The organism is Roseburia zhanii (assembly GCF_014287635.1).
GTDB lineage: Bacteria > Bacillota > Clostridia > Lachnospirales > Lachnospiraceae > Roseburia_B > Roseburia_B zhanii.
Window position 1 is genome coordinate 1 of sequence record NZ_JACOPH010000004.1, and the last position, 57,671, is coordinate 57,671.

The 57,671-nt window shown below is 40.4% G+C and carries 60 protein-coding genes and 4 pseudogenes (1 of these 64 running past the window's edge); 18 read left to right on the forward strand and 46 right to left on the reverse strand.

What is annotated here, in order from left to right; all coding sequences use genetic code 11:
• Positions 1-364: 364 nt before the first annotated feature.
• The 8 genes from H8S17_RS06330 (at position 365) to H8S17_RS06365 (ending at position 7,926) form a co-directional block, all read left to right on the forward strand.
• Positions 365-1,129, forward strand: coding sequence for a class I SAM-dependent methyltransferase (locus H8S17_RS06330; protein WP_023924069.1), 765 nt, complete (start codon positions 365-367; stop codon positions 1,127-1,129).
• 71 nt (positions 1,130-1,200) lie between these two features.
• Positions 1,201-1,869 (forward strand): hypothetical protein, encoded by a 669-nt coding sequence (locus H8S17_RS06335; protein WP_186866663.1) that lies wholly within the window; start codon positions 1,201-1,203, stop codon positions 1,867-1,869.
• A gap of 61 nt (positions 1,870-1,930) precedes the next feature.
• Positions 1,931-2,254 carry a hypothetical protein gene (locus tag H8S17_RS06340; protein ID WP_004613237.1) on the forward strand — a complete coding sequence of 108 codons (324 nt, stop codon included), beginning with the start codon at positions 1,931-1,933 and terminating at the stop codon, positions 2,252-2,254.
• A 306-nt stretch (positions 2,255-2,560) separates the two neighbouring features.
• Positions 2,561-2,800, forward strand: coding sequence for a DUF6061 family protein (locus tag H8S17_RS06345; protein WP_006859036.1), 240 nt, complete (start codon positions 2,561-2,563; stop codon positions 2,798-2,800).
• A gap of 249 nt (positions 2,801-3,049) precedes the next feature.
• Positions 3,050-3,739 carry a response regulator transcription factor gene (locus H8S17_RS06350; protein ID WP_009265522.1) on the forward strand — a complete coding sequence of 230 codons (690 nt, stop codon included), beginning with the start codon at positions 3,050-3,052 and terminating at the stop codon, positions 3,737-3,739.
• Positions 3,736-4,767, forward strand: coding sequence for a sensor histidine kinase (locus tag H8S17_RS06355; RefSeq protein ID WP_006859034.1), 1,032 nt, complete (start codon positions 3,736-3,738; stop codon positions 4,765-4,767). Before H8S17_RS06350 ends, H8S17_RS06355 begins: the two co-directional genes overlap by 4 nt.
• Before the next feature lie 151 nt (positions 4,768-4,918).
• Positions 4,919-5,584 carry an ABC transporter ATP-binding protein gene (locus H8S17_RS06360; protein WP_006859033.1) on the forward strand — a complete coding sequence of 222 codons (666 nt, stop codon included), beginning with the start codon at positions 4,919-4,921 and terminating at the stop codon, positions 5,582-5,584.
• Positions 5,585-5,598: 14 nt separating this feature from the next.
• Complete coding sequence (locus tag H8S17_RS06365) at positions 5,599-7,926, forward strand: ABC transporter permease (protein WP_006859032.1); 2,328 nt, start codon at positions 5,599-5,601, stop codon at positions 7,924-7,926.
• Between the two features lie 195 nt (positions 7,927-8,121).
• Here H8S17_RS06365 and H8S17_RS06370 read toward each other — a convergent pair whose 3' ends face one another.
• The 5 genes from H8S17_RS06370 to H8S17_RS06390 all read right to left on the reverse strand — a co-directional run bounded on the left by H8S17_RS06370 (position 8,122) and on the right by H8S17_RS06390 (position 11,541).
• Positions 8,122-8,829, reverse strand: a complete 708-nt coding sequence (locus H8S17_RS06370) for a DUF6040 family protein (RefSeq protein WP_008394183.1) — start codon at positions 8,827-8,829, stop codon at positions 8,122-8,124.
• Positions 8,807-10,528: a MobA/MobL family protein gene (locus tag H8S17_RS06375; protein WP_118049742.1), complete on the reverse strand. Its 1,722-nt coding sequence runs from the start codon at positions 10,526-10,528 to the stop codon at positions 8,807-8,809. Before H8S17_RS06375 ends, H8S17_RS06370 begins: the two co-directional genes overlap by 23 nt.
• Complete coding sequence (locus H8S17_RS06380; RefSeq protein WP_118049741.1) at positions 10,485-10,856, reverse strand: hypothetical protein; 372 nt, start codon at positions 10,854-10,856, stop codon at positions 10,485-10,487. The genes H8S17_RS06375 and H8S17_RS06380 overlap by 44 nt, the downstream gene beginning before the upstream one ends.
• A complete protein-coding gene (locus H8S17_RS06385) occupies positions 10,856-11,170 on the reverse strand; it encodes a hypothetical protein (protein WP_008394181.1) in 315 nt (104 codons plus the stop codon). Before H8S17_RS06385 ends, H8S17_RS06380 begins: the two co-directional genes overlap by 1 nt.
• Before the next feature lie 140 nt (positions 11,171-11,310).
• Positions 11,311-11,541: a helix-turn-helix domain-containing protein gene (locus tag H8S17_RS06390; RefSeq protein ID WP_004843519.1), complete on the reverse strand. Its 231-nt coding sequence runs from the start codon at positions 11,539-11,541 to the stop codon at positions 11,311-11,313.
• A 171-nt stretch (positions 11,542-11,712) separates the two neighbouring features.
• Here H8S17_RS06390 and H8S17_RS06395 point away from each other — a divergent pair, with 171 nt between their 5' ends.
• Both H8S17_RS06395 and H8S17_RS06400 read left to right on the forward strand, forming a co-directional pair.
• A complete protein-coding gene (locus tag H8S17_RS06395; protein WP_118049840.1) occupies positions 11,713-12,342 on the forward strand; it encodes a helix-turn-helix domain-containing protein in 630 nt (209 codons plus the stop codon).
• Positions 12,343-12,428: 86 nt separating this feature from the next.
• Positions 12,429-13,724 (forward strand): tyrosine-type recombinase/integrase, encoded by a 1,296-nt coding sequence (locus tag H8S17_RS06400; RefSeq protein ID WP_117569990.1) that lies wholly within the window; start codon positions 12,429-12,431, stop codon positions 13,722-13,724.
• Between the two features lie 460 nt (positions 13,725-14,184).
• Here the strand turns inward: H8S17_RS06400 and H8S17_RS17075 are convergent.
• The 11 genes and pseudogenes from H8S17_RS17075 to H8S17_RS06450 form a co-directional block, all read right to left on the reverse strand.
• A pseudogene (locus H8S17_RS17075) lies at positions 14,185-14,301 on the reverse strand (EamA family transporter); the annotation flags it as partial.
• A gap of 134 nt (positions 14,302-14,435) precedes the next feature.
• Positions 14,436-14,573, reverse strand: a pseudogene (locus H8S17_RS17080) (flavodoxin); the annotation flags it as partial.
• A 170-nt stretch (positions 14,574-14,743) separates the two neighbouring features.
• Positions 14,744-14,986: a hypothetical protein gene (locus H8S17_RS06415; RefSeq protein ID WP_243237992.1), complete on the reverse strand. Its 243-nt coding sequence runs from the start codon at positions 14,984-14,986 to the stop codon at positions 14,744-14,746.
• Entirely contained in the window at positions 14,961-15,248 is a 288-nt protein-coding gene (locus tag H8S17_RS06420) for an ORF6N domain-containing protein (protein WP_243237993.1), read from the reverse strand. The genes H8S17_RS06415 and H8S17_RS06420 overlap by 26 nt, the downstream gene beginning before the upstream one ends.
• A 45-nt stretch (positions 15,249-15,293) precedes the next feature.
• Positions 15,294-15,486, reverse strand: a pseudogene (locus tag H8S17_RS17085) (hypothetical protein); the annotation flags it as partial.
• Positions 15,456-15,983: a helix-turn-helix domain-containing protein gene (locus tag H8S17_RS06425; protein ID WP_178051310.1), complete on the reverse strand. Its 528-nt coding sequence runs from the start codon at positions 15,981-15,983 to the stop codon at positions 15,456-15,458. The pseudogene H8S17_RS17085 and the gene H8S17_RS06425, both read right to left, overlap by 31 nt.
• Before the next feature lie 148 nt (positions 15,984-16,131).
• A complete protein-coding gene (gene bilS / locus H8S17_RS06430) occupies positions 16,132-16,668 on the reverse strand; it encodes a flavodoxin family protein BilS (protein WP_243237994.1) in 537 nt (178 codons plus the stop codon).
• Positions 16,669-16,795: 127 nt separating this feature from the next.
• Positions 16,796-17,197 (reverse strand): annotated as a pseudogene (locus H8S17_RS06435) (type IV secretory system conjugative DNA transfer family protein); the annotation flags it as partial.
• Entirely contained in the window at positions 17,167-17,310 is a 144-nt protein-coding gene (locus H8S17_RS06440; protein ID WP_186866827.1) for a hypothetical protein, read from the reverse strand. The pseudogene H8S17_RS06435 and the gene H8S17_RS06440, both read right to left, overlap by 31 nt.
• A 21-nt stretch (positions 17,311-17,331) precedes the next feature.
• Positions 17,332-17,502, reverse strand: a complete 171-nt coding sequence (locus H8S17_RS06445) for a hypothetical protein (RefSeq protein ID WP_178051311.1) — start codon at positions 17,500-17,502, stop codon at positions 17,332-17,334.
• A gap of 350 nt (positions 17,503-17,852) precedes the next feature.
• On the reverse strand, positions 17,853-18,404 hold the full coding sequence (locus H8S17_RS06450; RefSeq protein WP_186866664.1) for a prolyl-tRNA synthetase associated domain-containing protein: 552 nt from the start codon (positions 18,402-18,404) through the stop codon (positions 17,853-17,855).
• 584 nt (positions 18,405-18,988) lie between these two features.
• Here H8S17_RS06450 and H8S17_RS06455 point away from each other — a divergent pair.
• Positions 18,989-20,284, forward strand: a complete 1,296-nt coding sequence (locus tag H8S17_RS06455) for a DUF3298 and DUF4163 domain-containing protein (RefSeq protein ID WP_186866665.1) — start codon at positions 18,989-18,991, stop codon at positions 20,282-20,284.
• Positions 20,285-20,294: 10 nt separating this feature from the next.
• Here H8S17_RS06455 and H8S17_RS06460 read toward each other — a convergent pair whose 3' ends face one another.
• From H8S17_RS06460 to nadA, 8 genes are all read right to left on the reverse strand, one after another.
• Positions 20,295-20,969 (reverse strand): ABC transporter ATP-binding protein, encoded by a 675-nt coding sequence (locus tag H8S17_RS06460; RefSeq protein ID WP_186866666.1) that lies wholly within the window; start codon positions 20,967-20,969, stop codon positions 20,295-20,297.
• Positions 20,970-20,980: 11 nt separating this feature from the next.
• Positions 20,981-22,627 carry an ABC transporter permease gene (locus H8S17_RS06465; protein ID WP_186866667.1) on the reverse strand — a complete coding sequence of 549 codons (1,647 nt, stop codon included), beginning with the start codon at positions 22,625-22,627 and terminating at the stop codon, positions 20,981-20,983.
• Positions 22,624-24,129: an efflux RND transporter periplasmic adaptor subunit gene (locus tag H8S17_RS06470; protein WP_186866668.1), complete on the reverse strand. Its 1,506-nt coding sequence runs from the start codon at positions 24,127-24,129 to the stop codon at positions 22,624-22,626. Before H8S17_RS06470 ends, H8S17_RS06465 begins: the two co-directional genes overlap by 4 nt.
• Entirely contained in the window at positions 24,110-25,864 is a 1,755-nt protein-coding gene (locus H8S17_RS06475; RefSeq protein ID WP_186866669.1) for an efflux RND transporter periplasmic adaptor subunit, read from the reverse strand. Before H8S17_RS06475 ends, H8S17_RS06470 begins: the two co-directional genes overlap by 20 nt.
• A 101-nt stretch (positions 25,865-25,965) precedes the next feature.
• Entirely contained in the window at positions 25,966-26,532 is a 567-nt protein-coding gene (locus H8S17_RS06480; protein ID WP_178050562.1) for a transcription repressor NadR, read from the reverse strand.
• A gap of 15 nt (positions 26,533-26,547) precedes the next feature.
• Positions 26,548-27,405: a carboxylating nicotinate-nucleotide diphosphorylase gene (nadC, locus tag H8S17_RS06485; RefSeq protein ID WP_186866670.1), complete on the reverse strand. Its 858-nt coding sequence runs from the start codon at positions 27,403-27,405 to the stop codon at positions 26,548-26,550.
• A complete protein-coding gene (locus H8S17_RS06490; RefSeq protein ID WP_186866671.1) occupies positions 27,390-28,691 on the reverse strand; it encodes an L-aspartate oxidase in 1,302 nt (433 codons plus the stop codon). The genes nadC and H8S17_RS06490 overlap by 16 nt, the downstream gene beginning before the upstream one ends.
• 57 nt (positions 28,692-28,748) lie before the next feature.
• On the reverse strand, positions 28,749-29,660 hold the full coding sequence (nadA, locus tag H8S17_RS06495; RefSeq protein ID WP_186866672.1) for a quinolinate synthase NadA: 912 nt from the start codon (positions 29,658-29,660) through the stop codon (positions 28,749-28,751).
• 218 nt (positions 29,661-29,878) lie between these two features.
• On the opposite strand from nadA, the gene H8S17_RS06500 reads away from it, so the two are divergent.
• A complete protein-coding gene (locus H8S17_RS06500; protein WP_186866673.1) occupies positions 29,879-31,144 on the forward strand; it encodes a methyl-accepting chemotaxis protein in 1,266 nt (421 codons plus the stop codon).
• Positions 31,145-31,233: 89 nt separating this feature from the next.
• Here the strand turns inward: H8S17_RS06500 and atpC are convergent, their stop codons facing one another.
• The 14 genes from atpC to H8S17_RS06570 all read right to left on the reverse strand — a co-directional run bounded on the left by atpC (position 31,234) and on the right by H8S17_RS06570 (position 41,034).
• Complete coding sequence (gene atpC, locus H8S17_RS06505) at positions 31,234-31,647, reverse strand: ATP synthase F1 subunit epsilon (protein WP_178051366.1); 414 nt, start codon at positions 31,645-31,647, stop codon at positions 31,234-31,236.
• Positions 31,648-31,658: 11 nt separating this feature from the next.
• Entirely contained in the window at positions 31,659-33,050 is a 1,392-nt protein-coding gene (gene atpD / locus H8S17_RS06510; protein ID WP_186866674.1) for a F0F1 ATP synthase subunit beta, read from the reverse strand.
• Positions 33,051-33,146: 96 nt separating this feature from the next.
• The gene (atpG, locus tag H8S17_RS06515) at positions 33,147-34,001 is read right to left on the reverse strand and encodes an ATP synthase F1 subunit gamma (protein ID WP_186866675.1); all 855 of its coding nucleotides are present in this window, start codon (positions 33,999-34,001) and stop codon (positions 33,147-33,149) included.
• Positions 34,002-34,024: 23 nt separating this feature from the next.
• Positions 34,025-35,530 carry a F0F1 ATP synthase subunit alpha gene (gene atpA / locus H8S17_RS06520; protein WP_186866676.1) on the reverse strand — a complete coding sequence of 502 codons (1,506 nt, stop codon included), beginning with the start codon at positions 35,528-35,530 and terminating at the stop codon, positions 34,025-34,027.
• Positions 35,527-36,093, reverse strand: a complete 567-nt coding sequence (gene atpH / locus H8S17_RS06525; protein ID WP_186866677.1) for an ATP synthase F1 subunit delta — start codon at positions 36,091-36,093, stop codon at positions 35,527-35,529. Before atpH ends, atpA begins: the two co-directional genes overlap by 4 nt.
• Positions 36,081-36,596 (reverse strand): F0F1 ATP synthase subunit B, encoded by a 516-nt coding sequence (atpF, locus tag H8S17_RS06530; protein WP_178051371.1) that lies wholly within the window; start codon positions 36,594-36,596, stop codon positions 36,081-36,083. The genes atpH and atpF overlap by 13 nt, the downstream gene beginning before the upstream one ends.
• A gap of 47 nt (positions 36,597-36,643) precedes the next feature.
• Positions 36,644-36,901, reverse strand: coding sequence for an ATP synthase F0 subunit C (gene atpE / locus H8S17_RS06535; protein WP_178051372.1), 258 nt, complete (start codon positions 36,899-36,901; stop codon positions 36,644-36,646).
• 99 nt (positions 36,902-37,000) lie between these two features.
• Complete coding sequence (gene atpB, locus H8S17_RS06540; RefSeq protein ID WP_178051373.1) at positions 37,001-37,723, reverse strand: F0F1 ATP synthase subunit A; 723 nt, start codon at positions 37,721-37,723, stop codon at positions 37,001-37,003.
• Between the two features lie 4 nt (positions 37,724-37,727).
• Positions 37,728-38,117, reverse strand: a complete 390-nt coding sequence (locus tag H8S17_RS06545) for a hypothetical protein (RefSeq protein WP_178051374.1) — start codon at positions 38,115-38,117, stop codon at positions 37,728-37,730.
• Positions 38,098-38,349: an AtpZ/AtpI family protein gene (locus H8S17_RS06550; protein WP_178051375.1), complete on the reverse strand. Its 252-nt coding sequence runs from the start codon at positions 38,347-38,349 to the stop codon at positions 38,098-38,100. The genes H8S17_RS06545 and H8S17_RS06550 overlap by 20 nt, the downstream gene beginning before the upstream one ends.
• 15 nt (positions 38,350-38,364) lie before the next feature.
• Positions 38,365-38,850: a dCMP deaminase family protein gene (locus H8S17_RS06555; RefSeq protein ID WP_330595653.1), complete on the reverse strand. Its 486-nt coding sequence runs from the start codon at positions 38,848-38,850 to the stop codon at positions 38,365-38,367.
• 26 nt (positions 38,851-38,876) lie between these two features.
• Positions 38,877-39,506, reverse strand: coding sequence for a uracil phosphoribosyltransferase (gene upp, locus H8S17_RS06560; RefSeq protein WP_178051377.1), 630 nt, complete (start codon positions 39,504-39,506; stop codon positions 38,877-38,879).
• A gap of 2 nt (positions 39,507-39,508) precedes the next feature.
• A complete protein-coding gene (locus tag H8S17_RS06565) occupies positions 39,509-39,961 on the reverse strand; it encodes an arsenate reductase/protein-tyrosine-phosphatase family protein (RefSeq protein ID WP_330595654.1) in 453 nt (150 codons plus the stop codon).
• A gap of 23 nt (positions 39,962-39,984) precedes the next feature.
• Positions 39,985-41,034 carry an L-threonylcarbamoyladenylate synthase gene (locus H8S17_RS06570; protein ID WP_186866678.1) on the reverse strand — a complete coding sequence of 350 codons (1,050 nt, stop codon included), beginning with the start codon at positions 41,032-41,034 and terminating at the stop codon, positions 39,985-39,987.
• A 367-nt stretch (positions 41,035-41,401) separates the two neighbouring features.
• On the opposite strand from H8S17_RS06570, the gene H8S17_RS06575 reads away from it, so the two are divergent.
• From H8S17_RS06575 to aguA, 4 genes are all read left to right on the forward strand, one after another.
• Positions 41,402-42,049, forward strand: coding sequence for a cupin domain-containing protein (locus tag H8S17_RS06575; RefSeq protein WP_186866679.1), 648 nt, complete (start codon positions 41,402-41,404; stop codon positions 42,047-42,049).
• A gap of 80 nt (positions 42,050-42,129) precedes the next feature.
• Positions 42,130-42,822: an N-acetylmuramoyl-L-alanine amidase gene (locus tag H8S17_RS06580; protein ID WP_186866680.1), complete on the forward strand. Its 693-nt coding sequence runs from the start codon at positions 42,130-42,132 to the stop codon at positions 42,820-42,822.
• A 201-nt stretch (positions 42,823-43,023) separates the two neighbouring features.
• Entirely contained in the window at positions 43,024-43,893 is an 870-nt protein-coding gene (gene aguB / locus H8S17_RS06585; protein WP_186866681.1) for an N-carbamoylputrescine amidase, read from the forward strand.
• Between the two features lie 11 nt (positions 43,894-43,904).
• Positions 43,905-45,011: an agmatine deiminase gene (gene aguA, locus H8S17_RS06590; RefSeq protein WP_186866682.1), complete on the forward strand. Its 1,107-nt coding sequence runs from the start codon at positions 43,905-43,907 to the stop codon at positions 45,009-45,011.
• Here the strand turns inward: aguA and H8S17_RS06595 are convergent.
• The 4 genes from H8S17_RS06595 to H8S17_RS06610 form a co-directional block, all read right to left on the reverse strand.
• A complete protein-coding gene (locus tag H8S17_RS06595) occupies positions 44,995-46,731 on the reverse strand; it encodes a glycosyl hydrolase family 18 protein (protein ID WP_186866683.1) in 1,737 nt (578 codons plus the stop codon). The two genes, aguA and H8S17_RS06595, sit on opposite strands and share 17 nt — an antisense overlap.
• 300 nt (positions 46,732-47,031) lie before the next feature.
• Positions 47,032-47,241 (reverse strand): hypothetical protein, encoded by a 210-nt coding sequence (locus H8S17_RS06600; RefSeq protein ID WP_178051384.1) that lies wholly within the window; start codon positions 47,239-47,241, stop codon positions 47,032-47,034.
• Positions 47,242-47,316: 75 nt separating this feature from the next.
• Positions 47,317-47,928, reverse strand: a complete 612-nt coding sequence (locus tag H8S17_RS06605) for a hypothetical protein (RefSeq protein ID WP_186866684.1) — start codon at positions 47,926-47,928, stop codon at positions 47,317-47,319.
• Complete coding sequence (locus H8S17_RS06610; RefSeq protein ID WP_186866685.1) at positions 47,819-49,225, reverse strand: serine/threonine protein kinase; 1,407 nt, start codon at positions 49,223-49,225, stop codon at positions 47,819-47,821. Before H8S17_RS06610 ends, H8S17_RS06605 begins: the two co-directional genes overlap by 110 nt.
• Positions 49,226-49,447: 222 nt before the next feature.
• Here H8S17_RS06610 and H8S17_RS06615 point away from each other — a divergent pair, with 222 nt between their 5' ends.
• Positions 49,448-50,227: an adaptor protein MecA gene (locus H8S17_RS06615; protein ID WP_186866686.1), complete on the forward strand. Its 780-nt coding sequence runs from the start codon at positions 49,448-49,450 to the stop codon at positions 50,225-50,227.
• A 74-nt stretch (positions 50,228-50,301) separates the two neighbouring features.
• On the opposite strand, the gene H8S17_RS06620 is transcribed toward H8S17_RS06615, so the two are convergent.
• Positions 50,302-50,511: a DUF1858 domain-containing protein gene (locus tag H8S17_RS06620; RefSeq protein ID WP_178051388.1), complete on the reverse strand. Its 210-nt coding sequence runs from the start codon at positions 50,509-50,511 to the stop codon at positions 50,302-50,304.
• Positions 50,512-50,753: 242 nt separating this feature from the next.
• On the opposite strand from H8S17_RS06620, the gene H8S17_RS06625 reads away from it, so the two are divergent.
• Complete coding sequence (locus H8S17_RS06625; protein WP_178051389.1) at positions 50,754-50,924, forward strand: DUF362 domain-containing protein; 171 nt, start codon at positions 50,754-50,756, stop codon at positions 50,922-50,924.
• 166 nt (positions 50,925-51,090) lie between these two features.
• Here H8S17_RS06625 and H8S17_RS06630 read toward each other — a convergent pair whose 3' ends face one another.
• From H8S17_RS06630 to H8S17_RS06640, 3 genes are all read right to left on the reverse strand, one after another.
• Positions 51,091-53,121 (reverse strand): HAD family hydrolase, encoded by a 2,031-nt coding sequence (locus tag H8S17_RS06630; RefSeq protein ID WP_186866687.1) that lies wholly within the window; start codon positions 53,119-53,121, stop codon positions 51,091-51,093.
• Between the two features lie 276 nt (positions 53,122-53,397).
• Positions 53,398-54,192: a class I SAM-dependent methyltransferase gene (locus tag H8S17_RS06635; RefSeq protein ID WP_186866688.1), complete on the reverse strand. Its 795-nt coding sequence runs from the start codon at positions 54,190-54,192 to the stop codon at positions 53,398-53,400.
• A gap of 11 nt (positions 54,193-54,203) precedes the next feature.
• Positions 54,204-57,671, reverse strand: partial view of an HAD-IA family hydrolase gene (locus H8S17_RS06640; RefSeq protein WP_186866689.1) — the 3' portion only. Its footprint extends 702 nt past the window's final position; only the last 3,468 of its 4,170 coding nucleotides appear in the window; the start codon falls outside the window, past its right edge; the stop codon is at positions 54,204-54,206.

The window sequence follows — 57,671 nt, forward strand, 5'->3', positions numbered from 1 at the left end:
CGGATGGATTCAAAAATATCTTTATACATAATAAAACCTCCAGAATAAGTAGTGTTAATAATTACATCTACCTATTCGGAGGTGCATTAGCGTCATAATTCCGATTGCGGAAGAGACTGAAAAATGTTATTCTTATCATAGGCAGTGGAGCTTTCTTAGTTCAGTTGTTTCGTGTGGTAACTTAACAATAACGGATTATGGAAAGTAATTCCACTGCTTTTTAATAAAAATAAAACTGCGCCACAGCCTTGGCAGGCCATCGCGCAGCGATTTTGTTCAATCGGTATTTGGCGATTTAGTAGATCCCGATAGATAAGCTTTATAGGGAACAGAAAATTTGAAGTTTACAGCGAGGTAAAAGTTTATGAATAACTATAATGAAGTGAAAAAATCATTTGGTACACAAGCAGAGAAATTTGCTTCATATCATATGTCTAAGGCAGAATATACCGATTATTTGATTCGTAGTATTCAGGCAAAGGGCAATGAACATGCATTGGAGGTTGCTGCTGGAACCTGTATATGTGGAAGAGCAGTGGCTCCTTATGTTAAGGACATTACTTGTTTGGATTTGACAGAAGCAATGTTGGAGCAGGGAAAAAAACTGGCAAAGCAAGAAGGTATTCAGAACATATCATTTGTATCGGGGAATGCGGAATGCTTACCTTTTGAAGATGAAACATTTGACCTTGTGATTACAAGACTTTCATTGCACCATTTTGTTGAGCCTGAAAAGCCTTTTCGGGAGATGCAACGAGTTTTGAAAAAAGGTGGAAAACTTGTTATTTGGGATATGGTAGCGACTACAGAAGAATTGCGTGAAACTAATGACGCTATTGAAACGATGCGTGATAACTCACATACAAGAATACTTAGCAGAGAAGAATTTGAAGCATTGTTTGAGGATGCTTTTGAGCTTCAGCTTGAAGAAACAACACTTGTTCCTGTAAATCTACAAAGTTGGATGGATTTGACAAGTACACCAGAGGATATTCAAAAAGATATTATTGATAAAATGGAATACGATTTGAATGGTGGAGATAAAACAGGTTTTAATCCCTATATCAAGGAGGGACAAATATGCTTTGACCATAGGTGGTTATTGCTGATTGGAAAAAAGGAAAACTAATCCCCATTTATCAAGAAAAAGAAACTTTCAGTTTATAGAGTTAAAAAATATAAGTTAAGGAGGCATGTATTATGAAAAAAGTAATCTATCTGCTTGTATTATGTATGGTGCTGGGAATGGCTGGATGTGGAACGAATCAAGAAAATAAAGAACCTGTGTCTGGAAATGTGTCCGTAGAAACAGAAAATAAAGAAAATGATGATGTAGTACAAAATGAGCAAATAGCAGATACTGGCTCATATCCTCCATGTGTTATGGTTGATGGTGTTATATATAAAGACACAGGATATGTAGCGTCAATGCCTGGTTGTGGAACAATGGATGGAGAAATTGTGTCAACAGTGGCAGGGACAGAGTTACCATCTGAAAATAATCAATCAAATTTCGGAAGCGGATATCATTATCAAAGGAGTTCTGAAGGTCAGCTCATAGTAGTCATTGATGACGAACGAATCATATTTAGAGATATTGAAAAAGATGATACGTCTATTCCAATAGAGGTTATCAATTTTAATGCAAAAGTAAAAGAAATTACCGATGATGGAGAACTTCTTGTAACGCATGTGAGTACAGCTGAAGGCTTTTGTCAGATGAATGATGGAGAGTATTATGTATCGGCAGAAAATTTAGCGGAAGATGTTCAGGTGGGAGATATCGTTACAATATGGTCTAATGGAATGATTCAAGAAACATACCCTGCTCAATTGGGGGTAGTTTATAGAATCATTAAAACACAATAATTAGTCAAATTCTAATTTATCAGAAAATGAGGAATAGTTGAAATAGAGGCGCTATAATAACATGAAGATTGAAGGGAACCAGAAAGAACTGGATGCAATGGTAGAATTTCATAAGGGAAACCGTGTCGAGGGACTGAGACTGCAAGAAGAATTTGCAGCGGAATTTCGTAAGGAGTATAAAGACAAAGATCACTGTCCTTGCCTAAAAGCCTGTCGTTATCACGGAAACTGTAAGGAATGTGTAGCAATCCACAGAGCGCATCAGGAACATGTTCCTAATTGTATGCGACCATTGATTAATAAAAAATTGAAATTGATGTCAGAATTAACAGAGCATACCTTGGCAAATGAAATAGAAGCTCCACATGAGATTTTAAGAAAATAGGCAAGTCAAATTCCAGTTGATATTTCACATATTTTAGGAAATTTAATAACTGTTATATTTGATTATCAAATTCTTCGCAAACCCTTGAAAATACTAAGTTTGTAGCAAGTGAACTTTCCCTTACTCTTTCCCTTGTGTTACATTTTCCCATTGCTTTTCATGAACCTTAATATGGGAAAAATTAAGGGAAAGAAAATTTCATAACACAATATAACATATAACAATAACGACATGGTGAACTGATTGAAATGTTTTCGATATTTAACTCTGTAACTGATTATCAAAAGAAAATGGAGATAAGATACGATGAGAACAATTTATGCAGAATATAATATAAACCACGATAGTATTGATGTTTACACAAGTGCTGGATATATGCTTCGCATTGATTGCTGGGAAGCTGAAAAAAATTTAAAAACCACATATGGATCAGAATGTGCGCTTACTTCATTGGCTGTGGATGAGCCTTTGGAATATGCAAGATTATATCTTGATGGCAATTTACAGATGTGGGTGGATACAGAAGATTCATTAGAACTTTATTAAGCAAGAAGTGAGATAGTGTTGTAGGGAGTTTCCTGTAGTTAAAGATACCACACCCGATATGATGAACCCACGCTTATACACTACCAGCTATGATAAAAGAAAGGACAGCAATTTGACACTGCTGTCCTTTCTTTTATAAAATTGCAGTACACAGAAAAAAGCTGTAAAATGAAAAATATATTTGTCCTTGTAACAATTCTCGGACATTTGCCTGTTATACTATCTGCAAAAAGAAAAGGAAGTGATAATATGAAGCATATTTTAATTGTCGAAGATGATAATCTTTTGAATAAAACGCTTACTTATAATTTGGAATTGGACGGTTACACAATAACTTCTGTTCTGAATGCAAGGACAGCCGCTGAATCATTAAAAACAAACATTTTTGATTTGGTATTGCTGGATATAAATTTACCAGACGGAAATGGTTATGACCTATGCCGTCTTATCAAGCCAGAGCATCCTGATACAGTAGTTATATTTCTAACTGCCAACGATCAGGAAAGCAATCAGATACGGGGATATGAAGCTGGTGCAGTGGATTATATCACGAAACCTTTTTCGATTAGTGCTTTGCAGCGAAAAATCAAAGCCATGTTCGCTATGTTGGAGCATCACAAACCAGCTAAGGATATTTACGAGGATGGTAGCTTGTTTCTGGATTTTTCGGAACAATTTGCAAGTTTGAACGGGAAACCATTAGCACTTTCTGCGATGGAATATAAAATGTTGAACCTATTTCTTAAAAATCCGAAGCAGGTACTTACTCGCCAACAATTTTTAGAAAAACTGTGGGATGTTGATGAAAAATATGTAGATGAACATACCCTTACTACTTCTATCAGCCGTATTCGCAGTAAGATTGAAGCGGATGGCGACACATATATCAAAACGGTTTATGGTATGGGGTATCAATGGACAGGAGGCGAAAAGAAATGAATCTGAATAACCTTTCTGCTAAGAAAATTTGTAGACTGGTTAGTGCTGGCATGGTTTTCTCTATGCTGGTAATTACCGGTATTTTCGGCGGTATAATGCAGGATATACGAATTTTTATAGTGGGTGGAACATTGACACTCTGTGCGTTTTTCTGGATTTGGCTATTGGTGCTGATTTTTGGAAAACGCCTTTCTCATTTTACTTCTAATTTGTGCCGGACGCTGGACAACATGATTGATGGAAACGAGGAATTACAAAAGTCAAATGATAGTGAAACTCTTTTTGCCCGTATCAACCACCGCTTAATTCGGTTGTATGAGATTATGCAGAAAAACCGGCACAAGGTAGACATGGAACGACAGGAGCTTCAAATGCTGATTTCTGATATTTCACATCAAGTTAAAACGCCTGTCAGCAATTTGCAAATGGTAACGGACACACTTTTAACAAAGCCTGTTTCAGAAGAAGAACGGATGGACTTTTTACAAGGCATACGTAGTCAGACTGATAAACTGGATTTTCTGTTCCAAGCACTGGTTAAAACGTCCCGGTTGGAAACCGGAGCAATACGATTAGAAAAGAAAGACAGCAGCTTATTCCATACGCTTGCACAAGCCATGAGCAGTATTGTATATGCCGCAGAGAAAAAAGAAATTGCTGTATCCGTGGATTGCCCGGAAAATTTGATAATCTCCCATGACAGCAAGTGGACAAGCGAAGCCCTTTTCAATCTGCTGGACAATGCAGTAAAATACACTCCGTCAGGTGGAAAGATTTCTGTATCAGTGGTTCAGTGGGAAATGTACGTAGAGGTCAAAGTGACCGACACCGGCAAGGGCATTTCAGAAAGCAATCAGGCTGCCATCTTCCGGCGCTTCTATCGTGAGGAAGAAGTACACGATCAACAGGGTGTGGGAATAGGTTTGTATTTGGCTCGTGAGATTGTAACAAGGCAAGGGGGCTATATCAAGGTTGTTTCAGAGCTGAGGCAAGGCTCAGAATTTTCTATTATGCTTCCTGTAAGGTAAGATATAACCACTTTTTTTGAAATGTCCGAGCGTTGTAACATTTCACTCTGATTTTCGATAAAAATTTTTTCTATCTCGGACATTTGTGTAACATTTGTGGTTTACAATGGCTTTATCAACAGATAGAAAGCCTTGAAAGGAGCATTTGAATATGAGCATTTTACAAACAATCGACTTAAAGAAGTATTACGGCACAGAACCAAATATTACTCGTGCCCTTAATGGTGTAAATTTTACTGTGGAACAGGGAGAATTTGTTGCCGTAGTTGGAACTTCCGGCAGCGGTAAGTCTACATTGCTTCACATGATGGGAGGACTTGATACCCCCACTTCCGGCAGCGTGATTGTACGGGGAGAAGAACTCGCAAAAAAGAATGATGATGAATTGACAATTTTCCGCCGTCGTAACATCGGATTTATCTTCCAAAATTATAATCTGGTTCCGATTTTGAATGTATATGAAAATATCGTCCTGCCTGTGGAACTGGATGGCGATACAGTAGACCAGAAATTTATGGACGAAGTTGTGTATATGTTGGCTTTAGAAGATAAACTGGAAAATATGCCGAACAATCTTTCAGGCGGTCAACAGCAACGTGTAGCGATTGCACGAGCTTTAATTACGAAGCCTGCGATTATCCTTGCTGATGAACCGACCGGAAATCTTGATAGCAAGACCAGTGCAGATGTGTTAGGGCTTTTGAAGCATACCAGCGGAGAATTTAATCAGACCATTGTAATGATTACTCACAACAACGAGATCGCTCAACTCGCAGACCGCATTGTACGGATTGAAGATGGTAAAATTGTTGGCTAAAGGAGGTGGGAATTATGAATTATCCTTTTGAAAATGATACCAGTGCAGTAATTAAAAAATTAGCACGAAAAAGTGTGCGTTTTGATAAGAAGAAAAACTTATTTTGCCTTTCGGCAATTATTGTAGCCGTTGCTATGATAATGATGTCGTTGCTCACAGTGCAAAATATCATTTATCAAAATCAGAAAGAAATCGAAGGATTACATCAAGGGATTTTCTTTGACATTACGCAGGACAGTAAAGAAAAGTTGTTAGCAAACGAAGAAGTAAAAAGTGTAGGACTTTCCTGTAATATCAAAACAGTGAAAGAAAATTCTAAAGAACTGTCTCTGATTTATTATGATGATGACATGCTTAGTTTGATTCCTGCCTTTGACGGAAAATATCCAGAGAAAGCAAGTGAAATTGCTGTTACAGATGCCTTTTTTGCCAGTGAAAATAAGTCTCCGGAAATCAACGCCATAGTTCAGTTGAATCTGGATGGTACTTTGAAGAATTATACTATTGTTGGTATTTATCATGATAAAACTTCTACCGCTTATCCTGTTTTTGTTTCACTTGAAAAATGCCGGGAATTACGTGGAAATAACCTGCTTAATGGATATGTTTGGCTTGAAAATGCAGATACCCTTACAAAAGACGAAGCAACAGAAATATTATCTCAAATTTCAGAGGAGACTGGACTGAATAATTGGACAGTCAGCAGTTACTATGATTATGTAAATACAACTTTGTCCTTCAGTAATTATGCGGTATATGGTGTAGTTGCTGCCATTTTGTTTTTAGCTGCCGCACTTGTAATTTACAGCATTTTCTATATTTCGGTTGGACAAAAAGTTGCTGAGTTCGGACAGCTTCGGACAATAGGGGCAAGTAAAAAGCAAATTTATAAAATAGTTCTTAAACAGGGTTATATGCTTGCAGTTCCGGGGATTTTAATTGGTAGTATCATGGGAACGATCATCAGCTATTGTCTGCAATCAAAAGGCTGGTCAGTATTTGCATTTATTGTTTCTCTATGTGGCGCATGCCTTTTTGGAATACTGCTTGTTTATATTAGTGTTCGTAAACCAGCAAAAATTGCAGCGAATACTTCTCCAATTTCCGCCCTGAAAAATCCAGTGGGAATTGTAAATTACCGCACTCACAAAAGACATCGTATTACGCCTGTATATTTAGCGAAAATCAGCTTTTCCAGAAACAGAAAAAAATCTCTATTGACCATTTTATCATTGGGACTGTGCGGAGTTATATTTTTCCTTGCAGCAAGTTATCAGAGTTCTTTTAATGCCGAGAGTATGGCTCGTTATTGGGATATGAAGTACGGAGATTTCAAAATCAGCATTGATTTAGAAAACGAAAGTGAAAATTTGGATGCTCTCTTGCAGAAAGAATATTTTTCTGATTATGTAAAGCGTGTTGGAGATATAGAGGGAGTTAGCAATATATTTACTTATGCTACCGTACCAGTTGATTTCTCAACAGACAATGATATTTCAGATAGCACCTTGATGCTCGGCTATAATGAAAAGGATTTGGCGTCGCTAAATGCAGCGGTTTTGTCTGGAAATATTACTGATGATACAGAATTAGTTGTAAGTGATCCCGAACGTATTTATGATGTTTACCATTGGAAACCTCAAATTGGGGATACTGTGACCTTTAATTTCAAAAATCATAGTGGTAAAACAATAACAAAAGCATTCAAAATTGGTGCAATCACTTCCAGCAATGATGGAATGGGTGGCTATATTTTCAGAATGCCGGAAAATATGCTCAAAGAACTTGCAGGTTATGACTGTACATACGCAATCGAAATACAAGCAGAAGCTGAATATCAGGAGATAATCGAGCAAGAACTCAAATTACTCGTTTCTGACAATAGGGATGTTCGCTTACAAACCCTTCAAGATTTTATTGTAGAACACCAATCAGACAATCGTGCAGGTTTTACATTAGCTTATGCGATTGCAGCCATCTTGTGGATATTTGCGGTCATCAATCAAATCAATCTTACTGTGACAAATCTTTTATCACAGAAACAGGAAATGGGCACACTAAAATCTATTGGTATGACAAATAAGCAGTTGAAGCAAGCATTTATGATGGAAGGTCTTTTTACTACTTTGATTGCATTGCTTATAACTGCTGTTGTTGGAATCCCCGGCGGATATGCAATCGGTATATTTTTGAAAAATGCAGGCATGTCTACGGGATTTGTATTTCCGGTTGTTGCTTTTACTCTTTTTGCTGTTGCTATGTTTATGCTTGAAAGTTTGATGACAATATTGCTTATTCATTCATGGAAGAAGCAATCTGTTATTGCAATAATGCGAAATTGATGATAGAAAGCTTTTCATATCTCGGTCAGCTCCACAATTACATTACTCTGCTGATACAGCCAGTCCGTAAATTCTTTCGGGCTGGCTGTTCCTGTTTTTACAGCCTTTTTTCTCTGTAATACTTCTTTTCATACAGTAAATTTTCACTAGGCTGGTATGGAGTAATTTTACTGTCTATACAGTAAGTTGAAAATACTAATATGGTCTTTTTTCTAACCAAACTTTAAGATAACATCTAATTCCAACATATGCGCCCTGCGAAAGTACGAAAAGCAATAGAAGATTTACTGACAGTACTTTTTTGATTGATTCTCCAAAATAAATGACAATAGCAACACTTGTCAGTATCATTAGTAGAGTAATAACATCCCAACAGTTTTTCTTATATAATTCTATAACCTTTATTTCTATCAGTATCGCCAGCATCCCTGTTCCTGCCATACATATTCCTACAATCAATATTAGCAATAACCAATATACCATTCCGGCTATAAAAGCATTTGGAATTTTTGTACTAATCTGTGCCGCAGAATGCCCGGCATCAATCGTCCATCCGACAAAGGTTTGTATGAATGATGCTAAATCATTGAAGAATGATTTACAATCGACAAGGAACATATCTGACTGTACTGCCTGAAAAAGAGTGGTTGTCAACGAATACCATGCAAGAAGGAACAAGGTTGTTTGGAACATTACCGTTTTTGCTTTATACTGTCCTGCAAGTCGCTCTTTTTGTGTTTCGTATTTTGCTTTTGCATTCTGATAGGCTGTCCGGTTACAGGCTTCACATTTTTCATAGAGTACCGGCTTTTCTACCGGTATTTCTACGATTTTCTGATGTGTCCGGGCATAATCCCGTTCCTGTGTTAAATAGCATATTTTATCTTGACATTCCTCTATCATGACGTTTGCGCTTCGCAACTTCTCTTTCTCGATCCGCAATGCTCTGTCTGCCAGCTTCAAGTCGTTCTTTAATGCTTGAATATTCCCGGCTCTGTTCTCTTTGTTTAATTTCTCGTTCAAGGTCAGAGATTCGCTGAGCTGCGTCTTCAGTTCCACGATAAGCTGTTCTTTCTGTTCTAGTTCTTCTTGTATCTCCTCGGTCAAGAGCAGAAGTTCTTCCAACTGTTCGGCGTTCTTTGATTCTCTGGATTCGTTCATCTATATCACGTCCTTTCTCTATCTGCTGTTCCAGTTCAGCAATTCGGTGTTCTGTTTCAGTAATAAACTGTTTTCGCTGTTCAGCTTCTGTGCCAATTTCTGCCATTGCTGATTTTCGTTTTCCAAAAGCTCTATCTTCGTTTTCTGTTCTTCCATCTTGGAAAGCAGTTCCTCGGTATTTGGCAAAATGTTGAGCAGCTCGGATAACTCGTTGTTTAATTTTTGTAATTTCTGATTCTGTTTTTGCATAAGAGAGAGTTGAGTGTCCCGGTTCTGCATTTCCAGAATCATTTCTGCCATTAGGTTCTGCTGTTCTTCGATTTGACCAATCATGGATTCCATTAAGGGTATAATTTCCCGGCTTTCTTCTAATGTCATTTAATCGCTCCTTCCATAATGATAATGCACCCGATACTTTCCCAAAGGTGTTTAGTATCTTTTGCAATAACGTGTTTTGTTGTTTTATGATTTGATTTTCCGCTACTTTCCACGAGCCTTTTATTTCCTGCCCGGCAAGAAATTTTTGTTCAATCTTTCTTGCGTCAGCACCTTCATGGATGGTAGGAATCTGGAGTTTTCCCTGTTTTTCATAAGAACGGTGATCAACCTGATTATGCAAAGGAAGATGTTCATTACACACCTTTGCCCACTCACTCCGCCACAGCTCACAATTTTTGGGATTGTTCCATCCAGTAGCATCGGTCAGCACCCGTTTCCATTGCAGGCGGTTTCTTGCACCAATCTTCTGGATTCCGTTTTCGTCTAATACAGGGATACGGATTCCATGACGGTCAGGGTTTTTCTTATCCTGCCACCAGTCCGGGTGGGATTCGTCAATCACGATATTTCCGCTTTTATCTCTGACAAAATCCCAATCCTTGACTTCTTTCTTTCCCCAAGAATGGTTCGGGTTAAAAGGTCGCATCGTCAGAAGCAGGTGGACATGGGGGTTGCCATCCCCTTTGTCGTGGATACTCCAATCAGCACACATTCCCTTATCCACAAATGTTTTTTGGATATAGTCGGATGTATATTGAATCTGTTCCTGTCTGCTCCATTCTTTTGGGAGGGCAAATTCAAATGACCTGCCAAGTTGGGCATCCGCACTTTTTTCAATCTTCAATACCTCATTCCATAATCTTTGTTTCTGAAATGTGATTTTGAATTTTTCTAAAGCAGCTTCTTTATCTTCTGACCTTTTGTAGCGGACAGATTTTTGAAAGCGTTTTATATTTTCTTCTGGTACTATCTGCCATTCAGGAGGTGCGTTTTCACACATCATCAGACTGGTGTAGACCACTTCTTTTTTAGAAGTGTAATAACTGATTCTCCCGGTTTCCTCGTTTTTCATCACATCCCCATTGAGATATGCGGAAGCGGAGATAACAGATTTCCCTTTACTTCGTCCGACTATTTTGATTGTGTAATGAAAAATCGCCATATCTGGATTCCTCCTTTCTGCACATCCGGTATAGATTTCCGGCAACATTGATTTCGATTTTAGAAAAAGCAGCATTGCCAGAACGCCCTCTGCGTAAGAGTGCCCTGCGCATAGCAGCCTGCATGGAATGCGCCTCTCTGGCGAAGAGTGCCTCCTGTGGCATGAGCAGGTCTGGCTGAAAGCCCCGCCGACGGAACGAGCCCGGCAAGCGTGAGCGCAGACCGGTTGCCACTTGTGGCAAACTTATTGGGACGACCTCTGGTTGTCCATAAGTGCGCCCTTCATGAAAAAGCAATGAAGGGAATGAAAAACTCATCCCATCCGCCATTACACTTCCTCCATATCGGTATTTGTTTCTTTCTGCATTGCCTTTGAGAAAAATTTCCCATTGGCTTCCTGCTTTTTCAGAAAACCAATCAGCTTTGGGATGTCTTCCTCCTCAATAGTCGCACCAAGAACGGATTCCACCGCACCGCCAACCTGACAGAGCCTATGGGTTCGTTTTTTACTTTCTTCGGCTTTCTTTCGTTTTAGAAGTTCTTTCTTCTGTGCTGCATATCGTTTTGCTTTTTCAAGGCTTTCCTGTTCCTTCTTTTCCATTTCAAGCATTCGTTCTTCATAACTTTTTGTTGATTTTGCCATTCTTACATTCTCCTTTCCTTCACAAACATAAGTTCTCGGTTGCGTATCAGAAGAAGCACATGGTATAATCTTCTTGCGTGTAGGTATATCATGGCTTCGGTCTGATAGAACCTTTGGCGGTTTCTTCGGAAGCCGCCTTTTTAATTTGCCGCAGTTCTTGTTACGGCTTTTACATTTCCTCTATCCCTCAAATCACGACCTTCATTCGCTTCCATAAACATTTCCAGAATATCGGTTTTAATCAGGACTTTGCGACCAACCTTTAATACTGGAAGTTTCTTCCATTCTACAAGCTGTCTTAAGGTATTTCTGCCGATTCCCGTATAGTCAGCAGCTTCTTCGATGGATAATGCAATTTTTCTTTGCGTCATATAATCACCTCCTTATAAATTGCATTATGCAATTCTTGTGATGTAAGTATATCCTTTTCATATCTTTTTGTCAAGCGTTACGAAATATCAAAAACAAACTTTGTGTTGCATATTGCAATTTCAGAAAAACAATGCTATAATTCATACATACCGAAAAAGGAGGCAGTCAGCATGAAAGATAAAGAACTACGCAAGCTGATAGGCAGCAGAGTAAAACAGCGCCGTCTGGAATTGAATCTGACACAGCCTTATGTCGCAGAAAAGATGGGGGTTACCGCTTCTACAATCCTGCGTTATGAGAATGGTTCGATTGACAATACGAAAAAAATGGTGCTGGAAGGTCTTTCGGAAGCACTCCATGTATCTGTGGAATGGCTCAAAGGGGAAACAGATGAATATGAAACCGACATTACGGATAAGAGAGAGTTACAGATTCGTGATGCGATGGGAGATATTCTGGAACAGTTACCGCTTGCCCTTACCAAAGAAGAAGCTGCTTTTTCAAAAGATTTATTACTGCTGATGTTAAAACAATATGGTCTGTTTTTGGATTCCTTCCAGTTCGCCTGCAAAAATTTCAAGGGGAATGCTGGTCAGACGGATATTGCCAAAACAATAGGGTTTGAATCGAATGAGGAATATAATGAGATTATGTTCTTAAGGGAAATCACTCCTACCATCAATGCTCTTAATGAGATGGCAGACGTTGTAAGGCTCTATTCCAAGAAACCAAAAACAGCAGAACAAAGGCTTGCAAATCTTTTATCAGAAGTCTTATACGAAGATTCCGAATCGGTATAGTAAGACAACCGGAGTTATGATATACTTACACGCACGAAGCATTTCATCAGTTCCGATTGTCTAATATCGAAAGGAGATATACGATTATGGCAAAAGGATCTGTAAGAAAAAAAGGAAAGAAATGGTACTACCGCTTCTATGTAGAGGACGCAAGCGGCAATCTTGTTCAAAAAGAATGCGTTGGAACAGAAAGCAAAAGTGAAACTGAAAAGCTGCTCCGTCAGGCAATGGATGATTATGAAAAAAAGAAATTTGTTGCCAAAGCGGAAAATCTCACAGTCGGACAACTTCTGGATGTGTGGGCAGAGGAGGAATTAAAAACAGGTACGCTCAGCAATGGTACTGTGGAGAATTACCTCGGAACAATCCGAAATATTAAGAAACACCCATTGGCAGAACGGAAACTGAAAAATGTAACCTCTGAACATTTGCAATCCTTCTTCGATTTGCTTTCCTTCGGGGGAGTTCATCCCGATGGAAAAGAGAGAAAGGGGTATAGCAAAGATTACATCCATTCTTTTTCCGCAGTCATGCAGCAGTCCTTCCGTTTTGCAGTATTTCCAAAGCAGTATATTACGTTCAATCCCATGCAGTATATTAAACTGCGGTATCAGACGGACGAAGTTGATTTGTTTTCGGATGAGGACATGGACGGAAATATCCAACCAATTTCACGAGAAGATTATGAAAGACTGCTTGCGTATCTTCAAAAAAAGAACCCAGCCGCAATACTTCCAATCCAGATAGCCTATTATGCCGGACTCCGTATTGGAGAAGCCTGCGGTTTGGCATGGCAGGACGTAAATCTGGAAGAACAATGCCTTACCATAAGACGCAGCATCCGATATGATGGTTCAAAGCGCAAATATATCATCGGACCAACCAAGCGGAAAAAAGTGAGGATTGTTGATTTTGGAGATACGCTGGTAGAGATTTTCCGTAATACCCGGAAAGAGCAGTTAAAAAATCGAATGCAGTACGGAGAACTTTATCACACGAACTACTACAAAGAGGTCAAAGAGAAAAACAGAGTGTACTACGAATATTATTGCTTAGACAGAACAGAGGAAGTCCCGGCAGATTATAAAGAAATTTCTTTCGTCTGTTTAAGACCGGATGGTTGTCTGGAACTTCCAACTACTTTGGGAACTGTTTGCAGAAAGGTGGCAAAAACATTAGAGGGATTTGAAGGCTTTCATTTCCACCAGTTACGTCACACCTATACAAGCAACCTTTTAGCAAATGGAGCTGCCCCAAAAGATGTGCAGGAACTGTTAGGACACTCAGATGTAAGTACCACAATGAATGTCTATGCTCACTCCACAAGAGATGCTAAACGAAAATCAGTTAGGCTTCTTGATAAAGTGGTAGGCAATGATTAAAAAAATTCCCTTATTTCCCTTGTGATTATCTCATAAGGGTAAAAATAAGGGAAACTACATATCATTTCACTAATGGACAGGCGGGAAAGCCTATAAAATGGGGAAAGTTAGAGAGATAATTATATAAATTCCAGTTTGTCAATTACAAGTGACATTGAAAGAGTCAGCCCATTCAAGGTGCTGGCTCTTTCAAAAATTCCATTCTAATAAATTGCATGATAACTTAGAGTAAAAATGAATACCCATTAGCCGGAAATGAATAGAGAATGAATAAAAGTGTGGTGTTTCGTATAATTATGAGTTAGTATGCATCAGACACACTTTTGTAAAAAGGGAGTTTTTGTATAATATGACAGGTATTTTCTAAACAAATCCTAAATCATATAACTGCAAGCAGTATCGTACCTGCTGTGATACAGACGGCACCGGCTGCAGATCTTTTATTTAACTTTTCATGGAATACGATCGTACGGATTGCTGTTGCTACATCGGAATCTGTTTTACGGATGCCGCATTTTGCCAGAATTGCTGTGATCCCCGCAAAAAATGAGGAACCGATCGCATAGATTATCCACATTGTAAATTTCTTCCCACTACTTTTATCCACATTCTTCCCGGATCGTTTCTATAAATTTGCGTACCGCCTGCCAGTTCACTTCGTATATTTTTACGTTTCGGTAAGATCAATGGCTTATCTAAAAGATCTTCTTTTTCTAGTTCTTTTACGGTATTACCAAATCCGCTGCCACCAGAGGTTGCAAACAGAATGATCTTTTTACCTGAAAAATCATAGCTTTCCAAAAATGTATTGATGATCGTTGGTGCTACATACCACCAGATTGGAAATCCTGCATCTGTCAAGACTGGGACAAAAAAATTTAATTTTTCTCTATACCTATTTTATCAAACCCTTACTGATTTTTAAAGTACAGAATCGTTTATCACTATTAACCTTTTCGTTACTACTCAATAAAAGCCAGCGGCTTATACCCACTGACTCCCTGTATTACTCATTTTGTTTACTGCACTGCATTTTGGATAAAGTTCTCACCCTTAAACACAACCTCTATATCTCTGTCATTGTATATGAGCATCTTATCAATTATATTGGAAAGCACATCCCCATCATACTGCTCCAACATACTATACTGGGTTAGCTGTTCTATCTTCTCCTCTGCGTCAGGCTCCGGCTTAGCCGCTTTATCCTGCAAATCCGATATTCTGTCATACTCTGCTTTAAGCTCCCTGATCAAATTTTTCATTAGACTCCTTCTGATACTCTAATTGCCTTAATTCCAAGCTATTCAGCTTATCAAACATCAAAGCATTTTCAGTCAGAAAGCGTCGCATTTTCACAAAAGTATTCATAATATTTACACTTACCTGAATAGCTTCGTCACTTCTTAAAACTGCTGACAACATTGCTATTCCCTGTTCCGTAAATGCATATGGTAAATATCGCCGTTCACCTTGGGATGATGTATTCCCTGATTCTTTGTTTGAGGTCGCAATTTGCGACCTCAAACAAATTGTACCTTCCTTATCTCACATAGTTAATCAGTTTCGACCTCAATTGACAGATATTTTCCTCTGATTCTCATGTTTCTTGGCTTCTGCAATCTTTTCATGGATATTGGTGTTGTACAACTTATACAAATCTAAGCTGTGCTTCTGATACTCCGATAACCTCCGCCATCTTTGAACTGTCTGTGTTCGCCTGCTTTAAGAGAGCTACAAACTCTGAGTTTGCAAGCATTGTTGTCTTTTTGATTTTTCCCCGTCTCTGAATATCAAAAAGAGTAAAACTATTCCAACCCCCAGAAACATTAATGCCAGCAGTAAAACTCCCAGCAACGGAAACCGGAAAATATAATCCGATGGATTTGTAAAACACTCATTAAAGTTTTTAAATTCAAATCCCTGATATAATTTTGCAAATAATGGCATCAAACAGGAAAGTATTATTCCTATCACTATGCAGCCAACCGAAATCCCTTTCCACAGGGTATTCCTGTGTGTCGTATCCGTCTTTTGAATCTGTTCATCCTTTTCGCTTTCGCTATCCATCTCATTATTCATCAGATAATCTAACGAACAGTCAAAATATCTTCCTATTTTAACCACATTTTCCATATCCGGAATTGTTCCCATTTCCCATTTAGAAATAGCTTGTCTTGATACATTCAGTTTTTCTGCCAACTGCTCCTGCGATAATCCATTCTGTTTTCTTAATTTCTGCAGTTTTTCTCCAAATTTCATAGCATATCAATCTCCTCTCCTTTTCGGTATGATTAAAGTATAGCTCTTTGTCTCATTTTATCTACCATCCAGACCTTGCAAACCTGTAAACCAGAGTTGTCAAATATGCTACTTCCACTGAATACCACATAAATCAAGATATTCCATATTATTTTTGAAACGAAGCGATGACCTGCCTAAACTGCTCTAAATCCTGTTCATCCGGATGTGAAACTGCCCTGTCAAAATTTTTTATCATAGCATCAATGTTCGGAACTGGCAGTGGACTATTCTTCATTTTCATATATCGCTCCCTCACGGAATTTGGCATTTTCCCCTGACACATATAGCTGCCACGCAAAATGTTACTGCGATCAAGATTTTTTTCTACCTTTTTCAGAATCTTATCAAAGTATTCCGTATCACCTCCAAATCCGGCTGTGCCGAACAAAAATACTTCTTTGCCTTTGATTTTTTTCAAAAAAGTTCCTATCTCAGCGTTACAATGTCCCTTGTCCGTCCAAAATCCAACATAATAACAATCTGCATCCAAAGGAGCTGTCTCCGGAGAACCAAAATATTTTATTGTTTCTTCCGGAAGGACATTACGGATCTCATCAGCTAATTGCTTTGTATTACCTGTTTTACTACTGAATACAACTGCATTTTTCATATTTTTAATTTCATGCAAACATTCTTTTTCCATCCTTTTGCCTCCATAAAATCCAGCTTACAAATCCATTTTGATTTGCATAGGCACAGTATAGCATAATTACCGTGCCTATGCGATAACTTTACTGCTTCTTTCGATATGAACTCATTTTTTTCACCGGCACTTCCGCTTCTCCAAGAAGCTTCAATACTATCTCAAAGTTTCGCTTTGCAGGCTGCACCTCAAGCCTCACATAATAAAAGATGGACTGTAAGAATAACCCTTCTGCTTTCTCCCAAAACGGATCGCTCGGTGTGGAGCCCTTTGGAGTAGTATTACTGATAAGGTTTGTAATCAATTTTACCACATCCGTTTTTTCTCGGATATAAGAAAAAGGGTTGTAACCGTCTGATTTTTCCATCTCTAACAGATTGATGACTTTTACATTATATCCGTTATCCTTTAACATCTGCCCACAGCTCCTTAGTATCTCACCCTTTGGATCGGTACAGATAAAGGAACAGTTATGCAGCATCTGCATAAGATTCGGCTTTACTTCATAAAATGTCTTTCCTGCTCCGGTGGAATTTCCCCAATCATCATTTCTGCCAGTTCGGCAGGCATTCCGTCACTTATAAACATTTCCTTCATGACATCATTCATGCTTTCCGTATTGTCTGCATAACTGCTTTGCATAATTTCATAAAGTTACCCATACTATTTCAAATGCTCCTCAGCATCAGATGTAGGAATATCATCTGAATGACTAAAGAAATATTTTTCCAGTAATTCCTCATATAGCTTGTCACTTTTTGCCTTTGTTTTCATAAGGCTGTATGTGACTGCTACCGCAAAAATGACTAAGAACCAAATTAATACCTTACTCATTCGACCACTCCTCTCAAATAAAAAAGAGGACTAAATGTTTCAATGTAAAATTGTACCTAATCTAAGTACACAGATTCACTCCCAGAACGATCGTGGACATCTGCGATACTGACTCGGATTTTCGGTTTTGATATAACAGCGCTGCCTTATCCTTACCGCTAAATTGGTATAAAAATAAGGACTAAATTAGTGCTAACCCCTTGATTTTACTGGGTTTTTTCTAACTTGTCCCAATTATAACTCATGTCTAATGCTTTTATTTTTCTCTCTGCCATGCCCAAAAGGCATGGATATATTTTGTGACCTTGCTTAAGATCTGACTTCACACAAGCTGCCATCAGATACCTAAGTTACTCTGCACTTAGTTTCACAAGTGTAAAGTCATGACCTGTTTTTTCAATGAATTTTTCAAATACATCTTTACTCTTGATCCTAAGGCTCGATGTATTGATACATGGGTGGCATCCGACATATTCAGAATGAAACACATCTTCATCGACTAAGAGCCTGACATGATGTTTTGTATCATTCATCAATCCCATCACGCTGACAGAACCGGGCGTGATATCTAAATATTCTTCCATATACTCTTGCGGAGCAAAGGACAGTCTTGGACTGTTGATCTGATGTGAGATCTCTTTTGTCTTGAATTTTTTATCTCCACGTATCATCAGCAGATAAAACTTTGTTTTCTGGGTATTGCAAAGAAACAGATTCTTACAGATCACCGCCGGTGCAAGCATTGCATCGATTGCTTCACATGCTTCCATGGTTTCTGCTGCTTCATGGTCTATCCTTTCATATGTAATTCCCAATTCATCTAACAGGTCATAGACCCGGATTTCTTTCTCCAAACGGCCATTGCAGTTTTCCGGTCTTCCAGTTACGAGTTGTAATTCCATTTTTGTGTGCCTCCTGTGGATATCTTTTTCTTTTCATTCTTCTTAAGATTCGAATGTCAAAAGGCGGCTCACAACTTAGCAGCTGGCAGATTGCACAAAGCCGAGGCTATTTTTGTGACTTTGGGAGAAAATTAGTAAATCTTAGTCTGCCTGTTCATGTATAGTGTTTTGCTGCCATGGACGGCAGCAAAAGTCTTAATGCCCCACGGACGGAGCATTTAAGACGTACACGTCACTTTGTCACAACCTAATTCAGGCAGACTTAGATTTTCTTATTTTCGTACAACGGAACAAAATAGACTCGGCTTTGTACAATCTGCCAATCTAAAAACTTAAAGCCACCTTTTGACACTCGAATCTTCTTATAAAGCAATTTTAATGATTTGCTGAAATTATACTGCCTGATGCTGTGGAAAGTCAATGATCGTGTAAGTGTGTACACATGACCTGAACACTTGCTGTTACTGTTCACTCCGTGAGCAGTAACTCGTGATTTTTATGATTTAAGAAATTCTTAATTGTATCTGTGCATATTCTGCGGTATGATACAGCATATCAAATAGATTCCGAAAGGAGCTTTCATTATGAAAAAGAAAATTTTGGCTAATATACTTATGATAAGTATTCTCTTTGCCGGCTGTGCAAAGCCGGTTTCTAATACGGATTCCATACCATCACAGGATACGGAGCAGGTCGATACCACTGTTTCCGATACACAGACGACCGATACGGAAAATGCCACAGAACAGACACCTTATGGTATTTCGATCACAGAACTTACGGAAGATACTACCTATTATTCTAAGACCGATCCTTCTGTGCAGGTATTAAATGGCTCTGCTTCCTATCCGGAGATTTCGATTGCAGATCATGCTGATATTGAAAAAAAGATCAACGATGCGATCAAATCAGAAGTCGATACTTTCTGGACCTTTGAAGAAGAAAATTCCGGCTATGCCGACAGCGAATACCAGATGACGCTTGATAATGCTGATACTGAATTTGAACCATATTCGGCTGAGTTTTCCTATGAGACAAAACGCTGTGATGATGCGATACTCTCGATCGTATTCAAACAATATGATTATTCCTATGGTGCAGCACATGGCAACTTCTGGAGTTATGGGATCACTTTTGATGTAAATACCGGAGAACGGTTATATTTAGAAACGTTGAGTGATGATTATACATCTTTTTATCAGATGCTTGTAAAAAACTTAAATGATCAGGCAGTTTTACCGGCATATGAAAATTTTGTATTTTCTGATTTTGCATCAGATATAGAAAGCTCTCTGTTAAAAGATTCTGCTTCATGGTATTTTGACCGGAGTGGTCTCTCCTTTATCAGCAACCCTTATGTATTAGGTTCCTATGCTGCAGGCACTTTTGAATTTAATATCCCTTATGACCAGCTGACAGGTTTAAAATCTGCCTATGCTTATAAGGGACCGTATATCTGTAAACTGTTTCCGGGAATCTCTGTATCACATGATGTCAATGGTAACGGAAGTGCTGATGAGATCTGTTATTCGTTAAATGTGGGGGATAATATGGATTATTCTTCTGCATCGGCAGTTTTGACGATCAATGGAACGGATTTTTCCAGGCAGTTAGATGACTTACATCTGACCTATCCATGGACAGGTGCTTATTATCTGATAGATGTGGATTCGGAAGATTCTTATGTGGAAATCGCAATCTCGAATGAAAATTATGACAACCCAAAAGGAACCTGCACACACTTCTTCCGTTACGATACTTCCGGCGAGCTCATTTATCAGGGCAATGTTGCTGGTATCTTTAATGAAGATATGCAGGTCCGTTATAATTCAAATGGCAATCTGATCCTATGCGACAGAAATGGGGAGCCGGTGCAGTAAATTCTAACTTTTACGCATCTAACGTCAACTCTCCATCTACGATCTTTGCGATCCGCTTTGCATGAGTTGCCACTTCAAGATCATGTGTGATCATCACGATCGTATTGCCCATATCATTTAACCTCTGAAACAGCTTGAGCACTTCTGTACCGCTGTTTTTATCCAAGGCTCCTGTGGGTTCGTCTGCTAATAAGATCGCAGGCTGTCCCACAAGTGCCCTTGCGATCGCCACCCTCTGCTGCTGACCACCGGAAAGCTCACTCGGGCGGTGCTTCATCCGTTTTTTCAGTCCTAGCATTTCAATGATCTCAAGGCTTTCATTTTTGGCATCTTTTAATTTCATTCCACGCATTAAAAGCGGCATGACGATATTCTGCAATACATTATAAGTAGGGATCAGATGATATTTCTGAAAAATGAATCCGATCTTTTCATTCCGTATCTTTGTCAGTTCACTTTCCTTTGCCTTATGGATGATCTCTCCATCTAAAACATATTCTCCACTGTCAGCATGGTCCATGCAGCCGATCACATTCATCAGCGTACTTTTTCCTGATCCAGAGGGTCCTAAAATGGCAAGATAATCACCTTGTTCTACAGTCAGGGAAACGTCTTTTAAGACATGAAGCTGATTCTCACCCATCTGATAATATTTGTTGATATGCTCAAGTTCTATAATTCCCATGATCTCCTCCGTTACTCTGCGTTTAAGGCTTCTACCGGTACTAATTTTGACGCTTTAAATGCCGGATAAAATCCGAATATGGTTCCTGTAATGACTGCAAATCCTAGTGCAGCTAAAAATGCTGTTGCTGATAATTCTACCCTGACATCAAACTGCTGTACAATGGGTGTGATCAAAAGGCTTGCCACAATACCGAGTACCCCGCCTAGAAAACTGATTGCAGAAGCTTCTAACAGAAACTCTAACAGGATATTTTTTCTTGAACAGCCGATTGCTTTTAAGATTCCGATCTCATTTGTCCGTTCTTTTACAGATACAAACAAGACATTCATAATTCCGATTCCGCCAACGACAAATACGATGACCGCCATTGCTACTAAAAGCATCGTCAATATCTGATTCGATGCAGATGCCGCCTCCATCTTGCTGCCCGCATCGGAAAATGTAAATTCGGAATTTGGATAGCTTTCTGCTAATACTTCCGTTGCCTCTGCGATGACTGTATCGATCTGTTCTACATCTTCTGCAATGATCGTTAAGGTAGGACTGACATTCTCGCCGACGAGATATTTGATTCCTGTTTCATATGGAATAAAAATCGTATCATCCGGACTGATGCCGGAAGACACAGAACCCATTTCTTCTAACACACCATCTACGACATAGATCCTCTGGTCAATATATAATATACTTCCATATGCCTCTATCGCACTTCCGAATATTTCTTCCGCTACGCCAGCTCCTAAAATGCAGCTTTTTTCTTTGTTCCCGTTATCTTCTTCACTGATAAACTCGCCAACGGATAAAGTCAGATTACTCAGACTCGCATAATTTGCCTGTACACCTGCAATACTATAGATGGTTTCTTCCTCTAAATCTCCACCGTCTACACCAGCTCTTGTGGTATAAGAGATCGTTGCATCCGATATATCGTTCATGTTCTCCAAAAGATACTCTGCATCTTCCTGTGTCAGTGTGACCTGTTCTAAATCTGCTGAGTCATCCATCGACGCTCCCGGAAAGTCCATACCGTCATCCGGTGGCGTAAAATTTTCACCACTTGATGCATCTTGACTTGGCATTTTCATTCCCTGTGGGGGTGTTCCCATGCCTGAATTGCCATCTGCATCCGGCTGACTGCCCGAATTTTCTCCGTTTACATTACCGTTACCTGAATTTCCACCTCCGGAACTGCCTCCGTCTGCATTTCCGTTACCTGAATTTCCACCTCCGGAACTGCCTCCATCTGCATTGCCACCTGTACTGTCCTGTGTTGGCGGCATACCGCCTCCACCAGAGAAATCTCCACCGCCGCTCTTACTGCTGCCCGAAGAACTACTGCCTTTACTGCCGGAGGAACTGCCACTCTTACCGGAAGAACCACCAGAAGGCATACCGCCGCCTCCATCCGGGCCGCCTCTGCCACCGGAAAATCCTCCGAATCCCTGCTGGGTTTCCACCTGACAGGAAATATCGATCGCACCTGCATTTAAGTTCTTAAACTGGTCTGCCACATCCATCTGACCACCTTTTCCGATTGCAATGACCATCACGATCGTTGCCGCACCTACGATAATCCCGATTGAAGTCATGACTGTTTTGAATTTGTTCTGTGTGATATTCTGCCAGACAAGTCTTAATAATTCACTGATTCTCATTCTGCTTTCACCTGACTTTCGATCAGAACGGTTTCACCTTCTTCTACACCATCTGAAATTTCTATATTTACACCATCGGAAATGCCTGTCGTCACCTGCACCTGCTCTATGCTGCCATCTTCCTGTTTTACTTTCACATAGGTATTACGATTTTCTGTGGTAACTGCTTTTTTCGAAACATAGCAGACATCTTTTGCCTGTGCCGCAATAAAGGTCACATTGCCTGTCATATCCTGATACACATCTTCGGTATCTTTGGTAAATACAACGGTCACATCATAAGATACGGTTGCTGTACCGCTTGAGGCAGAGGTATCGACTGCTTTTACCTGACCTTCATAAATCTTATCTTCATATGCAGTCAGGGCGATCTCAACGGTATCTCCTACATTGACTGCGGAAATATCTTCCTGCGATACAGATACTGTCATTGTCACCTCGGAGGCATCTTTATACACAGCCACATCTGTCGCTGAAGATAAAGTATCTCCTGCTTCATAACCGACAGAATAGATCACGCCGTCATGCTGTGCATAGATGATCCCATCTCCGATCAGTGACTCGAAATTCGTCAGGGCTTCACTAGCATCATCGAGATCATCCTGTGCTTCTTCGACTTCTGTATTCAGATCATACGTGTCGATCTGATATAAGCTGTCCGCATTATTATATTTAAGCATTGTTTCTTCATATTTTTCTTTTGCTTCTATACTTTTTGTGGTTTGGGAATTTTGTGCAGACTGTAATTTTGTGAGCAGAGAATTATAATTTGCCTGTTCCTCTGCTAATGCAGCACTGCATTTCTCCCCTTTCTGTATTTTCTTCTGATACTCTGCGATCTTTGCTGCTGAAGCATCTACATTTGCCTGTGCTTCATCGACTGATGCCTGCAACTGTGCGATCGTCGTATCATATTCTGACTGTGCCACACTTCCGGTTGCAACATTTGAGTTGTAGCTGTACTGTGCACTTAATTTTTCGGATTTTGCTTCTAACTGCGCTTTTTTTAAAGCAAGTTCTGCACTGCTTTTCGCATCTTCTAAAGTTTCTTTGTACTCGCTCACACTATCTGTTGTCAGTTTTAAGATCGGATCTCCGACTTTCACTTCCGTTCCGGTTGCAACATAGATCTCCTCTACTTCAAGTCCTGTATCGGAAGAACTTCCCGAGTTGCCCGAACCATTTGCCGAACTTCCGCCCATCTCGCCTTTAGAACTGCTGCCTGCACTCCCTGAATTGTCCGAACTGCCTGAAGATGAAGATGTACTTTCAATATCTTCTAAGGCTTCGATATCCTGTGTGATCGTTCCAATATCAACAGAACCACTTTCCGTCACACCCGATGTTAAGGTTCCTTTTTTTACAGTAGTTTCTTTATACATCACTTCCTGACTTTCATCTTTTGTCCGATTGAGCAGGAAAAAGACTGCAAGTCCTATGATCGCTGCGATCACAAGGATCATAAGTATTCTCTTTTTCCGTTTACTGCTCTGCTTTTTCATCTGGTTTTCCTCCTGCTTCTATCAGACATACGGTGTCTGCTGTAATTCCATCTGTGATAACGGTATACCGGTCTGTGGATTCTGCGATCGTCACTTTTGTTTCTACGACTGCCTGATTTTCATCATATGTTTTTACCGTCGCAAAATCGTCGTTGATATTGTCAAGTGCATCTGTCTGGATATAATCCACATCGGATAATTCTCCATAGGTAAATGTGACATATGCTGATGTATTCGCTGTAAGTTTTCCGCCACTGTTATCAAATGTTACGGTTACGGTATACGTTACATTCGACATACTGCCACCTGATGTTGCCTCTGCCGCAATGGAAGTGATCATTCCTTCTATATTATTATTGTCCGCTCTGCCACTCATTGTACGGATACTCACTGTATCCCCGACTGCTATTTTTGCAATATCTTCCTGTAAAACTTCTACTGCAACAGATAATTTATCGGTATCTGAATAGCTGACAAGAGATAGATCACTGTTTAAAATATCTCCTGCATCATAGGACACAGATGCGATCGTTCCGTCATACTCTGCCGTGATCGTACCCGTATCTAAAGCTAATAATGCACTCTGTTCTTCTTTTAAGCCGGCTAATGTATCTGCTGCCTCATCATACGCCGTTTTTAATGTTGAAACGGTATCTTTGTAAGTCACATTGGCATATTCACCCTCTAAGACAGCTGTATCATAGGTATTCTGGTTATCGATCTTACCTGTTGCTGCTGCATTGACTGCGTCTGTATATGCCTGTTCTAAAGAAGATAAGGATTTTTCTAAAGATTCTTTTCTGGCGGTTGCATCGCTGACCGCTTTTTCATAGGACGTATTTGCACTATTGTAGGCTTCTTTTGCTTTTTCTTCGGCTTCTACTGCAGACTGATAGTTGCTCTCTGCTTCTGTGACTGCAGATTTCTTTTCTGCTAATGTCTGATTTAAAGCAGATAATTCTGTCACCATCTGTGTAGTGGTATTGCTTTCCGCAGAAGATGAAACAGCTGTCTGCAAGTCTTGTATTTTACCGGAAACTGCTGCATATGCCTGTTCATAGGCTGATTTTGCGTCTGTATATACCGTTTGTGCCTGCTTAGTGACCTTTTGTGCTGCCTGATAGCTTTCCTGCTTTTCCGTAACACCGGCATCTGTATAATACGTATTCTGGTCGAGATTTGTCTGGTACATGCTGATCGCCGATTTCGCTTCATTTAATTCTGCTTCTGCCTGCGTGACCTTCTGTTCTAAACTGCTGTTATCTGCATCATAATTTTCTTTTGCAAGACCTGCGGTTGTTTCGGTTTCGGACTTCGTATATTCTGCTTTTGCCTTGCCTGCTTCATAAGCTGATTTTGCAGTATCTGCCGCTTTTGCCGCATCTGCAACCGCTTCTTCATAATATGTCTTCGCTTCTTCTAAGCTTTCCTCACTGATCTTATAAAGAGCATCACCCATTTTTACCTCATCACCGCTTTGCACATAACATTCTTCTACAGTAATATCTGTTTCTGCAGTGTCAAATGCCACGCTCTGTTCTATATTTCCTTCTGCGGTTGTACCTTCTCTGGTAAATGTGAGTAGCAGATCACCATGTTCTAATGTCACTTCCCGATAGGATTTTTCCGTTTCCTTCGCAGATACATTGATAAAATACCAGCCCACACTTCCTGCGATCACAGTCCCGCACACATAAGCTGCAATGACCGCATAAAGTTTCTTTCCTTTTTTCATTGCCTACATCCTTTCCGTAACTATCAATCTTCAATCTATCAGTCAGAATAAGAGTCTTATGTGATGGTCAGGTGATGAAGTTTTGAAAAAAAAAAGAAGAATCATTTCGATTCTTCCTTTTCACTATCTTCTTTCCAGAAATCTATCGGCTCATAATCTCTTAGTTCTGCTAAAAATCCTCTTTTCTGAAGTTCTTCCTGTATCTGGTCTAATACTTCTTCTGATTCTGCGGTGACGGTATGATAATGATAACCGCTTGTCACATCTTTTAGGGATTTGGAAATGCCGCTTTTTAATTTCTCAATATACTCTTTTACGTCACGCCTAGAGTGCAGTCCCATTTCTACACGAATCACATCATAAACTTTATGGTACACAAATTCATCTTCTACCCGTGCGCCAAAATCGACATAGAGATTTAATTCTTCTTCCATCTGTTCATCTGTATGATGTACTTTGAAGATCCGCCGGCAGGGTGCATCTTTTTTCATAAGATAACCCCGGCAGGTACTGATGATCTCCTGTTTTTGTGCCCGAAGAAGTGCAATATCCTGCACAATGACCTGTCGGCTGACTTCTAATTTTTCTGCTAATGCCTTTCCGGAAACCGGCTTTTTGGCATTCCGCAGAATATCAACCATTTTCTCCCTTCTTGCTTCTCCACTCATACACTGCCTTCTTTCTTAGGAAATTGGATGTAGATTCTTAAGGGAAAGATCTAAGATCGGTGCGGAATGTGTCAGTGCCCCACTGGAAACATAATCAACACCAAGTCCTTTGATCCGTTCAATATTTTCTTTGGTCACGTTACCGGAAATTTCGATTTCTGCTCTTTTATCAATGATATCCACAGCTTCTTTCATGATCTCCGGTGACATATTATCTAACATAATGATATCTGCGCCTGCTTCAACAGCTTCTTTTACCATGTCAAGATTTTCTACTTCTACTTCGATCTTTCTTACAAATGGTGCGTACTCTTTTGCCATTGCAACGGCTTCTTTCACACCGCCTGCTGCACCGATATGGTTATCTTTTAACAAAACACCATCTGTCAGATTATAACGGTGATTATGTCCGCCGCCTATGCGTACTGCGTATTTTTCAAAAATACGGTTATTCGGACTTGTTTTTCTCGTATCTAACAGTTTGATATCTGTTCCTTTTAATAATGAAGCAACAGAATTTGTATAGGTGGCGATACCACTCATACGCTGTAAATAATTCAGTGCGGTCCTCTCTCCTGATAAAAGTACGCGGATATCACCGGTAACGGCCGCAAGTTTCTGTTTTGCTTTGACTGCATCACCATCTTTTACATAAAATTCGATTTTTGTTTTTTCATCTAACAGTTCAAAGACTCTTGCAAACACATCTAAGCCACAGATGATGCCATCTTCTTTACAGATCAGATCTACTTCCCCTGCTTTTGCCTCCGGCATGACACAGTTTGTTGTCACATCTTCACTCGTGATGTCCTCTTTTAATGCGCTTAAAATATAAGGATCAACATTTAATTTCATTGTTATTGGATCGTACATAATTTATTCAACCTCTCAATCTCATTTAATACGTCATTTTTGTATGTTTCTGCTAATGCTTCTGCATTCTGATATCTGGATAGATCTGCCTGTTCTGCAGGTTCATCCATTTCTTTTACTTCTGGAAAATGTTCTGCCATGTCTAAGGCTGCACGTTTTGCAAATACCAGACTCTCTAACAGGGAATTGCTTGCTAAACGGTTTCTGCCATGTACACCATTGCAGGCAGTTTCCCCGATCGCATACAGCTGATCCATGGAAGTTTTGCTCTGCATATTTACCTTAATGCCTCCCATGAAATAATGCTGTGCCGGTACGACCGGAATACATTCCGTAAATACATCATATCCCTTTTCTCTGCAATGTTCCACTATATTCGGAAAATGCTGTTCAATTTCTTCCCGCGGAATATGCTCCATTGACAGCCAGACGTATGGCATATGGTCTTTTTCCATCTGCTCATGGATCTTTTCCGTTAAAACATCTCTTGGCAGCAGTTCATTGACAAAACGCTCTTTTTTTGCATTATATAATACCGCACCTTCTCCACGGACGGATTCTGAGATCAGAAAACTCCGCTCCTCTTTTTTTTCTGAATATAAAGTCGTCGGATGGATCTGCACATAATTTACATGTTCTAATTCAATGCCATGCTCGATCGCAACTGCCACGCCATCTCCGGTCAGCTGTCTGTAGTTTGTGGAATGACGGTACAAACCGCCGATACCGCCACAGGCAAGTACCGTATAAGAAGCCGTCACTGTTGTGATCTCTCCTTCTGCTGTCCGGATGACTGCTCCGTAACAGACATTTTCTTTGCATAAAATGTCTAATAATGTCGTGTGCTCTATGATCTTGATATTCGGGCGTTTTCTCGCTTCTTCTAATAATTTTGAAGTGATCTCTTTTCCTGTGATATCTTCATGGAACAGGATCCTTTTTGCAGAGTGTCCGCCCTCTCTTGTAAAACTAAGACTGCCATCCTCCTCCCTGTGAAAATCGACTCCATAACCAAGCAAGTCTTTGACCGTATCCGGTGAAGAATGGATCATGATCTCGACAGACTCCGGATTATTCTCATAATGTCCTGCGTGCATCGTATCTTCATAATAACTCTCATAATCGGATTCATCCTTTAACATACACATGCCACCCTGCGCTAAAAAGGAATCGCTGTGTTCGATAATGTCTTTTGTTATGATCAGTATTTCTTTATCTTTTGGAAGATGCAGTGCACAGTACAATCCGGCACAGCCGCTTCCTGCGATCAGTATATCTGTTTTCATGATCTTACCTCCCATTGACTGTTGTTATCATTTTGGTATGCTTCTGTATTATCATGGTCACTCGGCTAACGCAAGCATCTTCTCTAACGGAAGTTTTGCCTGTGTCATAATATGTTCTTCTAATACGATTTCTTTCTGTTCCTCTAAATGCTCTAATATCTGTAAGATTTTTTCTAAGGTAACTTTCTTCATATCGGGACAGACCTGACAATCTGTCACCGGATAAAATTTCTTATCCGGATTTTCCTTTTCTAACTGGTAAAAAACTCCGGTTTCTGTTGCTATGATATATTCTTTGGTCTGATCTTCTCTCGCATAATGGATAATATCTGCGGTACTGCCGACATAATCTGACAATGCTAAGATATCCTCTGCACACTCCGGATGTGAAAGCACCTTTGCACCTTTGTGTTTCTCTTTTGCCTTCTTTAAAGAGTCTGCATCGATCTTCTGGTGCACCGGACAACAGCCGTCATGGTAAATAAATTCTTTCTCTGGCATTGACTCTGCTACAAAATGTGCCAAATGGCTGTCCGGTATAAAATAGATCTGCTTTTGCGGCAGCTTTTCTGTCACACGTACTGCATTTGAAGATGTCACACAGACATCGGATTCTGCTTTTACTTCTGCACTGGAATTGACATAACAGACAACGGCTGCTTTTGGATACTGCGTCCGTACCCGCTTTACTTCTTTTGCATCGATCATGTCTGCCATTGCACAGCCTGCTGTCGTATCTACCATATATACATGCTTGTCCGGATTAAGAAGCTTTGCACTTTCTCCCATAAATGGCACACCTGCAAACAGGATATTTTTTGCATCTGTTTCGGCTGCTTTCTTTGCTAATGCATAAGAATCACCGACAAAATCTGCGATCTCCTGTACTGCTCCATCGACATAATAATGTGCTAAGATCACAACATCTTTTTCTTTTTTCTGCTTAAGTATCTCTTGGCTTAAGTTCATCCTTACCTCCCTGCCCTGCGGCATAACTGTTACACAAAATATAAAACGCATTATAGCATATTATATTTTATCTGACAAGACAGTTGTATAGTCTACTGTATGCTTAAGTGTAAAGTTTAAAAATTTATACAGATTTTACCTATTTTTTCTTGACTATTGTATAATGTAAATTTAGAATAAATAGTACCATAGTACGAATTAAAGGAGTGAGTAGAATTATGAAGAGAATCACACAAATGTTAAGAAATCTCCCGATCAAAGACAAACTGACAAAAGTCTTTCAATTAGTTACTGTTGCTTATGTATTACTAGCTGCCGTTGCTCTTGTCCAGACACTTCGTTCAGCAAATTATGTGGATTTAGTGATTATCCTTATCATTACTGTTTCCGGTATCATCTTTAACTATTCTGTTATCAAGTGTTTAGCAAATATGCTGGTAGATCCAATACAGAGTTTAGTCAAAGCTTCCCAGAAGATCGCATCCGGTGATTTTGATATCGGTGTCCCATATGAAGCTGACGATGAACTCGGCAAACTCTCTGACAGCTTTGAAACAGCCGCTGGTGTATTAAAGAAGATTGTTTCCGATCTGCTTTCTATTGTAGAACACTTTTCAGATGGTAATTTTGATGTACATAGCAGCTGTCCGGAATCCTATGTCGGACAGCTTCGGAATGTCCTTGATGAATTAGATGAAATGGTCGATACGATCAGTAATACCATGCATGGTATTCAGGAATCTTCTGAGCAGGTATCTGCCGGAAGCGGTCAGTTAGCAGAAGGTGCACAGAGTATCGCAGAGGGTGCGACCAATCAGGCTTCTGCTGTACAGGAGCTGGTTGCTACGGTTGATGAAGTAACTAATCAGGTGCTTGAAAATACAAAATCTACTGATATTGTCCACGATAAAGCAAAACAGGTAGGTATTGAAGCTACAAACAGCCAGAAGAAGATGAATGAACTTGTCGATGCCATGAAGAAGATCAATATCACAACCCAGAACATTGAGAAGATCATTGCTGATATTGAAAATATCGCATCCCAGACAAATCTGCTTTCTTTAAATGCTTCTATCGAAGCTGCGCGTGCCGGAGAAGCAGGACGTGGATTCTCTGTCGTTGCTGAACAGATCCGCCAGCTTGCAGAACAGAGTGCCAATTCTGCTGTAGAATCCAAGAAACTGATTGAAGAATCTTTAGCTGAAGTTGCTGTCGGAAACAGGGTAACAAGTGAAACAAATGATGCTATGAAAGGCGTTATGGATGAACTGGATATGATCATCCAGGAAGTATCTAATATCCGTACTGCATCTGATAAACAGGCAGAATCAGTAAAAGAGATCCGTAAGGGTGTTGAAAATATCAATGATGTTATCCAGTATAACTCTGCTGCTGCAGAACAGACTTCTGCTACCAGTGAAGAATTATCTGCTTCTGCTACATCCTTAAATGAATTATTAGCGAAATTTGAACTTCGTGATTAAGATTATTGATAACGTATAGCAAAAGAGCTGCCGCAATGCGGCAGCTCTTTTATTTATGCTGCGTTCACAGATATCTTGTGAACCATTCACTATTTCATTTCTTTTACATTGATCCTTGTTAATGCACGACGCAGAGAATACTCTGCTCTTACCAGATCAATATTTGCCGCTTTAGCCTGTAAACGTTCCTCAGCTCTTTGTTTCGCTGCTTCGGCACGGCTTTCATCAATCTCCTCCGGCCATTCTGCAACTTCTGCTAAAAGCGTTACTTCTTCCGGCAGGATCTCCGCAAAACCGGAATGTACTGCCGCTACTTTTTCACCGTCGGCTTCATGGAGCATTACTGCTCCCGGCGCTAATACGGTAGTCAGTGGAATATGGTTTTTATACACACCGATCTGTCCTGACGAAGTCATAAACTCGATCATTTCCACTTCTCCGGTATAAAAGATACGGTCTGGTGTAATAATCTTTACCTGAAACATTTTTTCCTTATCTGCCATACCATCACCCCTTACTTCATACGGGCACGTACTTCATCAATGGTTCCTGCATTTAAGAAATAGCTTTCCGGTACATCATCTAACTTGCCTTCTAAGATCTCACGGAATCCACGTACAGTTTCTGCTACCGGTACATATTTACCCTCTAATCCGGTAAACTGACCTGCAACGAAGAACGGCTGGGATAAGAATCTCTGTACCTTTCTTGCACGGCTTACGACAAGCTTATCATCCTCGGATAATTCGTCCATACCAAGGATTGCAATGATATCCTGTAATTCTTTATATTTCTGTAAAATTTCCTGTACACCACGGGCAACTTCAAAATGTTCCTGACCAACGATACGTGGATCAAGGATACGTGAAGTAGATCCTAATGGATCAACTGCCGGATAAATACCTAATTCTACGATGGAACGGTCTAATACAGTGGTTGCATCCAGATGGGCAAATGTTGTTGCCGGAGCCGGATCTGTAAGGTCATCTGCCGGTACATAAACTGCCTGTACGGATGTAATGGAACCGTTTTTCGTAGATGTGATACGTTCCTGAAGTGCACCCATCTCTGTCTGTAATGTCGGCTGATAACCTACTGCGGACGGCATACGTCCTAACAGTGCGGATACTTCAGAACCTGCCTGTGTAAAACGGAAGATATTATCAATGAATAATAATACGTCCTTACCACCTTTATCACGGAAATATTCTGCCATTGTAAGTCCTGTCAGACCTACACGCATTCTAGCTCCGGGTGGCTCGTTCATCTGTCCGAATACCATAGTTGTCTTATCGATAACGCCTGATTCTTTCATTTCATAGTAAAGGTCATTTCCTTCACGGGTACGTTCACCTACACCGGTAAATACGGAATATCCACCATGTTCTGTTGCAATATTATGGATCAATTCCTGAATCAGTACGGTCTTACCTACACCTGCACCACCGAAAAGTCCGATCTTACCACCTTTCTGGTATGGGCAGAGCAGATCAACGACTTTAATACCGGTTTCTAACATTTCCTGAGAAGTAGCCTGTTCCTCGAAGGAAGGGGCTTTTCTATGGATTGGCCAGTATTCTACGCCTTTGGGAGCATCAATCTCATCGATCGGTTCTCCTAAAACATTAAACATACGTCCTAACGTATTCTCACCTACCGGAACACTGATCGCAGCTCCGGTAGCCTCCGCATCCATTCCGCGGACAAGACCGTCTGTAGGACCCATGGCGATACATCTGACCGTATCATCTCCCAGATGCTGAGATACTTCTACGACTAACTTTTCACCATTTTTTCTGGTGATACGGATAGCGTCATTGATCTCTGGCAGGTTGCCTTCTGTAAATTTTATATCCAAAACGGCACCGATGATCTGAGTGATTTTACCTATATTCTTATCTGCCATCTTCTTCTATCACTCCTTATTTTTATTCCGGCAGTTTCTGTTAAATCTATGAAACAGAAACCACCTGTGCATCCTGTATTCTGAAATATTCTTTATTTATGAAATAGCGGACGCACCTGCAATAATCTCTGTCAATTCCTGTGTAATCGAGCCTTGTCGTGCTCTGTTATACTTCAGGGACAAATCACTAATCATATCTTCTGCGTTGCTGGTTGCAGAATCCATTGCCTGCATTCTAGCCCCATTCTCACTTGCTACTGCATCTACTAATGCACCATAGAACAGACTTGTCACATATTTTGGAATGATCTTATCTAAAGCCTCCTCATCGTTTGGCTCGTAGTTCATTAAAACATTTGACTTCTCATCTGCTTCTGTTTCATCTACTTCTACCGGAAGTAAACGGATCAGCTTTGGTTCATGGCTGACAGTATTCTTAAAATGGGTATATGCTAAATAAATCTCACCGATTTCCTCTTCCTGAAAGGAATTAAGCACTTTTCTGCAAATGGCTGAGGCTTCATCATAGGATGGTGATTCGATCACTTCGGTATCACTGTATGCAATATGATATCCACGGCGTTCTAACGCTTCCCGTCCCTTGCCTCCGATCGCATAGATCTCTAAATCCTCTTTTTTGAAATCACCTTCCGTAATCAGTTTTACAATATTAGAATTGTAACCGCCTGCTAATCCCCGGTTAGATGTGATCACGATCACAGCTTTTTTCTCCGATGTGCCTGCTTTTAAATACGGATGCATGATATTTCCAGAACGTTTCAACATGGAAGATACGGTCTGGTACATATGGTCAAAATATGGATTCGTTTCTTCTGCTTTTGTTTTTGCCTTTTGCAGTTTAACTGTAGAAACCAGTTTCATGGCTTTTGTGATCTGCTGCGTACTCTGTATGCTGCTTTTTCTTCGCTTTATGTCCCTCATTGAGGCCATATCATTTCACCGCCTTCTTGTTTCTACTTAAAGGATGCTTTACACTCCTCGATTGCTTTTACTAATGCTTTCTCATTCTCCTCGGTCAACTCTTTGGTATCACGGATAGAATCTAAGATCTCAGGATATTTTGTATCTACATAATTAAATAATTCTTCTTCAAAACGTAAGATATCATCTACCGGAATATCGATCAGATATTTCTTGGTTGCCGCATAAATGATGATGACCTGTTTTTCTACCGGAAGCGGCTGATACTGCGGCTGTTTTAAGATCTCTTTGATTCTTTCACCCTGTGCTAACTTCTCTTTGGTGTCTGCATCTAATTCAGATCCAAACTGGGAGAATGCTGCTAACTCACGATACTGTGCCAATTCCACACGGATCGGTGCAGAAATCTTCTTGATCGCTTTGATCTGTGCTGCACCACCTACTCGTGATACGGAAAGACCTGCATTGATCGCCGGACGGAAACCTGCATTAAACATATCTGTTTCAAGATAAATCTGACCATCTGTAATGGAAATTACATTTGTCGGAATGTATGCAGATACATCGCCTGCCTGTGTTTCAATGATCGGAAGTGCTGTTAAGGAACCTCCGCCTAATTTATCATTTAATTTTGCTGCACGCTCTAATAATCTTGAATGAAGATAGAAAACATCACCCGGATATGCTTCACGTCCTGGTGGTCTTTTCAGAAGTAAGGAAAGTGTACGGTATGCAGCTGCATGTTTACTTAAATCGTCATATACGACAAGTACATCCTGACCTGCTTCCATCCATTCCTCTCCGATCGCACATCCTGCATATGGAGCGATATACTGTAACGGAGCTAATTCACTCGCTGTAGAAGCAACGACTGTCGTATAAGACATTGCTCCGAATTCTTCTAATGTTTTCACGATTGAAGCAACCGTAGATGCTTTCTGACCGATCGCTACATAGATACATTTTACATCTTTACCTTTCTGGTTGATGATCGTATCGATCGCAATCGCTGTTTTACCTGTCTGTTTATCACCAATGATCAGCTCACGCTGTCCACGTCCGATCGGTACCATGGCATCAATCGCCTTAATACCTGTCTGTAAAGGTGTATCAACAGATTTTCTGGAAATAACACCGCTTGCTACACGCTCGATCTGGCGGTATTTATCGGTTTCGATCGGGCCTTTGCCATCGATTGGCTGTCCTAATGCATTGACAACTCGTCCAAGCATTGCGTCGCCTACCGGAACTTCTACCACACGGCCGGTCGTCTTTACGGTATCTCCTTCATTGATATTTCTTGAATCACCTAATAATACGGCACCAACGTTATCTTCCTCTAAGTTTAACACCATGCCATATACTTCACCGGGGAATTCTAATAATTCTCCCTGCATTGCATTCTCCAGTCCGTGTATACGTGCAATACCGTCTGCTACCTGAATAACGGTTCCCACATCAGATACCTGAAGCTGCGCTGCATATCTTTTGATCTGTTCTTTGATCACAGAACTGATCTCCTCTGGTCTTAAATTCATGGAGCGCATTCACCTACTTTCAACTGTATTTTGGATAATTCTCTGGATAGATCATAGAGTTTTGTCTTTATACTGCTGTCTACAACCCGATCCTTGATACGAATCACCATACCGCCGATCAATGCGGTATCTACCTCATAATGCATTTCAAATGTGACATATTTTGTCGTCTGTATCAGTTTTTCTGTAATCTGCTCTTTCTGTGCATCTGATAACTCCATTGCTGTTGTAACATAAGCAATACCGATATTCTTGTATTCCTTTACCTGCGCAATAAAATATTCAAGTACAGATTCAAGTTCTCCAAAATGTCCCTTTTCGACGATCATCCGCATCAGACCTACCATTTCGTCTGATACCCGTCCTTTGAAAATATGATCTATGAGATCTAGCTTTTCTTCTTTTACGATTTTTGGATGCGTCATCACTTTTGATAATCCGGCATTTTCCCTTAATACTGTCAGTATACCGTCTGCCTCGTCTAACAGGGCATCCATACGGTTCTCTTCTGCCGCAACCTCAAATAATGCATCACCATATGTCTTTGATACTAACTTTGCCATGTCGAATCACCCATTTCTTTCAACGTTTCTTCTACAAGCGTATCCTGAATTGTTGTGTCTATGGAAGCTGCAACCGCCTTCGCTGCCATCATGGATGCGATCGTGATCATTTCCTGTTTTACCTCATCCATTGCACGCTTCTTCTCTAATACAGCTTCTTCATTCGCTCTTTTGATAATGCGGGCGGCTTCTTCCTTTGCTTCGTCAATAATCCTAGCTTCGTTTTTGAGTGCCTTCTGTCTTGCTTCACTTAAGATCTGCTCTGCTTCTTTATCTACTTCTTTGAGTTTTCCTTCATACAGATCTTTTAATTCTTTTGCACTTTCCTTATCAGCAGCCGCATCGTCAATGTCTTTTTTGATCCCGTCCTGTCTGTCTTTTAACAGTTTACGAACCGGATTAAAAAGCAGATAACTGCCTAATGCAAATAATACGAGCACAGATGCTGCAAACTGAAGTGCATCCATCAGAAGCTGCATATCAAGTCCAAACAACCTGTCCATAATTTAGAAGTTCACCCTCCTTTCCGTTTTTTCGTACTGCACACTGATTACCATAATAATGGTTTTACGAAAAGCAAGAGGATAGCGATCAGCAAACCATACAGACCGGTTGTTTCTGCTACTGCCTGTCCTAATAACATCGTAGATGTAATGTCAGATTTTGCTCCCGGATTTCTACCTACTGCACTTGCTGCATAACCTGCTGCGATACCCTGTCCAATACCAGGTCCGATACCTGCGATAACTGCAAGACCTGCACCGATTGCTGAACACGCTAAAATTAACTGATCTCCTGTAATATTCATAATGATTTCCTCCTGAAAGATTATTTTTGATAACTGTATAAAACAGTTTCAATTTCTGTCTGATTGATTGTTTACTGATACAGCAGTAAACTGTTATACTTATTCCTCTGTTTCAAGCGCCTGATTGATATATGTCATTGTCAGCATACAGAATACATATGTCTGGATCGCCCCTGAGAACAGATCAAAGTATACATGGAGCACTGCCGGCCAGAATGTTGCGATCCATCCTAACAGACCGTATACAAGTGCCATGATGATCGTTCCTGACAAGATGTTTGCAAACAAACGCAGCGACAATGAGATCGGTACTGCAATATCACTGATGATATTGATCGGTGCCCAGATTGGCCATGGATCACATAAGCCCTTTAAGACACCTTTGACCTTCTGATGCTTAAATTTGTTAAACTGGATCAGGCAAAATGTCATAACACCTAATGCAAAGGTCACTCCATAATCTGCTGTCGGTGGTCTTAATCCGAAAATACCGGATATATTGCTCATCAGGATAAAGATAAAGACTGTACTGATATAATTGGCAAATTTAGGTGAATTGATACCCATAACTCCCTGTACCATCTTATCCAGCATCTCTACGATCAGTTCAACGACATTTTGGAATCCGTCAGGAACTTCTTTTGCATGTTTGATCTTCCGGTTCGCTGCGATAAAAAATCCGATCAGTATAATCATAACGATCAGCATACATACATGCGTTGTTGTGATCCAGCATGTCTGCCCGAACACTTCATATGAAAAAAGTCCATGCACCATAATATCTATGTCTGCACCGGAAGCCATCAAAATCGCACTGCTCATCATCTCACCTCCTTTTTCGCTTTTTTAAAATCGCTTTATGAAGAAACGGCTGCGCATAGGCAGCTATTTTCAACCCTATTACTCCGACAAATGCGGCAATGGGATCTCCTATATGGAAATAACTGATCACTACAAATACGATCACAACTACCAGATAGCGGAGCAGTGACATTGTGATCAGTCTGCCCTGACTGCTGCCGATACTGACAGCATCTTCAATGACGACCGCCATATGGATCGCCATTCCAACCGCCAAAAGAACACCGATCCACAATCCTATGGAATAGGATAACTTATCCTTCACAAACCAGATACCGGTAATTTGTACCAGTATCCCATAGATCAGTATTCCTAAAATCAGTTCCGGCAATACTTTATTGAGTCTTTTTAACATGCTTTGTATCCCTGTCGCTTTCCTGCTCAAATATTTTCTTTGCCATGATATAAACATTCCGGAATCCGGCAAGTGCCCCTATGATAAAAAGCGGGATCACAATGATCATCATATCAAATTTTTTTCCAATATATACACCTAACAGCGTACACATAAAGATCGGCACGATCATATTGATCCCAAACTGGGTGATCATGGCAATGGATTGATATACATTTTTTTTGTATTTCATAATATTCCCCGCAGATCACACATGCAGACAGATATCTCTGTCTGTATGCTCATACTTATAGTAACGCACCCCCGCCGCATCAAACATCCGCTTTGATGCAATGACCGGTGGTGTATGTGCATATTTGTCACTATCGTAAATGATTGTCTTTATCCCAGCCTGAATAATTGCTTTTGCACACTCATTGCATGGAAATAAAGATACATACAGCTTTGCTCCTTCTAAGCTGCCGCCTCTGTAATTTAATATGGCATTCAGCTCACTGTGCGTTGTATAAAGATATTTGTTATCTAACGGTTCGCCCTCTCTTGCCCATGGAAAAGCATCATCCGAACAGCCTAGAGGGAATCCGTTATATCCCATTGACAATATCTTATTATCTTCACTTACAATACAGGCTCCTACCTGTGTATTCGGGTCTTTCGAACGCATGGAAGAAAGCATTGCCACTCCCATGAAATATTCATCCCAACTGATATAATCCTGTCTTTTATCGCTCAAAAGCATCCGCCTCCTTGTGATCAGTCTTATTTTGTACCAAAGATACGGTCACCTGCATCTCCTAAGCCCGGTACAATATAGCAGTTTTCATTTAAATGATCATCTAATGCCCCGATATAAACATCTACATCAGGATGTGCCTCCTGCATTCTCTTGACACCTTCCGGTGCTGCAATAATGCACATTAAACGTATATTCTTTACGCCCTTGTCTTTTAACATCTGGATCGCTGCTACGGAAGAACCACCTGTTGCAAGCATTGGATCTACAACAAATACTTCTCTTTCCGAACAGTCTTCCGGTAATTTACAATAATATTCCACCGGCTCTTTTGTATCAGGATCACGATATAATCCGATGTGGCCTACTTTTGCAGCCGGGATCAGATTTAACATACCGTCTACCATACCAAGTCCTGCACGCAGGATCGGTACAACTGCTAATTTCTTACCCTGTAATTCCTTTACGGTTGTCTTACAGATTGGTGTCTGGATCTCCACATCTGTTAATTTTAAATCTCTCGTTGCTTCGTAACACATCAGCATTGCAATCTCACTGACTAATGTACGGAAATCTTTTGAACCTGTCTCTACTCTCCTTATCCATCCGATCTTATGCTGGATCAATGGATGATCCATAACGACTACTTTTGACATATTCATTCTCCTTCGTTTAAAATATTTACGAATTTTCTAATGGATGATGATAACATCTCATAACATAACCCATACATCTGAAGTGTTCCCCCATAAGGATCTGCTATTTCTAATTCATCTCCCACATATTCTGTTAAAACATATACTTCAATCCCCTTAGCTTCCGGGAACATCTCTAATACCTTCTGCTGCTGTTTTTTCTCCATGGTCAGTATCAGGGTATTTTCTTCTAGATCTTCGGCTGTAAGCGGCTGCGACATATATCCTTCTGTCGGAAGTCCGTTGCTTATCATAACTGCTTCTGCCTTCTGGTTCAATGGTTCTGGAAATAACACGACTAACCCTCTGGGCAGGATCTCAATCTGCTTACCGGGAAGCATGTCTTTTAATATACCTGCTGCCATGGGTGCCCTGCAAGTTCCATTTTCTGCTACAAAAATAATCTTATTATACAATTTGCTTCCCCCTGCTGCTCCTGTTATACCGTAAGTACCTGATGTCCTGCTGCTTTCAATAGACGGTTCATGATTGCCTGTCCGATCCTCGGTGTTGCAAAACTTTCAGAATAGATAACATCTACATCTGCTTCATCAAATTCTCTTAGCAGTTTGTATAAGTGTCTTGCGATCGCATCCTCATCTTCTCTGGCTCCGATACTTAGAACCATATCCCCACGGTAAGATGCAACCGTTTCATCGGTTCCTATGATCCCGACTTTTTTACCTTCTGAATGCATAGCATCTGTCAGTTCATTGATCTTATCCACAACAGCACACTTTGCCCCATCTATTAACATAAGATTGGCTTTTGGCGCATAATGGCGGTACTTCATGCCCGGCGCTTTCGGTTTTTTTGTGGAATCTGCTGCAATGATCCCCGGATCTGTCTGGACAGTTCCGATCACTGCTTCTAACATTTCTTTTGTAATATAACCCGGCCGTAAGATCATCGGTATCTTCTCTGTCAGATCGATGATCGTCGATTCGATCCCGATACCGACTTCACCGCCATCTAAGATCATCGGTATTCTTCCGCCTAGATCCTCTGCGACATGTTCTGCTAACGTCGGACTCGGTCTGCCGGAAGTATTGGCACTCGGAGCTGCGATCAGACAGCCACTCTGCCGGATCAGTTCTAATGCAACCGGGTGATCTGGCATACGGATGGCTACCGTATCCATTCCACCTGTAGTTTCATACGGTACTTTTTCATTTTTATCAACGATCATGGTAAGTGGTCCCGGCCAGAAAGCGTCTGCTAACTTTTTTGCCTCCTGCGGCACTTTTTTTGCAATATCCTCTAAATCTTCAAACTTTGCTATATGCACGATCAGCGGATTGTCAGAAGGCCGACCTTTCGCTGCATAAATCTTCTTTGAAGCCTGTGGATTCAATGCATCCGCACCAAGACCATATACCGTTTCTGTTGGAAATGCTACCAGTTCTCCGCTTCGGATAAGCTGTGCAGCTTCTTCCATTTTCTGATGGTCAACAGCTTTGCTGTCTATTTTATAAATCTGTGTATTCATAAACAACAATATACCACATTCATAAAAAAATGTGAAGCGTTTTCAAGCGGACAGATGTCTGTCTGCAAAGAATAATCGTTACTGTTCAGACAACACCTAAACACCTTGCTGTTTAGGTGCGTATGACCGTGATTCGGGCGTGAGCAGCCCCCCTTTTGCGCAGCAAAATTTAAATGGGGCTGCGAAGTTGCAGTTCGCAGGGATATCTGTGAACTGCAACGGAATAATCCGGTGCTTTACCACACAAACTATATTGTCTTAATCATGTTGTAATTACAACAGACAATTTCATCAATCTGTTGTAAAATACAAAATGTACTTTTAGAAAACTTCGGGAGTACATGAAAATGCAAAGGAGGCATACATTATGGACAGTGTATTTACGATTGAACAGTTACGCCCTATCAAGGACGGCATGACCATTTCAAGAGATGCAAAACTGGGTACAAAAACTTCTGTTACCTATTTTTCCCTTGCAAAAGAAACGTCGATCAGTCAGGAGTGTTACGATATGACATCTGTCTATATCGGTGCATCAGGTACTGCCGATTTTCTGATCGGCGAACACCCAAAAAAGCAGCCTCTTACAGGCGGGGATCTGCTCATTGTACCGGCTGGTACTCTCTGTGGAGTGGAAACTGCATCTGGAAGTATCTATACAGAAATCATTATGAAAAAGGAGAATCTTATGAATAGTATGATCAAATCAGGCGAAGTTATGAAACTGAAAGACTTAATTTCTTATGAGGAAGGAAGCATCAGCAATCTTGATGTTGTCGGTAATGACAGCATGAAATTCGTGCTTATGGCTTTTGACGAAGGCACAGGCCTTACCCCGCACCGTGCACCGGGCAATGCGATCATTTTTGCATTGGAAGGAAGTGCAACCATCGGTTACGAAGGCACTGACTATACGATCTCTGCCGGTGAAAATTTCCGTTTCGATAAAAATGGTCTGCATAGTGTAACTGCAAATGGCAGATTCAAAATGGCATTGTTACTCGTACTTGAATAAGTATCATACCATGGGATTTTGTCATTAAGACAACACCCTGCTTCATACAGTAAGATAAGAAGTGTCGCAGAGGCTATTGTTTGAAAAAGAAAATTGAATTGGGAATGACAGTCATTTTACTTTTTACTGCATTCATATTATCCCGAAAAGAAGCGATTTCCGCAGTAGAAAGTAAAATGGCAAAAACCGTCAATGAAAACTGTATTGTGATCGATGCCGGACATGGCGGTGACGATCCCGGAAAGATCGGGATCAATGGATCTTTAGAAAAAGACATCAATCTGGTCATTGCATACAAATTAAAAAGCCTGCTCGAAAGTCAGGATTATGAAGTCGTGATGACTCGTACAACTGCTGACGGTCTGTATACTCCGGGTACGAAAAACATGAAAGTGGAGGATATGCAGAACCGCTGTCAGATCATTACGGAAACGATGCCGGTATTTACGGTAAGTATCCATCAGAACAGCTACCCCGAAGAATATGTAAAGGGTGCTCAGGTTTTCTTTTACGGACAGTCAAAAGAGGGCGAAAAGCTGGCGAACAAGATTCAGGAAAGTTTAGTCACAAGGCTTGATCCCGAAAACCACCGCATTGAAAAGGCAAACGAAAGCTATTATCTGCTCAAAAAAACGCCCACTCCGACCGTCATCGTGGAATGTGGGTTTTTAAGCAACCAGAGTGAGGCAGAGCTTTTAAATGAGGAAACGTATCAGGATAAGGTTGCTTACGCTGTGATGATGGGGATTTTGCAGTATTTGGCGAAACCGTGATGGTTTCGCAATTTTATTTGTAATGGCGATACATTTACCTTAGAAGAAGCATGGAAGGAAATTGACAAAATAAGTGAATCCCATCTTGACCTTTTCACATTTTTTGATTATGATAAAGAAAAATAAATAATACGATTTTGCGACGAAGCATCCCATAAGGGGTGCTTTTTTGTTATTAAAAACGAAAGTGAGGACATCAATATGAGAAATGTAAAAGTTGCAGCTACACAAATGAGCTGCTCATGGGATGAAAAAGAAACACTTGACAAAGCAGAACGCCTAGTACGTGAAGCTGCCCAAAAAGGAGCACAGATCATTTTGTTACAGGAATTATTTGAGCATCCGTATTTCTGTCAGCACCATAACTTTGACTATGCAGAACTAGCCACTCCTCTGCATGAAAATCCTGCTGTACTGCGTTTCCAGAAAGTGGCCGCAGAATTAAAAGTCGTGATTCCGGTCTGCTTTTTTGAACGTGCCGGAAACAAAGCATTTAACAGCGTTGCCATGATCGATGCTGATGGCAGTATTCTTGGCGTATACCATAAAACACATATTCCTGACGGTGTTCCTTACGCTGAAAAATTCTATTTCACACCCGGCGATACCGGATTTATCGTCTGGAACACAGCCTATGCAAAGATTGGTCTTGGTATCTGCTGGGATCAGTGGTTCCCGGAAACAGCCAGATGCCTTGCCTTAAAGGGTGCGGAAATGCTTCTTTTCCCGACTGCGATCGGTAGTGAACTCTATCTTCCGTTAGACTCGAAAGACCACTGGCAGAGATGTATGCAGGGACATGCTGCTGCAAATATCATGCCGGTTATCGCTTCTAACCGCATCGGAACAGAAAAAGATGAGATCCACAATACAGAACTTACTTTTTATGGTTCTTCGTTTATTACAGATGAAACCGGTGCAAAGATCGCAGAGGCAAACCGTACTGACGAAACGGTCTTAGTTGCTGAATTTGACTTAGATGCGATTGCCCTGAAACGCCGCCAGTGGGGTGTATTCCGCGACCGTCGTCCGGAAATGTATCAGACATTATTGACACATGGTGAATGTTAGGGGGGATTGCTATGGCAAAACGAATAACTGATTCTACACCAAAAACAGATGGATTCCGTATGCCTGCCGAATTTGAACCACAGGATAAGATCTGGATGATCTGGCCGGAACGGACAGATAACTGGCGTGACGGTGCAAAGCCTGCCCAGCAGGCTTATGCGATGGTTGCAAAAGCAATCTCTGCATTTGAACCTGTCAATATGCTTGTATCATCTGCACAGTATGCTAATTGCAGAAATCAGCTTCCGCCTGAGATCACAGTCATTGAAATGTCTACGAATGACGCATGGGCAAGGGACTGTGGTCCAAGTTTTCTTGTCAATGACCATGGGGATCTAAGAGCCTGTGACTGGACATTTAATGCATGGGGCGGTCTGACAGACGGTTTATATTTTCCATGGGATAAAGATGATATGGTTGCACGAAAGATCTGTGAATTAGAACATGTTGATTCTTACCGTACGAATGATTTTGTATTAGAAGGCGGTTCCTTCCATGTCGATGGGGAAGGAACCGTCCTGACTACGGAAATGTGTCTGTTAAGTGCGGGACGCAACCCTTCACTTAGTAAAGGTGAAATCGAACAGAAACTCTGCGAATACCTAAACTGCAGCAAAGTCCTCTGGTTAAAAGACGGCATCGATCCAGACGAAACAAATGGACATATCGACGATGTTGCCTGTTTTATCCGTCCCGGAGAAGCTGCCTGTATTTATACAGAAGATAAATCCCACCCATTTTACAGACAGTCGCAGGATGCTTACCACCGGCTCTTAAAAATGACAGATGCAAAAGGCAGGAAATTAAAAGTCCATAAGATCTGCTGCACCAAAGAACCTGTCCGGCTTGGCAACTTTATGATCGACAAGACTTCTGACAGCATCGGCCGTCCTGCCGGCGAACTCTGTATCGCATCTTATCTGAACTTTCTGATCGTAAATGGCGGTGTGATCGTACCACAGTATGACGATGCAAATGACGCTCTTGCACTTGAACAGATCCAGTCCCTTTTCCCCGACAGAAAAGCCGTTGGTGTCATGACAAGAGAGATCGTCTATGGCGGTGGCAATATCCACTGTATCACGCAACAGCAGCCTGCCATCAGTTCAGATATTTGATCGCAGTGTCCCAAAGACTTGCATCATCAAATCCTAACTTCCAGAAAGCCACACCTGCCAGACCATTGTCTGTAGCTGCCTGCAATTTCAATTCTAAGGATCTGGTGTCCTCTAACCAGATCTTATAGGTGACACCATCGTTGACATATTCGGCATAATATTGTCCGTCCTCGTCAGACCATGTTGGTTCTACACCGTTGGCGGATACCATATTCCATGCCTCCTGCATACCAACTGCCTGGGAAGACAGCTCATATGGCACATAATCTTCGGATGCTGCCTCAACGTCTTCTCCGGCATCTTTTGGTGTCAGTGCCCATACCCTTGTATACAGCGGTGCGGCAAGGATCACCTGCTCTGCCGGAACTTCTTTTAACGTATCTTCAATTCCCTGGTTTACAAAACCGATCGAAGCTACAGAACCTTCATCAGAACCTGCATAATGTTCATCATATCCCATGATGATCACATAGTCTGCAAAATTCGCCTGCTCCTTTCTATCATAAAACAGGTTATATTCCATCGGTACATAATTATCTACAGACAATACAATGCCGTTATTTTCACATTTTAAGGATAATTCCCTGATAAACTGGATATATCCCTCTCCGGCATCTTTTGACAATGCCTCAAAATCCACATTGATCCCATCAAAATTATACTGAATGGCTGCTGCGATCAACTGATTGACAACATTGGTACGTTTTGAAGTATGTGTTAAAACTTCGGTCGTATCCACTTCTTCATTTTCTAAATTGCTGACAAGCGCCCATACTTCCACTCCCTGACTATGACAATAATCTACATAATCTGCACTTGCCAGATTCATAAGGTTTCCATCGTTGTCATTTAAGTAAAACCATGTCGGAGAGATCACATTTAACCCCTTTGTATTTGAGATCACATTAGCAACCGTACTGTTTGCATCTGTTGTCGTCACCTGATGCCAGCCCATATTGATCTTATGGTCTTTTAAAATATGGGAAAATTCTTCTTTGACCGGTGAATGTTTATAACCTTTTTCTTCTTCTTTTCCTAACTTTTTCTGCTGCACATAACCGATGACACCCTTGCTTGTGGCAACTTTATCCCAGTTATCTCCGCTCTCTAAGATCGTTAAAACATCATCTTTTTCAACTTCTGCTAAAATAGGACTCTTGATCCCGCCTCTGTAACGAACCTGTGTCGCCTTCTTTACCGCTGCCGTTTTCGCTTTTGCAAAATCTGTCCGCATCACAAGCACATTCGGCTCTGAAAAGAACTGATATGTGATATCCGTAAATTTCTTCACGTAATCTACTGCAATGTATGCCGTAGAAGTATCTGCATATACAATCATATAATTTTCCGATTTCTTTTCTTTTGTCACATAATAATCTTTACTGGAAGCCGACGCTGAAATAACATCTTCCGGTGTTGTATATAACAGGATATTTTCATATCCGTCCCAGTAAAAACGTTCATTAAGCAGATTCTTAACGGTATCATAATCAAGATATGCCATACCATCTTTGATCACTGCCTGTGGCTCGATCACTTCATCATTCAATACGATCGCTGCGGATGTATCATTCGTAAGTCCATAGTATTCATACAGATCCATCACTTCTTTTGTCGGTGTATATCTATCGATGATTTTTCCTATTATAATAACGAAAATAATAATGATCACAACTGCTGCGATTAAGATCACTGACTGCCGCTGTCTTCTACGCTCCATTTCTGCTTTTCTCCTTTCGTATCTGTCCGATGTTTACTCACTGATGCTTATTATAGCATACCCTATTTGAGAATCAAATACAGAAATGAGCAGTCCCTTTTAAAGTTTTGCAACGTAAAAGGGAGCTACCCACACCTGAACCCTGTTCTTCTAAATGAAAACAGTGATCATTTTCTTTTATCCTTTTATCTGACATTCAATATCCGGCATTGAGGAACCCTCTTTGAATGTTATTCTACACATAATCCCGTGGTTTACGGTTACAAATAATTTGTTCGATACTGCGGTGATACGTCGGCTTTATAAATTACACACCCGGTCAAACCGCAGTTCTTTTAACACCCCCTCATCATAAATATAATCACGCATGTATGCTTCATCTTCATTAACAAACACAGCATCTGCTATACCAACGGAAGTACTCTGTATACCTTCTAACCACAAAGTAATTCCCCTTTGTTCGATCTTTTGCAGTTCTACAAACAACTGCACTTTTCTTTCATTATTCATATGCTACTCCCTCACTTTACCCCCAGACCAAAAATATACAACTGCTATTTGTGAAAAACTGATATATTCCTTTCTCTAAAAGGGTAGTCGTGATTTTTTTCTTTTTCCTTTTCCGATAGCATTTAACAGATATTCCATACAGGAAAAATCTTCTGTATGGATACACCGCGGATCCGGAATCCATGGTATTTTTAACATCTGTATCCCATAAGTCTTTTCGAACTTCTTTCTGACCGCATCTTCAATAAATACGCCTGCAAAAACCGGTTTGATACCACCCCAGTCTTCACTTTGCATCATGCGTATCAGTCTTTCGGCCGCAAATTCCTGCCATGGATTCAAATTCAGCAGTACGATCTTCTGATCGCACCGAAGCAGTTCTTCCCGAAACTCTATATAAGCATCTCCTACATCCATAATGATCTTGTCATAATCCCTGTTTAAAAGGATCGGGATCTTATCTTTTTGTACATCAGGATAATAGCTGATACCTGCATCTGTAAAATAATTTTTTTCGTTGACTGCCTTCCAGTGCCGAAGCTCCCCATGTCTGCTTAATTCCAGACATGCGGTTTTCTCACCCAGACCGCTTGCTGCATAATTTGCCAATGCTATGGATAAATGTGTTACCCCACTGCCGCAGATACTTCCGGCAATTCCAATACTTCGTACATTTCTCTGCTTCACTTCCACCTCCTTTTTGTTCCAGCAGTCTTTCAAACAACTTTTCTTTTTCTTTTGTCATATAAAACGGATCTGCATCTAAGGGAAAACAGTAGATACTGCGTCCATATTCTACCGCATACTTTTTTGCTATCCGGCTGCTGCCATAATTTACGATCATCGTAAACTCTGCCTTCTCCTTAAAAGCTTTATATGCCGTTTTTGCGGCTTCCATTTCCCACTCTTTACTGCCGGTCAATAACAGATACCGGTCTGCCTCCTCTGACACAGCTTTTGCAATGTCACTTCCAAAGTCCATGATCTCTATGGCTTCTTTAGGTATATCTGCCTGTACACCTGCCCCATACTTTGGCATACCAAGAAAATTTCCCCTGCGGTAAAGTCCGCCTTCCTTCAAAAAGCCTCCTTCTAAGATGGCTTTTCGCATCATCCTGCTGGTATTTTCTTCTTTGTATATACAAAGTCTGTTCTTCTGGTTCAGATAGACATTCATTGCGATCGCTGCATGGGTTGTTCCTATATGCGGCTGACTGCCGGCTACTACGATTTTTTTCAAGAGATGCTTTTGATTCGTTGAAAATTTTTTGGAATGCATATGCTCTGTAAGATCTTTTTTGAATGCCCCTATGGTCGGATATCTCTCATCTGCCTCATAGGCTGCTGCCTTCTTTGCAATACGCATAAGACACTGGGACTCTTTTTCTCCATTTGCATTGATCATGGCTTCTAACAATTTTCCCAGACTGTAAATGTCTGTCTTTACACTTATGATCCCTGCTTTTTCTTTTTCCGGTGCACAATACTCCGGTGTCCCAAAGTTTTGGAATTTATTCCCTGTATCATCTAAATAGGCTGCAATCCCGAAATCGATCAGCCTGATTCCCTGCTTTGTGATCATGATATGTTCTGCTTTCAGATCCTGATAAATGACCGGATATGGTTTTAACTGATGCAGGTATTCTAAAATATCTGCCACTTCCATGATCGTATGATAGATAAAATTCAGGGTAATAAATGATGATTGAAGCATAACTGCTTCTAAAGATTCTCCCTCGATATATTCCTCTACAATATAGCAGGCTTCATCATCTTCCTCTATATCATATATTCTTGGAATCTTAGGGTGTTTCAGATGATTCAGGATATGAGCCTCCCGAATCTGCCGGGTAGTATCTGATGATTTAGGTATGCGTTTGACCGCACGGTATTCACCCAGCTTTTGATGTCTGACAAGATATACTGTACTGCCGCTTCCCTTTCCAATTTCAGAAAGAACAAGATATCTGTCAAACCAGATCATTTCTTGAATATTTACTCGCTCCTTCCCATTTTTACGGAAAAAGCATCTCTTGTGTTTTTATATATCATAAGTGTCTGACAGTTTCAAGCGTTTTTCGTTTTATTTTAGATAGTTTATATTTTTTTAATAACAAACCATACTTTACATAAGATACGCATTTGTTTATAATATAGTAAAATTTAAAGAACGAATTATCTCATTTTCAAAAAAGGAAGTGATTATATGAAAATAGAAAAGATAAATGATAACCAGATCCGTTGCACTCTGACACAGCAGGATTTAGAAAACCGACATATCCGGCTGAGCGAACTTGCCTATGGAACAGAAAAAGCCAATCTTTTATTCCATGACATGATCCAGCAGGCGAATTATGAATTTGGATTTGAAGCAGATGATCTTCCACTGATGATCGAAGCCATTCCGGTTTCACCGGAAGCAATCATTTTACTGATCACAAAAGTAGAATATCCGGAAGAATTAGATACCCGTTTTTCTAAATTTTCCAACCCGCCAAAGGATTATGAAAATTATGACGATGACGATATGGAAGATATTTTCGCAGAGGGTGCTGATGATATTTTAGGACTCTTTAAGAAGATCGCTGAAGAAAAAAATGCATCTTCCGAAGATTTTGTACCGCTTAAGGACACGGTCAAACCGGTTTCTCCTGTAACTTCAGTATCTAACGAGGATGTTTCTGTTGCGATCGACTTGACGAAGATGTTTATTTTCCATAACTTAGAAGATATTACAAGACTTGCACATATTTTAAACGGCTTTTATGATGGTGACAATTCTCTCTTTAAAGATGTGCGTAACCACACATATTACCTCATTCTGCACAAGAGCAGTCTTTCACCGGAAGTATTCAATAAAGTCTGCAACATTCTTGCAGAATATGCAAATCAGGGCGTGATCACTTCTGCGACAGAGGCATATTATACGGAGCATCATACGATCCTTTGCAGACATAATGCATTACAGACATTTGCACAATTATAATAAAGAAGACAGGCTTGTACTTTCATAAGCCTGTCTTTTTATATGCTTGTAACGATTCTGTACCTGTATTCTTCTTATGCAAGGTCTTTTGCTAAAAATGCATTGATCTCATTTACTAATGCATCCGGCTCAATTCCATGAACCATAGCAGCCTCCTCAATCGTTTCCATCTGGGATGATGGGCATCCAAGGCAATGCATTCCTATATTTAAAAGAATTGGTGCAATGTTTTCATCAATCTGGAGTAATTCTCCGATCATTGTGGACTTTGTAACCTGTGTCATATCTGTACCTCCTTATATTTATCAGTATCTGCTATTGTATAGCATATCATTCATATTGCCTGACTTGGTCATTATAATACGTTTCTTTTTTTTATGCAATCCTTCTATTCCCCTTTTCTCTATGTACTTCGAAAAATACTTTCTCCCCACTTGTATTCACTAATCTTTTGTATTAAAATATTTCTAAGCTAAGAAATAAGTGTAGCTCAACTATAATCGAATTACATAAGGAGGAATTACCAATGGCTTACGTTATTACAGATTCATGTGTTAGCTGTGGAACTTGTGAAGGAGAATGTCCAGTAGGTGCAATCGCTGCTGGAGATGGAAAATATGATATCGACGCTAGTGCTTGCGTAGAATGCGGTACATGTGCAGGTGTCTGTCCTACAGGTGCAATCGAGCAGGGCTAATACGAAAGTATAATAGAAAAAGGTGTAACCTTAGTGATTTAAGGTTGCACCTTTTTCTATTATACAACTCTTTCCCGCTTCTGACCAAAATTTAGTAAGGAGGAAACACAGATGATGAAATTTAACACTCTAAAGGAAGCCGTTCAGTTTCGAATTGATAAATGTTTCACTCTACATTCACCTTCAAACAAAATCTCCGGTAAATTTCCTTCAAATAACGCTCATGGTATCCAGATGCGGCTAACATCGGAGCATAGGCATCTCTGCCACTGATCTCATAAATATAAGGATAGTTCTTAAAATGCCTGTCATATTCATCAACAAAATCTAAGATTCCCTTTTGTATCTCTAAAATACCAGCCTGATTGTCATCCGGTTTTCCAAAATAAAATGCAATACGGTCATCTTCTCTGTCAATTTCATATTCCATCTGATCTTTGCGGATATTCTCTGTCAATGCAAATCCTTTTAACGGTTTCTTCGCAGAGGACAGCAACAGTTCCCAATAGAGATTATAATTTTTTGCCGGATCATGTTTTTTCATCACATCTCGGTTATCTGACAGGGAATACAGATAGGATACCAGCCTGCCTGTTTTAAAATACATTTCTGATGCATCGGGTTCGGTATTATGTATCGTATTACTTCCGGCAAGGATACCTGTGATCTTACAGGGCAGTTTCCAGATCTGTTCCGTTAAGTAACTTAGGGATATGGCTGCACTTCCTGCCCAGCCGATATCCACAACTGCTGCCTGTTCTGTATCGGATAAAAGTCTGGTATAATATATTTTTGCCGCTTTTTGTGCACCTTCGTATGTTTGTAAGATCCGATCATAACGTTCCTGTAAAAATACTTTGACAGTTTCCACATTTTTATCTGTCAATACTTCTTTCGGATTTGGATATTCTTCTGCTAACTCAGAAAGTTCCATTGCTTCTAAGATCTTCTGTATACGGATACCCTGATTTACTTTATGATACAAAAATCTCCTGAAATAATCATAGCGGTCATATCCTGCCATCAGCTTTGTGCCTGCACTTCTCGACCAGTATGCATATATCATCGTTTCATCCGGATATAATCTGTCATATACCTGCTTTAAGATATCGCCATCTCTCGATAAGAATAATATTTTTTTGATCTGATGCAGCTTGCAGTAAGTATGGATAAAATGGCAGTAACCTGCTGCAAACAGCCCGCCATAGATAAATCCATATTCATATTCCATCGAATACTGATCTTTCCCATTGTAAAGGTGTGCATTGACGATTCCCCGATAGGCTCCTCCAATCACAGGTGACATATCATAACTCCGGCTGCTCATTCCAAGACGGTTGACATTCGGATAATATATGGCTGTGATCCCTGCACGTTTTGCCATTTTCACATCGCTGACCGGATGATCACCGACATGCACCATAAGTTCCGGATTTTCTTTTAAAACTTCTTTATATAAACTGCCGTCGGCTTTGCTTTTTCCATAAACATTTGATACATAGAGTTTCTGATAACCCTGATATCCGCATTTTTTTAATATCTGCCCAAGACATTCTTTTGGCAGATACATGTCTGTCGTAATAATGATCCTCTTTCCTGCCCTGATCAGATTTTGATAGACCTGCTGCATATAGGGATTCGCATAACAAAGGGAAACTTCTGTCTGCCACTCTGCTTTTATACCCTCTTTGGCAGAAAGTCCGGTTTCACGTTCCATGCGGTTAAAGATATCTGACAGCGTGATCTCATAACTGCCTGAAGTCGAAAACTGCTCACATCTTTTTAAATATTCCTGTTCCATACGGATCCTCTTAAAATCTAAAATCCCCATTTTTTCTCCTGACAGATAAAATAGATCTGCCGGTTCTGAAAACGGTCGGAATACTAAGGTATCGAATAAGTCAAATGAGATCACCTCATATTTTAGCAATTCCTCCGTCAGTTCCTGTATGCTCTGCCGTCTGCAGCCTGCGGATTCTGATACATCTGTCCGCAGTTTCTTTTTTTCATATACCAAGACATCGGCATTTTCCCCTAATCTGTGGCAGAAAAACAGATAATAACAGATATTTAACCACAACAGATAGACATAGGAATAAAGCCTCCTGATACCGGAGGCTCCGTCATGTACTTTATGATATCTGCTTTTTATCCCACTGTGTCTGTTTACCAGAAAATTGTATACATACAGCTGCATCTGCTTAGTCCCTTCTGAAAATATCTCTTGTATAAACTTTTTCCATCACATTATCAAGACATGGATCATACCTGTTAGCATGCTGTCGTAATTTGTCGGGGCTGCAATCACAATATAACCGGCATCTTTATAATCAGCTTCTTCCTCTGAAGCTGCCGTTAATCGCAAATCTTTTTTAGCAAAAGCCTACTCCATTTCTTTATTCTGAAATGGGGATTTTCCCTGATGTACGAAATCCACTTTTTCCGGTATTACATCCAATGCATAAACATCATTTTACGCTTCCTGCCTGTGAAATCTTGCATACTGCGCATCTAAAAAAATATCAAATAAATCTATACACTCTTGTTCATAAAATTCCCGATATTTATCACGATATGCCATAATATCGGATAGGTTTGGAAGATATGCCCAACTGACAGATAATGACGAAAATACATTGGCGATCGCCGGTAACGTATGCTCTGTAATCTGAAATGCCGCGATATTTAAGATCTGATCCTTGTAATTATAATACTTGTCCGCATGAACCGTATCAAACAGGATCTTTGTGGCAAATGCCTTTTCAGATCTGCTTAGATTTAATGTCACATCATGTAAGACAACAACGGCATCTTTTTTCAGATACGGTAACAGACACAGAAAATCCAATACTTCTCCGGGCATGGCATGTACTGTATCTAAGATCGCAAAATCAATCCCACCACCGATATCTTCTATGACTTTTGGCAGTACTTTTCCTAAATAAAACTGATGATTCTTATAATTCGTTAAGAATTCTTTTACTTCTTCCAGCTGAAATCCACTTGGTCTGCCTTTTCTCCTGTAACACTCTTTTGAAATATCGACCGAATACATTTTTGCATCCGGTGAAACAGCTTCTAAACATTTCATGACTACAGCAGTTGTTCCTCCGCCAGCAACACCGACCTCAACGACTTTCCCAGGCTGGAATTTTTTGATCAGCCCACATAAAAATCCATGTTCTGCTTTTGTCATTTCACAATAACTTTCCGTTGTTTTGGATAAAATATCCTCTTGCAGGTCATACAATCCAATTTGTTTATACACTCTGATCCCTCCTAGATAAATCTGTCTTTATGCAGCCATTCCATCAATGCATTTAAGTCCTGAAACTGCCTGTCATAATAAGACATAATATGTTTTAAGCTTCTGTCATTATTATCTCCAAAAACATTTTTGTGCCACAATGCAACGTCCTGTGAACCATCGATCAGCTTCTCTGTACAGAACCGTTTGACTGCAACGGTCTTATATTGATCGTGTGATGCCATGATCTTAAGCCACAGATCATCACAATATAAGCAGTTTTCTGTTATTGCCTCTATATCAAACGCTTCTTCTGGCAGTGTATGCGGCGGATATAATACCCCTCCGACACCTACCGGTACTAACTGTGTAGATGGAATATCTAAAAGTATCTTATAATCCATGATCCAGCCGGCATAGTCCATAAAACTTCCATCTCTTTTAAAGTTGATCAGATTTACGCGCATTGCCGATACGCAGTCTGGAAATTTCTGATAACTTTCTAACAGCCGTTCTACTAAATTCCTGTCATAGATGGCATCATCATCAACGATAATGACCGGATCATCCGGATATTCTTTCATCGTATAATAATATTTCTTATGCGGCCCGATATCGCCTTTTACAAAACGGATCTCAAAATAATCGACATCCTGTTCCAATGCAAGTAAAATGCCCGGCAGATCTGCCTCTCTTCCCTCAAACTGATCTTCTGAGAGCCAGAGCAGTATCTTATACGGTGTCACACTCTGCTCTAAAAGGGACTGTATCGTCTGATAGACGATCCCGATCCTCCCCGGATGCGATGTCAGTGATACGATCACCCTGTCATATGTCTTTTCTTTTTCGGTCAGATCTGTATCTGCAAGCCCTGCTATACCGCTTTGTATTGCCTTCTCCGAAAATACTTCGCGGTTTCTCTCCCGCATCTTTTTAAATTCCGCTTTCTTTTTGACTGCTGTAAGTGCATACATTTTTTTCATATCCTGTGTATAGGACTGCATACTTGCATAAGTATCATACATCTTTCTCGATGCTGCTCCCATCTTGGCAAGTTCACTCTTACGGTCTATCATCTGCATCATGGCAGTCATCAGGTCATTCACATCAGCAGTTTTTACCACCATGCCGTTTTCTTCGGAAACCATATATTTTGCCCCGACATTTTCTGTGACGATCAGTGGTTTTGAAAGCATTGCACCTTCAAGCGCAACTAAGGAACAGGATTCATCTCTGGATGCAACAACGACAACGTCCATTTTCGAGAGTGTTGCTATCTTATTTTCTTCTCCTTTGACTAAGCCAAGGTAGTGTACATTAGAAAGTCCCTGCATCTTTCGGAACAGATAGGAACAAAACGGTGTTCCACTGTTGATAAATCCTCCTGCAAAATACAATTCTGCCTTACTCTGATACTCTTTTGGCATTCTTAAATAGGCTTCTAATAAAACATCATAGCCTTTTCTGTATTCCATCGTACCAAACTGGACGAACTTGACAACCGGATCACTTCCATTTGTATAAGGAACTGCCATATCAGCTTCATCTTCGACGCAGTTATGGATCACTTTTACCGGATGATCTGTAAACTGCTCAATCGCAGCTTTCGCATAATCACTGACGCAGTAGATATCCAAACTGTTTTTTAAGATGTATTCCCGTCTTAAGTTATTGACGATAAAATCCGGTATATTTGTCGCTTCTCTGATATACCACACTGTCGGTATATACTGGGAGCAGACTCTCGCATATTCGGCAGTCATGATCGTATTACATACTGCCATATCAAAACTTTCAATGACTCTGCTGTATGTTTCCGACCTGATCTCCTGCTCGGTTACGACCTTCACAGCTATGCCGGCTTTTTCATATTCCTCCATAAACGGCCCGCTCTGCGCACTCCATACGCTCACTGCATATCCAAGATTTACTGCCACCCTGCACATGCGGAGCAGGCTTCGCGGTGCTCCGCTATAAACCATTTCAGGTGATATGAATACGATCCGCTTTTTATATTTATCATCTTCTGATTTATTGACAGATTCTGCATAGGAACGTTCAAACAGTTCTGCATATCTGCTTTCACGTTCTGTCGAATATGGTGCTGACATTGCATCATATAAAAAGTCTTTATAGATCTCATAACTGTACCGCTCATGGCTGATCGCCTCTTTTAAAGGCAGAAATGCGGTATAAGGCGGTATGAGAAATGAGCCTTGCCATCTCTTTGTATACGTGAGAAATGTACTTACAAAATCCAAAATACCTGCCTGCATCTGCGTAATCTGTTCCGGATTTGGCACAATATGGCTCGAATATTCAAAACAGACTTCCTGATCTTCCCCTAGCTGATAAGATAGCAGCGTCGGTTCTGTCGATGTAAATAAAAATTCCAGCGGCATATGCAGCTTATCCATCAGCGTCACAGAACGGCTCTTTGGCGGGCCGGGATATATGTATCTTGTGATATCCATGTTTTCAAATGGCGTATTGATATAGGCTTCAATCTCCCCAAACTGGATACTGTTCTTTAGGGTATCATCCCTATTGGTACACATCAGTGCACCGGATACCTGACACTGTTTATCTTTGAGCTGTTCCCTGATAAAATATTTTAAAGCCGTGATGCAGGTTCCCGACCAGCCGATATCTACGATCAGAAGTTTTTTTGCATCACCGATCATTTCAGAAAAATACTGTTTCGCTGCCTGTATGGATTCCCTGTTATGCTCTTTGATCTTCTCTGCACAGCCCTTGATAAAATTATGGAATTTCCGTTCATCTGTGATCGCACACGGGAACTGGTAGCGGTCAAGATTATATTCCTCAAGCTCGTCGATCAGATACCCATATCCGCTTTCTAGAAGTATCGTCCCGATCGTCTTGCGGCTCTTATATAAGTTCAGATAGCGCATGATATAACGTCTGTCTAAATCATACAGGTAATGTTCTGTCGTGATATTAAAAATCGCATAACGTGAGATCTTAATATATTCTGCATCTGTCTTTTTATAAAATTTCTCATATACCTGATATAAAATATCGCAGTCACGCGAACAGAACAAAATCTTATCGATCTGTTTTTTCTTTACGAGCTTGTTTAAAAATTCACAATATCCGGCTGCAAGGATTCCTCCCACACGGTATCCATGGGAATAATAGGGATCTTTATCCCACAGTCCTGTATTCATCGTCGTCTGGATAACGGCGCGGTAAAAACTTCCGGCAATATTCTCAAGTTCCGGTTCCCGATATACAAAGTGGCTGTCGGCATTATAAACAGCAGCGATCCCTGCTTCTTTTGTTTTCTCTATATCTGCCTGCAGATTATCTCCTACATGTACGATCGTCTGCTCCTGATATTCCTCTGCTAATATCTTTTGCAGCGTTCCATCTCCTTTTCGTGCCTTGCACTCATTTGACAAAAAGATCTTATCATAAACATCATAGCCATTCTTCTTTAATAACTGCTGTATCACTTCTAATGGAAGATACATATC

Excerpts from the sequence above, each read along its gene's own strand:
- H8S17_RS06625 (WP_178051389.1), top strand. The coding sequence starts at position 50,754 with ATGGCTTACGTTATTACAGATTCATGTGTTAGCTGTGGAACTTGTGAA.
- H8S17_RS06425 (WP_178051310.1), bottom strand. The coding sequence starts at position 15,983 with ATGAAATTTGGAGAAAAACTGCAGAAATTAAGAAAACAGAATGGATTA.
- H8S17_RS06395 (WP_118049840.1), top strand. The coding sequence starts at position 11,713 with ATGAAAGATAAAGAACTACGCAAGCTGATAGGCAGCAGAGTAAAACAG.
- atpF (WP_178051371.1), bottom strand. The coding sequence starts at position 36,596 with ATGGACAGGTTGTTTGGACTTGATATGCAGCTTCTGATGGATGCACTT.
- H8S17_RS06620 (WP_178051388.1), bottom strand. The coding sequence starts at position 50,511 with ATGACACAGGTTACAAAGTCCACAATGATCGGAGAATTACTCCAGATT.
- H8S17_RS06440 (WP_186866827.1), bottom strand. The coding sequence starts at position 17,310 with ATGCAAAGCAGTTATGCAGACAATACGGAAAGCATGAATGATGTCATG.
- H8S17_RS06475 (WP_186866669.1), bottom strand. The coding sequence starts at position 25,864 with ATGAAAAAAGGAAAGAAACTTTATGCGGTCATTGCAGCTTATGTGTGC.
- nadA (WP_186866672.1), bottom strand. The coding sequence starts at position 29,660 with ATGAACTTAAGCCAAGAGATACTTAAGCAGAAAAAAGAAAAAGATGTT.
- atpC (WP_178051366.1), bottom strand. The coding sequence starts at position 31,647 with ATGGCAGATAAGGAAAAAATGTTTCAGGTAAAGATTATTACACCAGAC.
- H8S17_RS06350 (WP_009265522.1), top strand. The coding sequence starts at position 3,050 with ATGAAGCATATTTTAATTGTCGAAGATGATAATCTTTTGAATAAAACG.
- H8S17_RS06630 (WP_186866687.1), bottom strand. The coding sequence starts at position 53,121 with ATGCAGCTGTATGTATACAATTTTCTGGTAAACAGACACAGTGGGATA.
- H8S17_RS06575 (WP_186866679.1), top strand. The coding sequence starts at position 41,402 with ATGGACAGTGTATTTACGATTGAACAGTTACGCCCTATCAAGGACGGC.
- atpD (WP_186866674.1), bottom strand. The coding sequence starts at position 33,050 with ATGGCAGATAAGAATATAGGTAAAATCACTCAGATCATCGGTGCCGTT.
- H8S17_RS06480 (WP_178050562.1), bottom strand. The coding sequence starts at position 26,532 with ATGAGTGGAGAAGCAAGAAGGGAGAAAATGGTTGATATTCTGCGGAAT.
- H8S17_RS06335 (WP_186866663.1), top strand. The coding sequence starts at position 1,201 with ATGAAAAAAGTAATCTATCTGCTTGTATTATGTATGGTGCTGGGAATG.
- H8S17_RS06500 (WP_186866673.1), top strand. The coding sequence starts at position 29,879 with ATGAAGAGAATCACACAAATGTTAAGAAATCTCCCGATCAAAGACAAA.
- H8S17_RS06360 (WP_006859033.1), top strand. The coding sequence starts at position 4,919 with ATGAGCATTTTACAAACAATCGACTTAAAGAAGTATTACGGCACAGAA.
- H8S17_RS06380 (WP_118049741.1), bottom strand. The coding sequence starts at position 10,856 with ATGGCGGATGGGATGAGTTTTTCATTCCCTTCATTGCTTTTTCATGAA.
- H8S17_RS06340 (WP_004613237.1), top strand. The coding sequence starts at position 1,931 with ATGAAGATTGAAGGGAACCAGAAAGAACTGGATGCAATGGTAGAATTT.
- aguB (WP_186866681.1), top strand. The coding sequence starts at position 43,024 with ATGAGAAATGTAAAAGTTGCAGCTACACAAATGAGCTGCTCATGGGAT.
- H8S17_RS06600 (WP_178051384.1), bottom strand. The coding sequence starts at position 47,241 with ATGAATAATGAAAGAAAAGTGCAGTTGTTTGTAGAACTGCAAAAGATC.
- H8S17_RS06330 (WP_023924069.1), top strand. The coding sequence starts at position 365 with ATGAATAACTATAATGAAGTGAAAAAATCATTTGGTACACAAGCAGAG.
- H8S17_RS06415 (WP_243237992.1), bottom strand. The coding sequence starts at position 14,986 with ATGAAAAATTTGATCAGGGAGCTTAAAGCAGAGTATGACAGAATATCG.
- H8S17_RS06375 (WP_118049742.1), bottom strand. The coding sequence starts at position 10,528 with ATGGCGATTTTTCATTACACAATCAAAATAGTCGGACGAAGTAAAGGG.
- H8S17_RS06570 (WP_186866678.1), bottom strand. The coding sequence starts at position 41,034 with ATGAATACACAGATTTATAAAATAGACAGCAAAGCTGTTGACCATCAG.
- H8S17_RS06365 (WP_006859032.1), top strand. The coding sequence starts at position 5,599 with ATGAATTATCCTTTTGAAAATGATACCAGTGCAGTAATTAAAAAATTA.
- H8S17_RS06545 (WP_178051374.1), bottom strand. The coding sequence starts at position 38,117 with ATGTTAAAAAGACTCAATAAAGTATTGCCGGAACTGATTTTAGGAATA.
- bilS (WP_243237994.1), bottom strand. The coding sequence starts at position 16,668 with ATGGAAAAAGAATGTTTGCATGAAATTAAAAATATGAAAAATGCAGTT.
- H8S17_RS06455 (WP_186866665.1), top strand. The coding sequence starts at position 18,989 with ATGAAAAAGAAAATTTTGGCTAATATACTTATGATAAGTATTCTCTTT.
- H8S17_RS06610 (WP_186866685.1), bottom strand. The coding sequence starts at position 49,225 with ATGATCTGGTTTGACAGATATCTTGTTCTTTCTGAAATTGGAAAGGGA.
- H8S17_RS06615 (WP_186866686.1), top strand. The coding sequence starts at position 49,448 with ATGAAAATAGAAAAGATAAATGATAACCAGATCCGTTGCACTCTGACA.
- H8S17_RS06385 (WP_008394181.1), bottom strand. The coding sequence starts at position 11,170 with ATGGCAAAATCAACAAAAAGTTATGAAGAACGAATGCTTGAAATGGAA.
- H8S17_RS06465 (WP_186866667.1), bottom strand. The coding sequence starts at position 22,627 with ATGAGAATCAGTGAATTATTAAGACTTGTCTGGCAGAATATCACACAG.
- H8S17_RS06470 (WP_186866668.1), bottom strand. The coding sequence starts at position 24,129 with ATGAAAAAGCAGAGCAGTAAACGGAAAAAGAGAATACTTATGATCCTT.
- H8S17_RS06400 (WP_117569990.1), top strand. The coding sequence starts at position 12,429 with ATGGCAAAAGGATCTGTAAGAAAAAAAGGAAAGAAATGGTACTACCGC.
- H8S17_RS06390 (WP_004843519.1), bottom strand. The coding sequence starts at position 11,541 with ATGACGCAAAGAAAAATTGCATTATCCATCGAAGAAGCTGCTGACTAT.
- aguA (WP_186866682.1), top strand. The coding sequence starts at position 43,905 with ATGGCAAAACGAATAACTGATTCTACACCAAAAACAGATGGATTCCGT.
- H8S17_RS06450 (WP_186866664.1), bottom strand. The coding sequence starts at position 18,404 with ATGGAATTACAACTCGTAACTGGAAGACCGGAAAACTGCAATGGCCGT.
- atpA (WP_186866676.1), bottom strand. The coding sequence starts at position 35,530 with ATGAATTTAAGACCAGAGGAGATCAGTTCTGTGATCAAAGAACAGATC.
- H8S17_RS06550 (WP_178051375.1), bottom strand. The coding sequence starts at position 38,349 with ATGAAATACAAAAAAAATGTATATCAATCCATTGCCATGATCACCCAG.
- H8S17_RS06445 (WP_178051311.1), bottom strand. The coding sequence starts at position 17,502 with ATGAGTAAGGTATTAATTTGGTTCTTAGTCATTTTTGCGGTAGCAGTC.
- upp (WP_178051377.1), bottom strand. The coding sequence starts at position 39,506 with ATGTCAAAAGTAGTCGTTATGGATCATCCATTGATCCAGCATAAGATC.
- atpE (WP_178051372.1), bottom strand. The coding sequence starts at position 36,901 with ATGAATATTACAGGAGATCAGTTAATTTTAGCGTGTTCAGCAATCGGT.
- nadC (WP_186866670.1), bottom strand. The coding sequence starts at position 27,405 with ATGTACGATCCAATAACAATGAAATTAAATGTTGATCCTTATATTTTA.
- H8S17_RS06460 (WP_186866666.1), bottom strand. The coding sequence starts at position 20,969 with ATGGGAATTATAGAACTTGAGCATATCAACAAATATTATCAGATGGGT.
- H8S17_RS06370 (WP_008394183.1), bottom strand. The coding sequence starts at position 8,829 with ATGATAGAGGAATGTCAAGATAAAATATGCTATTTAACACAGGAACGG.
- atpB (WP_178051373.1), bottom strand. The coding sequence starts at position 37,723 with ATGAGCAGTGCGATTTTGATGGCTTCCGGTGCAGACATAGATATTATG.
- H8S17_RS06490 (WP_186866671.1), bottom strand. The coding sequence starts at position 28,691 with ATGAAAACAGATATACTGATCGCAGGAAGCGGCTGTGCCGGATTGTAC.
- atpH (WP_186866677.1), bottom strand. The coding sequence starts at position 36,093 with ATGGCAAAGTTAGTATCAAAGACATATGGTGATGCATTATTTGAGGTT.
- H8S17_RS06345 (WP_006859036.1), top strand. The coding sequence starts at position 2,561 with ATGAGAACAATTTATGCAGAATATAATATAAACCACGATAGTATTGAT.
- atpG (WP_186866675.1), bottom strand. The coding sequence starts at position 34,001 with ATGGCCTCAATGAGGGACATAAAGCGAAGAAAAAGCAGCATACAGAGT.
- H8S17_RS06355 (WP_006859034.1), top strand. The coding sequence starts at position 3,736 with ATGAATCTGAATAACCTTTCTGCTAAGAAAATTTGTAGACTGGTTAGT.
- H8S17_RS06595 (WP_186866683.1), bottom strand. The coding sequence starts at position 46,731 with ATGGAGCGTAGAAGACAGCGGCAGTCAGTGATCTTAATCGCAGCAGTT.